The following is a 56,643-nucleotide window of genomic DNA, read 5'->3' on the forward strand; positions in this document are numbered from 1 at the left end:
ATGCCCGAGGCCTTGGCACGCGCCACGGCCTGCTGCACCAGCGCCAGCTGTGCCGGGTCCAGCTCGCCGCGCGCGCTGGGTTGCAGGCGTTCCCACAGGATGGGCAGGCGGATCGTATTCATGCCGACACCAGCGAAATACGTGTAATCGCTGGCAGCGGCGTACATATAGTCCTTGTTGAGCACGCCGGGTTTTTTCGATGATGCGAATTCGGCGCCGGACAGGTTGACGCCGGCATACGTGAGCACGCGCGTTTGCGCGTTGGCCAGCGGCAGAATGCACAGCATGGAGAACAACAGCGCGCCACGGATCAGATTGCGCAGCGCAAGAGGCACAGCAGACATGGAACAACTCCTTCGACGGCGGGGGCGATGCGTGCGACCCGCTGTGGACGATCTGCGCGAGGTGCGCCGCATCTGTCCCTTCCAATGCATCTGCTGTGCCCCAAATGCCTAGCTGAGTAAATGTGAATTAAATGTGAAGTAAATATGTGCACTGAGTCGCAGTCACAGATCTCCAATGGCCTGGGCGTGATAGCGCGCTGATACGTCTGCCGCCTTTGCAAGGCAGTCGAGCGCCCTCGCCGCTTTGGTGGCGGCGCGAATTGTCGAGATAACGTCGTATGGATGCGCTTGCTGCCGATCGCATGGCGCCGGAGCACTGGCGCCATGACGCTGCCATGCGGCTGGCGCACGGTGGAGGCGAGATGCTGCAGATCACGGCGGTACCTCGCACCTCTGCGTGGGACTAAGGGGTCTTGGTCACCCGCCTGGCATGCGGGCTCAGGATCGACATCTGTGGCTTGTCACGTCCCTGCGCTTCCGGGTGCACGTTGAAGGGGTATTTGCCGTTCCACCATTTGCCCGCAGCCCAGAAGGTCCAGCCGGTCCACACATCGTTGTTAGTTTCCATGTACTTCAACATGCCTTCCAGCGCGGCATTGCAGGTGACATTGTTGCCGGTGCCGAATTCGCCGAGAAAACCGCGTTTTTTGTTGATCCGCAGCCACTGGGTGAAACTTTCAAGGCGTTTGACGCCAATCTCCTTGCTGACGCATCCGCCAACGGTGCCGCTGGAGTCCGTATCCATGTACTGGTGCACTTCGATCGCATAGCGGTTGAGCGGGTCACGGAGAGTGGCGAGCGCCACCGCGTTGGATTGGCCGGCCACTGTGGAGTACCAGCTATGCGCGCCGGTCCATAGCGCGCCCGGCACCAGGATCAGGTTATTGGCGCCGGTCTTGCGGATGGTGTCGATGGATGCCTGCGCGGCGGCAGCCCAGGACTGCGGGTTGATGTCGTAGGGCTCGTTCATCAGCCCGAAGATCACCGCGTTGTCGCTTTTGAACGCAATGGCCAGGCGTCGCCACAGATCGGTCAGCGTGGCGATGGGCACCTTCTGCGTGCCGACCTTGTTGCCGTAGTACTTGGCGTAGTTATGCACATCCACGATCAGGTACATCTTCGCCGCCTTGGCGTTGGCGACGGCCTGCCGGAGCAACGCCAGCTGCGCCGGGTCCAGTTCGCCGCCGGCCTTGGGTTGCAGACGCTCCCACAGGATGGGCAGGCGAATGGTGTTCATCCCTTTGCCGGCGAAATAGCTGTAATCGCCGGCTGCCGGGTACAGGTAATCGACGTTGAGCACGCCGGGCTTTTGCGAGGACTTGATTTCCGCGCCGGAGAGATTGACGCCGGCATACTTCAGGCCGGTCGTGCCTTGTGCATGCGCAAACGGCATGGCAGCGAGCAATAGCATGGGTAGCACGCAGCGACGCAGCGCATGCGTGTGGGAAGTGAGGGACAGCATGGGGGAACTCCTGAGACCGACAGAGGGCGATGCGTCGCGCCGTTTTGGACGCGCGTGCGCGACGACGACGCATCCGTCACAACAGTAGGCGTATGCGCCTGCGCAAACTACGGATGCGAGGTATCAGGCTGCGAAGCTGTGCAGTCAATCGCAGTTACGCGGCTGTCGGCGCGTCGATCCGGTCGATGCATCGCACGGATTTGGATGTGCGCCTTGATCGCCGCACGGCGGCGCAATGCGGCGATCGATCCGGCGCCAGCGAGCGCTGTGGTGTTTGCGTGGTGGCGCGGGAAAAGTCACCTGCACTGGTCGAGGTGATCGGCGTGGCGCTGCCGCAGCCACGAACATCGCCATCGCGGCAAGGTCCTCGCAGTGCAACGTTTGCGCAAAAGAAATGGCCGCAGCTGCGCGCTGCGGCCACCATCCCGTGCAAGCGAGGCCGGTTACTTGCCGGCGCGGCGCGCGTACTTGCTCAGGATGCGCATCTGCGGCTTGTCGCTGCCGTCCTTGCCCGGCTGCACGGTGAACGGGTAATCCGGCTTCCACCACGCGCCGGCAGCCCACCAGGTCCAGCCCAGCCACACGTCGCTGTTCTGTTCCATATAGGTCAGCATGCCTTCCAGTGCCTTGTCGCAGACGGGGTTATTGGCCGTGCCGAATTCGCCCAGGAAACCTTTCTGCTTGTTCTCGCGCAGCCACGCGGTGAAGCCGCGCAGCTTTTCTTCGCCCACCGAGTCGCTGGTGCACACCGGCTTGGTGCCGCTGTAGTCCTTGTCCAGGTACTGATGCGCTTCGAAGGCCAGGTTGTTGCCGGGGTCCTTGAGGATTTCCAGCGCCTTGGCGTTGGAGACGCCGTAGCTGGTGCTGCGCCAGCTGTGCGCGCCGGTGTACGCGGTGCCCGGCACCAGGATCAGATTCTTGGCGCCGGTCTTGCGGATCGCGTTGATCGCGCCCTGCGCGGCGTTGGCCCAGTCCGGGGCTGAAATGCCGTTGGGCTCGTTCATCAGCCCGAAGATCACCGCCTTGTCGTCCTTGAACTCCAGCGCCAGCCGGCGCCACAGATCGGCCAGTGCGGCAGCGGGAACCTCGTTGGTGCCGATGCGCTGGCCGCCGTACTTGGCGTAGTTGTGCAGGTCCAGAATCAAGTACTGCTTGTTGGCCTTGGCGGCTTCGAGCGATTTTTTGATCAGTCCGAGCTGCGCCGCATCCAGGTTGCCGTTGAGCTCGGGCTGCAGGCGCTCCCACAAAAAGGGCAGGCGCATCGTATTCATGCCCTTGCCGGCGAAGTAGCTGAAGTCCGACGCGGACGGATAGGTGTAGTCCTTGAACAAGGTGCCGGGCTTCTTGCGCGAGTTGAACTCGGCACCGGACAGATTGACCCCGACATATTTCAGGCCGGTGGACTCTTTTCCGGGACGGCCAGGTTCCTTGGCCTGCGCCAGCGGCAGGGCCGCCAGCAAGGTCAGTGCAAGCGCGGCATTGCGCAAGGATGGGAGTAGCGGGGGAGCGCGGAACATGGAAGCCTCCTTCGGCATCGACGTGGGTGGCCGCGGGGGGAGGGCACGGCCAGCAGGAGATGGTGCAGGGCGATCGGCTGCCCGATGAGCCTAGAAGCTTGCACGTTAGCGTGCCATTCACGCGTGCTCCCTGGATTTGATCGCGCAAAAACCCGGCGCAGCGCATGATGCGCCTGCGGTAGCGTTCGCAAGAGGACACACAAGACGCACTGTCGCATGAGCGCGACGGGACGCTGTCTTAAGCTACCGCCACTGTTTTCCTGTCGCCCGCATCTGTTGTGGGTGACGCAACGTCCCGGAGTATTCCATGAGCCAAGCCCACGCCTTTGCCGCCCAAGCCGCCGACCAGCCGCTTGCCCCGTTCGTGTTCGAACGGCGCGCGCCCGGCCCGCATGATGTGCAGATCGACATTGCCTACTGCGGCGTCTGTCACTCGGACCTGCACACTGCACGCAATGAATGGCACAACACCCTGTACCCGTCCGTTCCCGGTCACGAGATCGTTGGCCGCGTGACTGCGGTGGGTAATGCCGTGACCGACTTCAAGGTTGGTGACCTGGCCGGCGTCGGCTGCATGGTCGACAGCTGCCGCAGCTGCGCCTCCTGCCAGGAGGGCGAAGAGCAATATTGCGAAGCCGGCTTTACCGGCACCTATAACGGCCCGATGTTCGGCGGCGGCGAGAACACCTACGGCGGTTACTCCGACCATATCGTGGTCGACCAGAAGTACGTGCTGCGCATCTCCCATTCGGACAACCTGGCTGCGGTGGCACCGCTGCTGTGCGCCGGCATCACCACCTATTCGCCGCTGGCGCACTGGAAGGTGGGCCCCGGGCAGAAGGTGGGCGTGGTCGGCCTGGGCGGCCTGGGCCACATGGCGGTGAAGATCGCCAAGGCGATGGGCGCCACCGTGGTGCTGTTCACCACTTCCGAGGGCAAGCGCGCCGACGCGCTGCGCCTGGGCGCCAGCGAGGTCGTGATCTCCAAGGACGAGGCGCAGATGGCCGCGCAGTACAACACCCTGGATTTCATCCTCAACACCGTGGCCGCGCCGCACAACCTGGACCCGTTCCTCAACGCGCTCAAGCGTGATGGCGCGATGGTGCTGGTGGGCGTGCCCGAGCAGTCGCATCCGTCACCGAGCGTGTTCAACCTGGTGATGAAGCGCCGCACCCTGGCCGGCTCGCTGATCGGCGGCATTCGCCAGACCCAGGAAATGCTGGATTTCTGCGCCAAGCACAACATCGTCTCGGACATCGAAACGATCCGCGCCGACGAAATCAACGAGGCCTACGAGCGCATGCTCAAGGGCGACGTGAAGTACCGCTTCGTGATCGACATGGCCTCGCTGGATAAGGCGGCCTGATTCGCGATTGCGGCAGGGGGTGATGCCACCATCTGCACTGCAATACAACGCAGATGGTGGCATTGCGCCAGTGGGGTAGCGCAGCCACGCAGCGCACTGCTCCGGCATCTCGAAGCCCCTGGATTTTCCATCTGCTACGACTGCATGGCCATGCGCAGACGGCATTCTTGCGGTGCCCTTGCACTGCCGCAGCGAACTCGATGCCAGTCTGTTCCCTCTGCAATGGAGAGGGGCACGCCATCAGTCGCAACTTGTTCGCTCCCGGACACGCTGAGGCCTGCGCAGAAGCCTCGGTGTCGACAGTCGAGATCAGCAGACAGGCTACGAGCAACTGAGAGCGGGCCCCGAATCTCAGGCCGCTGCCGGCTCCTTGACCTGCGCTTTCACTCCGAGCATCTGCACGATGCTTCCTGCCGCGTCGCGGCCTTCGGCCACGGCAGTGACCACCAGGTCGGCACCGCGCACGCAGTCGCCGCCGGCGAACAGGCGCGGGTTGCTGGTCTGGTAGGGCAGGCGGCCATGGCCATCGGATGGGGCGACGATGCGGCCGTTGCTGCCGGCCTCCACGCCTTGCGATGCCAGCCAGTCGGGCAGGGTGGGCGAGAAGCCGAAGGCGATGATCACTACGTCCGCTTCCAGCAGCGATTCGCTGCCTTCCACCGGTACCGCATTGCGGCGGCCGCTGGCGTCGGGTTCGCCCAGCTTGGTTTCCACCACAGTCACGCCGATGGCTTCGTCGTCGGCGCCGGATTCGATCGAGAGCGGCTGGCGGTTGAACAGGAAGCGCACGCCTTCTTCGCGCGCGTTGGCCACCTCGCGCGCCGAGCCCGGCATGCTGGCTTCGTCGCGGCGGTACGCGCAGGTGACCTTGGCCGCGCCCAGGCGAATGGCGCTGCGCACGCAGTCCATGCCGGTGTCGCCGCCGCCCAGCACCACCACGCGCTTGCCGTTGAGGTCGGGCAGGGCGAGCTGGTCTTCCCAACCGGCGATCGGCCTGCCATGCGGGTCGTTGCCGCTGACGATGCGGCTGTTCTGCACCAAAAACGGCAGCGCCGGCAGCACGTTCTTCAAGTCCTGCCCGGGCAGGCCGCCGTCTGTGTAGCGGTACGCACCGGTACCCAGGAATACCGCGTCGTATTCGCCCAGCAGCTGTTCGATGCTGACGTCCTTGCCGATCTCCACGCCCAGGCGGAACTGCACGCCCATGCCTTCCAGGATGTCGCGACGCTTGCCGATCACCGACTTGTCCAGCTTGAAGCTGGGGATGCCGAACTGCAGCAGGCCGCCGATCTGCTCATAGCGGTCGTAGACCACTGCCTCGATGCCGGCACGCACCAGCCGGTCGGCACACGCCAGCCCGGCCGGGCCGGCGCCGACCACCGCCACGCGGTGGCCGCTGGGCTGCACGTTGCCCAGGTCCGGGCGCCAGCCCATCTTGAAGGCGGTATCGACGATGTACTTTTCCACCGCGCCGATGGTGACCGCGCCGAATTCCTCCAGCGTGCAGCTGCCTTCGCACAGGCGGTCCTGCGGGCACACGCGTCCGCACACTTCCGGCAGCGGGTTGGTGGAATGGCATAGCGCGGCGGCTTCTTCGATGCGGTTTTCCTGCACCAGCTGCAGCCACTGCGGGATGGCGTTGTGCACCGGGCATTTCCAGCTGCAATACGGGTTGCCGCAGTCCAGGCAGCGGCCGGACTGGTACTGCGCGTCGGCCTTGTCGAACTTGCCGTACAACTCGCCCCAGTCGCCGGAGGTACGCAGCTCCACCGGGATGCGCGTAGGCATGGTCCGGGGCAGGTCGAGGAATTGGAAGGCTTGCTTGCGGCTCATAAGAAAATCCGTGGCTGATTCCCTTCTCCCGCGTGCGGGAGAAGGTGCCCCGAAGGGGCGGATGAGGGTTGGCGGGCACACGCCCTTACCCCCAACCCCTCTCCCGCCAGCGGGAGAGGGGAGCACTGCGACGACTCTGACGATGTGCTGCCAGCATTGCGACTGCGGTCCTTCTCCCGCCTGCGGGAGAAGGTGCCCCGAAGGGGCGGATGAGGGGTGGCGAGCCTGTGCCCTCACCCCCGACCCCTCTCCCGCAGGCGGGAGACGGGAGCACAACTCAGGCGGCGCGCCGCAGCGACTCAGTGAGCGACTCGATGCTGGCGGCCTTGGGTTTGACCAGCCAGAACTTGCCGATGTAGTCGCGGAACTCGTCCAAAATCTGTTGCGCCCAGATGCTGCCGGTGAGCTCGCGGTGGCGACTGATCAGGGTATGCAGGTGCTGGCGATGGTTCTCGAAGCCTTCGGCGGAGACGCGGTGGATGTCGATCAGCTCGTGGTTGTAGCGGTCCACGAAGTCGCGTTCGATATCCAGCACATAGGCCAGGCCGCCGGTGAAGCCGGCGCCGAAGTTCAGGCCCACCTTGCCCAGCACCAGCACCACGCCGTCGGTCATGTATTCGCAGCAGTGGTCGCCTGCTCCTTCCACCACCGCCAGTGCGCCGGAGTTGCGCACCGCAAAGCGCTCGCCCGCCCGCCCGGCTGCGAACAGCTCGCCGCCGGTGGCGCCGTACAGGCAGGTGTTGCCCACGATCGGCGTGCTGCGCGCCTCGAAGCGCGCCCCGCGCGGCGGGCGCACCACCAGCCGGCCGCCGGCCATGCCCTTGCCGACGTAGTCGTTGGCTTCGCCTTCCAGCTCCAGCTGCAGGCCACCGGCATTGAACGCGCCGAAGCTCTGCCCGGCAGTGCCGCGGAAGCGCAGGTTCAACGGCGCATCGCTCATGCCGTGGTTGCCGTGCACGCGCGCGATGGCGCCGGACAGGCGCGCGCCGATTGAACGGTCGGTGTTGTGGATCAGGAAGCGATGGTCGCCGCCGCTCTTGTTGGCGATCGCATCGGCCAGCAGGCCGTCCATCTGCGTGGCCAGGCTGTCCGGCGATTCGTACAGGCGCTGGGCGGCGCAGTGGCTGCCGTCGTAGCGCGCATGGGTGAGCAGGCGCGACAGATCGACCTTGACCCCGGCGCGTGGCGAGACCTCCAGCTGTTCGAGCAGGTCGGTGCGGCCGACGATGTCGTCCAGCGAACGCACGCCCAGGTACGACAGCCACTGCCGCACTTCTTCGGCCAGCAGGCGGAAGAAGTGCTCCACTCGCTCCGGCAGTCCGGTGAAGTAGCCGGCACGCAGGCGCTCGTCCTGGGTGGCCACGCCGGTGGCGCAGTTGTTGAGGTGGCAGATGCGCAGGTACTTGCAGCCCAGCACGATCATCGGCGCGGTGCCGAAGCCGAAGCTGTCGGCGCCCAGCAACGCGGCCTTGACCACGTCCAGGCCGGTCTTCAGGCCGCCGTCGGTCTGCAGGATGGTGCGCTCGCGCAGGTGGTTGGCCACCAGCGCCTGGTGTGACTCGGCCACGCCCAGTTCCCACGGCACGCCGGCATAGCGGATCGAGCTGACCGGGCTGGCACCGGTGCCGCCGTCATGGCCGGACACGGTGATCAGATCCGCGCCGGCCTTGACCACACCGGCGGCGATGGTGCCGACGCCGGCATGCGCCACCAGTTTCACCGACACCAGCGCGGTGGGGTTGACCTGCTTGAGGTCGTAGATCAGCTGGGCCAGATCTTCGATGGAATAGATATCGTGGTGCGGCGGCGGCGAGATCAGGCCGATGCCGGGCTTGGCATAGCGCAGCCGCGCGATCAGCTCGTTGACCTTGTGGCCGGGCAACTGGCCGCCTTCGCCGGGCTTGGCGCCCTGGGCGACCTTGATCTGCAGCACCTCGGCGTTGACCAGGTACTCCGGGGTCACGCCGAAGCGGCCGGAGGCCACTTGCTTGATCTTGGAGCGCTTCTCGGTGCCGTAGCGGGCCGGGTCTTCGCCACCTTCGCCGGAATTGCTGCGCCCGCCCAGCCGGTTCATCGCAATGGCCAGTGCTTCGTGCGCTTCGGGCGACAGCGCGCCCAGGCTGATCGCGGCGCTGTCGAAGCGGCGCAGCACATCGGCCGCGGGGGCGACCTCGTCCAGCGGGGTGGGGGTGTCGGCACGCTTGAGCTGGACCAGGTCACGCAGCGTCGAGGCCGGGCGCGCATGCACTGCGTCCACGTACTTTTGCCAGTCGCCGGCGTCGCCGGTACGCGTGGCGCGCTGCAGCGTCATGACCACGTCCGGGTTGTACATGTGGTACTCGCCGCCGTGCACGTACTTGAGCAGGCCGCCCACTTCCGGCTTGAGCTGGTCGTTCCAGGCGCGCGCAGTGAGCTCGCGCGCCTCGGTGTCCAGCCGCGGCAGGCCCACGCCGCCGATGCGGGCGGGGGTTTCGGCAAAGCACAGCTCCACCACGTCCGGGTCCAGCCCGACGATCTCGAACAACTGCGCGCCGCGATAACTGGCGATGGTGCAGATGCCCATCTTGGAGATGATCTTGGACAGGCCCTTGTAGATGCCCTTGCGGTAGCGGCGCCCGATCTGCGACTGCTCGCCGCCCTTGCTCAACTGCAGGATGCCGCGCCGGCCCAGGTCGAACAGGGTCTGGTAGGCCAGGTACGGGTACACCGCGGTGGCGCCGAAGCCGAGCAGGCAGGCCATGTGGTGCGCATCGCGTGCGGTGCCGGTTTCGATGATCAGGTTGACGTCGCAGCGCAGGCCCACCTTGCACAGGTGGTGATGCACCGCGCCGGTGGCCAGCAGCGCATGCGCCATCGGCCGGTCCGGGACCGGGTAACGGTCCGACAGCAGCAGCATCACCGCACCATCGCGCGCGGCCGCTTCCACTTCCTGGCAGATGCGCTCCAGGCCGGCGTTGAGGCCTTCTTCCACGCTGTAGGACAGGTCGATCAGGCGGTTGCGCTCGACGTACTGCTCCATCTTCAGCAGCTGGCGCAGCTTGCGCTGGCTGAGCACCGGCGAGTTGAGGATGACGTGGTTCACCGTCTCCGCACCGGCATGGAAGATGTTGGTCTCCTTGCCGAGCTGGGTGGTGAGCGACATGGCGATGCCTTCGCGCAGCGGGTCGATCGGCGGGTTGGTGACCTGCGCGAAGGCCTGGCGGAAGTAGTCGTACAACGGCCGGGTCTGGCGGCTGAGTACCGCCATCGGGGTGTCGTCGCCCATCGAGCCGGTGGCTTCCTGCTCGGTTTCGGCCAGCGGGCGCAGCACCTGTTCCACTTCCTCGGTGCTGAGCTGGAACAGCTTGTGGTAGCTGCGCAAGGTCTGCTCGCTGAAGGGTTCTTCCACCAGCGAGGGGTCGATCAATTCGGTCTGCAGGTAGGTCACGCCCTGCTGCAGCCATTGCTTGTACGGCGCGCGCGCGCGGTTGATGCGGTCGATGGCGTCCGAGTCGAGCAGGTCGCCGCGCTTGAGATCGATCGCCATCATCTCGCCCGGGCCCAGCTTGCCCTTGCGGGTGATGCGCTCGGCGGGCAGTTCCCACACGCCAGCTTCGGAGGCCACCAGGAAGTGGCGGTCGGAGGTCAGCATCCAGCGGGCAGGGCGCAGGCCGTTGCGGTCCAGCATGCAGGCCGCATAGCGGCTGTCGCAGGCCACGATGCCGGCCGGGCCGTCCCACGGCTCGGTATTGAGGCCATAGAACTCGTAGAACGCAGCCAGATCGGCGTCCTTGAACTCCAATGACTGGGTCGCCGGCGGCACCAGGATGCGCAGCGCCTGCAGCAGGTCCATGCCACCGGCGATCAGCAGCTCCAGCATGTTGTCCAGGCTCTGCGAATCGGAGCCGTGCATGGAGATCACCGGGTCGAATTCGGCGATATCGAAACGCGGGGTCTGCCACACCTTGCTGCGCGCCTGCGCCCAGCGCCGGTTGCCTTCGATGGTGTTGATTTCGCCGTTGTGCGCGAGCAGGCGGAATGGATGCGCCAGCGGCCAGCGCGGCAGCGTGTTGGTGGAAAAGCGTTGGTGAAACACAATCGCGCTGGAGGACAGGTCGCTGCGCTGCAGGTCCGGGTAGAACGTGCTCAGCTTGTCCGGCAGCACCATGCCCTTGTAGCTGATGCCATTGGGCGAGAGGGTGGTGACGTAGAAATTTTCGACCGCATGCAGCGCCTGCTCGGCGCGGCGGCGCGCCAGGAACAGCGCCAGGGTGAAGCCGTCTTCGGTCTGCTCGGCGCCGGCATCGACAAACACCTGTTCGATGCGCGGCAAGGTGTCGCGCGCTAGCTGGCCGCACACGCTGTCGTCGGTGGGCACCACGCGCCAGCCACGGAACTGCACGCCGGCGCTGTGCAACTGCGTTTCCAGTTCGGCGCGACAGCGTGCGGCCTCGGCCTCGTCCAGCGGCAGGAACACCACACCGGCCGCATAGCGCGTGCCCAGGGTGATGCCGGCATCGCGTGCCAGCCCGCGCAAGAACGCATCGGGTTTGCGGATCAGCAAGCCGCAGCCGTCCCCGGTGAGCCCGTCGGCCGCCACACCGCCGCGGTGCGTCATGCGCGAGAGCGCCGCAATCGCGGTGTCCACCAGCGAGCGGGAAGGTTGGTCGTCCAGCTGGGCGACCATGCCAAAACCACAGGCGTCGCGCTCATCGCGCACGCTGTTGTAGAGACCGTAGTCGTGGAGCCCTTGGCGAGTGCGGGGGGCCATGTGTGCCTCGTTGCGATCTAGGAGAGCGGCGACGACGTTGCAGCGCTCGATCCGTGGAGCGTTTCGAAGAGGTCACCGGATGATCGACTAGACCACAGTTGATGCGGTGCCGCAATACACCGTTACAGCTGCAACGAGGCCGGCTGAAAGCCCTTGTGCCAGCTGGCCTGGCGCCTGTCCGGCGACAGGCGCCAGGGCGTGCTCAGCCGCAGCGCACCGAAGCGATGGTGTTCTTGGCGTCCACTTCCAGATTGAGCCGCTCGCCGTTGAATTCCATGGTGGTCATCTGCCCGGGCTTGAGCACGCGCACCGACTTGGCGCCCGCATCGCTGCGTGCCTGTTCGCTCACCGCATCGGTCAATGCCTGGCCCACCAGCGATTGCACCTGGGTGGCATCGCAACTGCCGATCGGCGGGGCGTCCGGCGCGGCATCCGGCGCAGGCGCAGAGGCTTGTTCGGCCGCATGCTGGGCAGTGGCGGTGACCGCTTCCTGCTCATCGGGTTGCGGCTTGTTGCAGGCGGTCAATGCAGTCAGCACGACCAGGGTGCAGGCCAGGCGGGCAATAGGCAGGACAGCGCGCATCGATGACTCCAGCAAAGGGGGATGCCCCAAGCATAAGCACAAAGTCGCGCGACGGGCATCGCATGCCCACACGCCGTTGTCGTTGCGTTGACGCGGCCTAGTCCCGCCCGGCCCAACAATCGGCGCCAGTCCCTCGACGTGTGCGCAATGAAAGCCAAACGTGTTCTTCGCAATGCCGCCGCCACGGCCAGCACCGTCGGCAAGCTCGCCAGCGTCGCCACCGGTGCGGCGGTGGCCAGCGCTGCCGTCGCCACCGTGGCCGCCGTCGCGCAGGCCAAGGCCACCGCGCGCGCGGCCGGGCTGATCTATGTCAACGACCAGCAGCCCGGCATCACCCGGCGCAAGGCAGGCAAGAGTTTCAGCTACCGCAGCGCCGACGGCGATCGCATCGCCGATGCGGACACCTTGCAGCGCATCCGCTCGCTGGCCATCCCGCCGGCATACACCGAGGTGTGGATCTGCGCCAAGCCCAACGGGCACCTGCAGGCCACCGGCCGCGATGCGCGGCGGCGCAAGCAATACCGCTATCACGCCGATTGGGCGCAGGTGCGTGGCGAAGGCAAGTTCGAGCGCGTGATCGCTTTTGGCACTGCATTGCCCAAACTGCGGCGGCGCCTGCGACGCGATCTGGCGCTGCCGGGCTTCCCGCGAGAGAAGGTGCTGGCGATCGTGGTGGCCTTGCTGGCCGACACCCTGGTGCGCGTGGGCAATGCCGAATATGCGCGCAGCAACCGCTCCTACGGGCTCACCACGCTGCGCAACCGGCACATGGAGTTTCTCAAGGGCGGGCGTGCGCGGCTCAAGTTCCGCGGCAAGAGCGGGCAGGATCACGAGATCGAGGTGGACGACAAGCACCTGGTCAAATTGATCCGCGAGTGCCAGCAGCTGCCGGGGCAGTCGCTCTTCCAGTACCGCGACGACGATGGCCAGCTGCAGCCGGTGGACTCGGGCGAGGTCAACGACTACCTGCGCGAGGCGATGGGCGAGGACTTCACCGCCAAGGATTTCCGCACCTGGGGCGGCACGCTGGCGGCGCTGCAGCGCCTGGCGCGGCTGCCGTTGCCCGAGCGCAGCAGCGAGCGCGCGCTCAAGCAGGTGCAGAACGATGTCATCCGCGAGGTGGCCGACGCGCTGGGCAATACGCCGTCGGTGTGCCGCAAGGCCTACATCGACCCCTGCGTGTTCGAAGGCTGGCGCGCCGGCGAGCTGCAGGCCATGGCCAATGGCGTGCGTGGCGAGCGGCAATGGGAGGCGGCCACGCTGAAGTTCCTCACCGCCTCACGCGCCAAGCTTAAGACAGCGACAAAGGGCGCTTCCAAGCGCAAGTGAGCGGGAGCGGCCCGGGACCGAAAAGCGGCGATGCTTTTCGATTCCCGATTCCCGATTCCCGATTCCCGATTCCCGATTCCCGATTCCCGATTCCTCAGCCGCAATAGACCGCCGTGATGTTGTTGGTCGGGCCTGTTTCGATGCTCAGGTGATCACCGCCGCTTTCGCTGGCACCCTGCGCCGGGTCGGCCAGGCCGCTGGCGGTGGTGCCGCCGGTAGTGCGTTCGCCGCGGCGCACGCTCACCTGCAGGCTGTCGCTGTCCACGCGCGCGCGCTCGATGGTCTGCGCGGCTGCGGCCAGGCCCACGATGCCGCGAACCTTTTCTATATGGCATTGGCCGGAGATGACGCCATCGATGGGCTGCACCTGCGCGACCTGGTTGGAGGCACAGGCCGAGAGCAGCAGCACGGCGGCGAGCGGGGCGAGGGTGCGAATCATCGGGCGTCTCCAGCGGAAGAATGGCGCAAGCGTGAAGAACCCGTTGTTGGTGTGGCATGAAGATGCTGCGCCACCTTCCTTTCAGATAGGCTGCCCAGGCTCGCCAGCTGTCATCAGTGCATTGAGATAGGTGGGCCAATGATCGCCCACGGCGATTCGCTTGCGACGCTAGCGCTTCCGGTGTAGCGCGCCGCACCATGCTGCGACAGGCGCAGGCTGCGATGCGTCACCAAAGGGGATCGGTAGCATGACCATCAACGCGTTGCTGTGTGCACTGTGCCTGGCCTGCAGCGCGCTGGTGCCGACCGTTGCGCGCGCAGCGCCCTTGCCCCGCCAGACCACCATGACAGTTGCCGGTCTCGAACAGCCGGCGCAGATTCGCGTTGATCGTTGGGGCGTGGCGCATCTGTATGCGAAGACCGACAACGACGCGTTCTTCGTACAGGGCTTCAACGTGGCGCGCGACCGGCTGTTCCAGCTGGATCTGCTGCGTCGCAAGGGCCTGGGTCGGCTGTCCGATGCCTTCGGGCCGGCGTACGTCGAACAGGACCGCGCCGCGCGGCTGTTCCTCTACCGCGGCGACATGGCGCGCGAATGGGACAGCTACGGGCCCGACGCCCGGCGCGATGTCGGCCGCTTCGTGGCCGGCATCAACGCCTATATCGCGTGGCTGGACGGCCACCCGCAGGCGCTGCCCTACGAATTCGGCAAGCTGGGGTACCGCCCGCAACGCTGGGCGCCGGAGGATGTGCTGCGCATCCGCACCACCGGCCTGAGCCGCAACGTCAAGAGCGAAGTTGCGCGCGCCAATGTGGCCTGCAAGGCCTCACTGGCGGTCGATGCGGTGCGCCTGACATTGCAGCCGGCCTGGACCACCGCGTTGCCGGATGGCCTGCACCCCTGCCTGCCGAAAGACGTGCTGAAGGTCTACGAGCTCGCAACGCAAAGCCCGAAGCTGAGCGCCGACACGCCGCTTGCGGCAATTGCCGCAAGGCCTTCGACCATTGGTGAAGAAGCTTCCGCCGAAGGCAGCAACAACTGGGTCATCGCGCCGCAAAAATCCGCCACCGGCCATGCGGTGCTGGCGGACGACCCGCATCGGGCCTACAGCGTGCCCAGCCTGCGCTACTTCGTGCATCTCTCCAGCCCCGGCCTGGACATCATCGGTGCCGGCGAGCCCACCGCGCCCGGCATTGCGATCGGGCATAACCGCACCAGCGCGTTCGGCCTGACCATCTTCAATATCGACCAGGAAGATCTGTACGTCTATCGGTTGCGCCCCGACGACAACGCGGCGTACTGGTACCAGGGCCAGTGGGAGCCGCTGCGTACCGAGCACGAACGGATTGCCGTGCGTGGCGCAGCCCCGGTGACGGTGGCGCTGCAATTCACCCGGCATGGGCCGGTGATCTATACCGATGCCGAAAGACATCTGGCGTACGCGCTGCGGTCGGTATGGAGCCAGCCCGGCGCCGCGCCGTACCTGGGTTCGCTGCGTTATCTGCGCAGCGCCTCGTTTGCGCAATTCAAGGCCGCGCTCGCGCACTGGGGCGCGCCGTCGGTCAATCAGGTCTACGCAGATGTCGAAGGAAACATCGGTTGGGCCACTGCGGGCATGACGCCGCGCCGCGATCACGGCGATGGCTTGCTGCCGGTGCCCGGCGATGGGCGGTATGAGTGGAACGGTTTCTGGAACAACGACGCGCTGCCCTCGTCACAAAATCCCAAAACCGGCTTCATCACCACCTCCAACGAGATGAACCTGCCTAAGGACTACCCTGTTGCGCAGCGCAAACTCGGCTTCGAGTGGGCCAACGACGCACGTCATGCGCGCATCACCCAGGTGCTCTCGCAGCTGCCCAAGGTGACCTTGGAGGATTCGGAAAAATTGCAGAACGACCAGGTCTCGTTGCCGGCGCAGCGCCTGGTCGCGCTGCTGAAGCCGCTGCAGTCGCAGGACCCTGCAACAAGCGCCGCACTCGCGTTGCTGCATCCATGGAATGGCGAGGTCGGCGCAGCGTCTGCTGCCGCAGCGCTGGAAGAGGTCTGGTTCAGCCGCTACCTCGGCGATGCCTACAAGGCGCTGCGACTACGCCCGTCAGAGGCCGCCAGCTTCGGCGCGCCCGATGCCGCGGCCATGCTGGATGCGCTGGAGCATCCCGGCGCCGCGTTCGGTGCCACGCCTGCAGCGCGCCGCGACCAGCTGCTGCTGGAGTCGTTGCGCAGCGCGTACCAGGCATTGGTCGCACTGCAGGGCCCCGATCCCAGCCAATGGCAATGGGGAACATTGCACACCAACAAGGTTTCGCATGCGATGAGCGCGGTGGCCGGCGCCGACCGTACGCTGCTCGATGTCGGCCCGTTCGCCAAGGGCGGCAGCCCGTATACGCCCAATCAATCCAGCTACGACCCGGCCGATTTCCGCCAGACCATCGGCCCTTCTGCACGCCTGATCATCGACCTGGGCAACTGGGACAACTCAAGAGCCATGAACTACCCCGGCCAGTCCGGCGACCCGGCCAGCCCGCATTACCGCGACCTTGCACCGCTGTGGCTGCAGGGCCGCTACTTTCCGCTGCTGTACACGCGCGCTGCGGTGGATGCGGCAACCGAACAGGTCTTCGATCTGGTGCCGGCGCAGGCGCGTTGACGGTATCGATCGGCGGATGTTGCGCAACACGCGTGGTGGAAACCGGACTGCGCTGTGAAGCAACGCTGCCGCGCTGCAGTGTCATGGCATGCAGCGCGGCCTCTTGCGCACGGTGCACAGCAAGCGCGCAAGGTGCGCGCGTGCTGTGCATTTGCGATCACGCCCGCGCCGTCGCTTCGCGCACGAAGTCTGCATAGCTGCGCAGCGGGCGCCCCAACATGGCCTGCAATGTTTCAACCGTGCCCTCGGCCGCGTGCATGCCAAAGCGCTGGATGCCGGCCATCATCAGGCGCATGTCATAGGCCAGCCAGGACGGACCGTAGCTAGCCAATTGCGCTTCGAAGGCCGCTACGTCATCGCCGGCGTAGGCGATCTCACGGCCGAGCGCTGCGCTCCACACCCTGGCAGCATCCGCGCCGGTCAGCGCCTGCGGGCCAACCAGGTCGAGCGTCACACGCGGCAGCGGGCCGTCTGCGCGGTCGCGGCGCAGCAGTTCGATCACGGCGATCTCGGCAATGTCGCGTGCATCGATCATGGCGATGCCCTTCGCACCGATCGGCATCGGGTAAACGCCGTAGTCGGTGATCGTCTGCTGCACCATGCCTTCGTTTTGCATGAAGTACGCCGGACGCAGGATGGTTGCGGGGATGTCCAGACTTTCGATCATGCGTTCGACGCTGTGCTTGCCGGTGAAGTGCGGCACGTTGGTGTAGGTATCGGCATGGATCACTGACAGATAGACGATGCGTTCGATGCCGGCTTCCTTGGCCAGGTTCAAGGCGATCAGTGCCTGCGTCACTTCGTCGGGGGTGACCGCATTCAACAGGAACAGGGTGCGCGCCGATGCCAGTGCCGCGCGCATCGACGCGACGTCGGTGAGGTCTGCCACCACTTCGGTGACACCTGCCGGGAAGGGGCGCTTGCCCCGTTGGCGAACCAGCGCTGTGACCTGTGCGCCGGCATCGGCCAGGCCTTGGGTGACGAGGGAACCGACAGTGCCGGTGGCACCGGTGACGAGAATGCTCATGGTGAATCTCCTGGTGTGATGTGAGGAATGACGGGGTCAGCGCGACTGGCCGGCGGGAGGAGTGGTGCGCGTTGCGGTGTGGCCGGTGCGTCGCGGTAGGGAAACCATATGCCGTTGCACCGACAGTACGAAGACGCCAAGATGTAGACGGCCCGTCTCAAATGTGGAACACCATGGATCTCAATGCCCTGATCGATTTCGCGCTGGTCGCTGCCAACCAGGGCCTGGGCAAGGCCAGTCGCGCCAGTGGCCGCTCCAAGGCGACGTTGTCGCGACGCATCGCCGAGCTGGAAGAGCACCTGGGCGTGCGGCTGGTGGAGCGCAGCCCACGCGGCCTCAAGCTCACCGAAGCGGGGCAACTGCTGATGGACCGTACCGAAGTGCCGCTGAGCGAGGTGGCCGAGGCCATGGCCGCCGCGCGCGAGGGCCTTTCTGTGCCGCGCGGGCGTCTGCGCGTGGCAGCACCGGCGCTGTTCTCGCAGCTGGCGATGGGCCGTATCGGCGCAGAGTTCTGCGCGGCCTATCCGGAGATCGTGCTTGAGGTAGTGGCGGAAGATCGAACCGTCGATCTGGTGGAAGAACAGTACGATGTGGCCATCCGGATCAACCCAAGCCCGGACAGCAGCCTGGTTGGTCGCTGCTTTGCCAAGGATCGCCTGGTGGTCGTGGCCGCGCCCGGCATCGCCATGCCTACCAGCAGCACGATCACACCCGTTGCCGCTGTCGTGATGTCGAGCTTCCAGCCGACTACATGGGCCCTCGATGACGGGCGCCTGGTCCTGGAGCCCATTCCAAGGCTGCGGTTTTCCTCATTCCTGATGATCCGCGACGCGGCAATTGCAGCTGGTGGTGTGGCGTTGATTCCGCAGTCGATTGCATGGAACCAACTTGCGCGTGGCGAACTGGTGCAATGGGGCACGATCTCCGGCGTGGAACCGGCGCTGTGGGTGTTGCACACCTCCAGGCGTCTTGCTGCACCCAAGGTTCGCGCCTTCGTGGATTTCATGTGCGACAGATATCCAGACGTATCGCTTGTGTTGAAGGGGTAGCGATGGCGCCATCGCTCGCAGGAACGCGCACCTTTGCAGTGGCGGCGCTGGACGAAAATTGCTGAAGCATTGCCGCCACTGAACTTCAGACAGCGCCGCCGAAGCGCTCCATCAACAGATCGGTCAAGACACGGATCTTGCGCGCAGGGTGAGCGGCTGGCGCTCGAACGACATACAGGCCGGCCTCCGGAGGTGGATATCTGGTCATGACACGGACAAGTGCACCGGAGGCAAGGTGATCGGCGATGAGAAAGTCCGGCAGTGCCGCAATGCCGAGGCCGGCAAGCGCAGCGGAGGCAATCGCGGTGCCGTTGTCGGCCTTGAAGCGACCGCGCGGATGCAGCGTCACCATCTTGTCGCCGTCCATCAACCGCCAGCTTTCCGTACCCTGCAACAGTGCCTCATGCGTCAGCAGTGCCGCAGGTGTGTCGGGTTCCCCGTGTCTGCGCAGGTAGTCGGGTGTGGCCACCAGGCTGCCACGCATTGGCGCAACGCGACGTGCAACCAGGTTTGAATCGGCGAGATATCCGAGCCGGATTGCGCAGTCGAAGCCTTCGGCGACGATGTCGATAAAGCGATCGCTGTAGCAGGCATGCACCTGCAGCGCTGGATGCCGACTGGCCAGTTCGGCGAGCACGGGGGCCAAATGCGTGGGGCCGAACGTCAGCGGCGCCGCAATCCGCAGGCGGCCACGCAGATCGCCGGCAGGCAGGATGGTCTCGCGTGCGGCATCCATCTCGGCGCACATGCGCGCGGCGTGCTCCCGAAATGTCGCGCCTGCCTCGGTGACGGCAGCGCCGCGGGTGGTGCGTGCGAGCAGCTGTATCCCCAGTTCTCGCTCGAGCCGGATCAGACGACGGCTGACAATGGATTTGGCAAGGCCCAGGCGCCTGGCCGCTGGCGACACTCCGCCTGCGTCGGCTACCTCGACGAACGTTCGCAGGTCCTCGAATTCCATGTCGCGTCCCGGTTTATGCGACACGGCATGTCGTTGACGCGGCTAGCTTAGCGGCAATGGGGACGCCACAGTTTGCTCAGGGGCGAACGCACGGCCAGCGTTTCACCGAGCGGAACGCTCTGATCTCACTTCGTCCGGCACACGCCGGCCAATCACCAAGCGCAGCCCGTCTTTTCTGGAGCAACATCTCATGCCTACATCCTCCTTATCCAAGCAAGCCACATCCGGGCGTGTCATTCACGGTCTGTCCTGGACCTTGCGCCTCTTCGCCGCCGTGGCGTTCTTCGCTGCCGGTGCTGCCAAGCTGGCAGGTGTTCCGATGATGGTCGAAGTGTTCGACCACATCGGTCTGGGCCAGTGGTTTCGCATCGTCACCGGTGCGATCGAAATCATCGGCGCCATCGCGTTGCTGTTGCCGACGACATTCGCTTTCAGCGCTGTAGTGCTTGCGGCCATGATGTTCGTCGCGACCGGCGTGCACCTGTTCGTCATCGGCGGTAGCCCGGTGCCGGCCATCTTCCTGATGGTGGTGACCGCGACGATCGCCTGGTTGAATCGCGCACGCGTCACGGCCGCGCTGCGCACAGCGCGCTCGGCTTGATCAGGAGCGCGCCATGAAGACGCTTTCGCTGCCGATCTCTTCCCCGCTGGTTTCTCTTGCGTCGCCGCCGCTCCGTGCGATCACCCACCGGACGCGCGGCAATGGCGCCGGTGGGCCCATCACGCGACTCATGAGCCCCTCCGACCTTGGGCAAGCCCTGAAACCGTTCGTCTTCCTCGATATCTTCGATGCGCAAGGGCCCATCATCCATACGATGTCCGACATGCCGCTGCACCCGCATTCGGGGATCGCTACCGTCACGGTGTTTACCGAAGGCCGCATGCATTACCACGACCCCGCACGTGGTCGCGGCACCATCGGCTATGGCGGCGTGGAATGGATGCGCGCCGGCCGTGGCGTGTGGCATGGCAAAGAGATGGCCCTACCAGCCGATGCTTCCTGCATCCAGGGCTTCCAACTATGGCTAGCACTGCCGGCAGCATTGGAACTGGCGGAGCCGCAGAGCCACTACATCGAAGCGCAGCACATGGCCAAGGTTGGGCCAGCGCATGTGGTGATCGGTCACTACGAGGGCGCACAAAGTCCGGTCGATGCTCCCGACGGCATCAATTACTTATTGGTGACACTGAAGCCCGGCGAGCGCTGGACCTATAAACCGCCCGCCGGTCACCTGGTGGGGTGGTTGGCCGTTGCCAGCGGCACGCTCGATGCCGGCACACCGCTGCAGCGCGGCGACCTGGTGGTGTTTGCCGACGATGGCGCACCCATCGTGCTTGAAGCACGTGGCACGGCTAGTGCCGTCTTCGTGCTTGGCTCGGCGATTCCACATCCGCACGCCTTGCACCTTGGCTATTACTCGGTGCACACCAACGCACGGGCACTGGCCATCGGTGAAGAGCGCATCCGGACGCTCGGACAGAAAATGAAGGATGCAGGCGACAGAACCACGGCTTCCGGAACGATCCCGGTCTTCAAGTAAATGCGGGCATTTCCGCTCATCCGCTGCGAAGCGCCGGTATCTCTCGCCGGCGAGTCACACGGCCACATGGGCATGCACATCGATGCAGTTGACGAGCAACCGGTACCCGATGCTGTCGCCGAAGTTGGGCCAGGCGCTTTGCGTTGATGCTGGTACCACCGCTTGAGAGACGCGGTGGCCTGCTGTTCAACAACATGGCCGAGGCATTCTCCGCTCGGCCGTTGCGTTCGGCCTGATCCGGCAGCCGCAGCCGCACCTCCGGACCCTGCCATCCGACCTATTGACGACATCTGTAGTCATGGCTAAGGTAGCGACAACTGTAGTCAGGGAGAGCGGCATGCGCGGCAAGACCATCGGGGACCAGGAGCTGGCCCTGCTGCAACACATCGAAGAACAGCGGCATGCCAGCGTGGGCGAAGTGGCGGCCGCCTTCGGCGAGCCGCGCGGGCTTGCCCGCTCCACGGTGCTGACCATGATGGAGCGCCTGCGCACCAAGGGCTTTCTGCGCCGCAAGCAGGTAGACGGCATGTACCGCTACAGCGCCACCGCCGGCCAGGACGATGTGGTGCGCGGTGCGGTGGGTCAGTTTGTGGAAAAGACCCTGCAGGGCTCGGTGTCGCCGTTCGTGGCGTGGATGTCGCAGCGCGCCGACGTCAGCGACACCGAACTGGCCGAACTCGAAGCGTTGGTCGCCAAGCTGCAATCGCAGCGCAAGGAGGATTGAGTCATGTCGCCCCAGATCGAAGCGGTGTTATGGAAGCTTGGCGCCACCAGCGTGCAGACCGCGGTGCTGGTAGTGGTGGTGTGGGCATTGTGCCGCAGCCTGCGACGCCTGCCGGCTGCGACCCAGGCCTGGCTGTGGTGGCTGGTGGGCGTGCAGGCGGTGGTGGGCCTGGTGTGGAGCAGCCCGGTGCAGTTGCCGGTGCTGCCGGCGCACACCGTGGCCACTGCAGTGGGCACCGCCGAGGCGGTGGCGCCGGCGGCAACCGCCGCCGCTGCGGCATCGACGGCGGCCACCGCCAGTGCCACCGCGCAGGCCATGCACCTCAGCACCTGGTCGCCCTGGGCGGCAGGGGTGTTTGCGCTGTGGCTGGCCGGCGTGCTGGTGGTTTCGGCCGGCACGGTGCGCGCCTATCGGCGTAGCCGCGCATTGGTGCGTGCGGCAACGCCTTGCACCAATACCGCGCTGGTGCAGGCCTTGCACATGGCCGCCGAGGCGCATGGCTTGTCGCGCCCGCCCGCGTTGCGCTTGTCCTCGCAGATCGATTCGCCGCAGTTGATCGGCCCGTGGCAGCCGGTGTTGCTGCTTCCGGCCAAGCGCCTGGCGCAGATGCCCGACAACGACCTGGACATGGCGCTGACCCACGAGCTGATTCACCTGCGCCGCCGCGACCTGTGGTGGGGCTTGCTGCCGTCGCTGGCCCAGCACCTGTTCTTCTTCCATCCGCTGGTGCACCTGGCCGCGCGCGAGTACGCCATCGCCCGCGAAGCGGCCTGCGATGCCGCGGTGGTTGCCGGGCACCGGCATTGCCGCCATGACTACGGACGGTTGCTGCTGCAGTTTGGCGTGGCGCCGCGCCCGCTCGGTGGCGTGGCAAGTGCGTCGCCTTCGTTCCTGAGCTTGAAGCGCAGGCTGCTGCTGCTGCAGGACACCAGCGCCTTTCCGCGGCTGGCCGCCGCTACCATCCTGGCCACGGTGGCCGTCTGCGGGGTGATGCCGCTGCGTCTGGTCGCCATGCCGGTGCCGGCGCCGTCCCCCGGCATGCGGCCGGTTGTGGTGACGGCCCCGGCAGCACCACGCGCTGCACGCGCACAGGTCAGCAGCGCTGCAGGCACCGCGGATGCTGCAGCGCCGATGAGCGCGTTGCCTGCACCCGCGTTTCCGGCGGCGCCTGCGCACGCCGCCGCCCCTGCCGCGCACGGTGTCATCGCCGATGTGCTGGGCGCCGAGCCGCTCCACGACGAGGATGCAGATCCAACGCATGGCGACTGGAATCTGGACCTGGAGCGCATCCGCCGCGATGCCACGCGCGACGCGCAGGCCGCGCTGCAAGATGCACTCGCTGCCAATGACCACGACCAGGAACTGCAACAGGACCAGATACAGGCCGCGCAGGACGCATTACAGGACGCACGCGAACAATTGGCGGCGTTGGGCCCGGAACTGGCGCAGGCCAAACAGGACGCGCAACAGCAGGCGCGCGAAGCCGAGCAGCAGATCCGCGACATGGCCCAGCAGCATCGCCAGGCGCAATACGCGTACGCCGCCGCGGTGCGACAGGCGGCTGAGGTGTCCCGGCAGCAGGCCGAGATGGGCAAACAGGCCGCACGTCAGGCCCGCGCCGAGGCTGCGCGCGGGCAACGGGAAGCCGCGCAAGCGCAACGCGAGCTGGCGCAAGCGCAGGCAGACGCCGAGCAGGCGCAGGCAGAGGCAGAGCAGGCGCAGAACAACCAGGAGTCATGAACGAGACCACTGCGCTTACCGTCGGGTGGGCGCAGTCGGTACCCGGCGTCGGCAGGCGCCACGTACACGGTGCGGTGCTGGGCGTAGCCTGCGTTGTGCGCACCGTCGGCAGCCATTGACGGCCGCTCGCATCGCCGTGCCGGCCGCAACCACTGCAGCGGTTGCACCCGCGGCGCCCGCACGCCCGCGCGCAAGCGTGCAGAGATCCTGCGGCACCCCGTCCGCCAGCATCCCGGCCGAGGGCGACGCCTACGTGCTGGTGCACGGCGAGCGCCAGGTGATGCATGGAACACCTGGCGACTTGCAGGCGGCGCGTCGCTACGCAGGCAACGACGCGCGCGTGCTGTGGTTTCGTGCCGATGGGAAGCAATACCTGGTCCGCGATCCAACCCTGCTGCATCAGCTGGGCGTGGCGCATCTGCGCAGCCGGCAATTGGCCGACGCTCAAGCCAGAGTGGCCGCACGCCAGCAGGCCTTGAGCGAGCGGCAAGCCGCACTCGCCGCGCAGCTGTCTGCCAACGCGGAACCGCGCCTGCTGCAGGCTTCGGCGGGTACCGCATCGGCCGCCGCATCCACCTCGGCGCAGCAGCAGGTGGCAACGCCCGATGCACTGCAGGCGCTGGCGCAGCAGCACCATGCCCTGGCACAACAGCAGGCCGTGCTGGCGCGCCAGCAGGCCGGCGCATCCAGGCTGGCAACGCGGCAAGCCTTGAAGGTGTTGCGTGAGGCCTTGCGAAGCGGCCGCGCGACGCGCATTGCCGGTTAGCCGCACCGCACAGGGCGCGCGGCTGCGTGCGGATGTATCGCGCGCGCGGCGCTCGCCGATACTGTGCGCAGGCACAGGCGGCGAGCAGGCAATGACGTATCGGGTAGTGGTGCTGGGTGGGTTCGGGCACTTCGGTGCGCGCATCGTGCGCGCGCTGGCAGCCACGGCGCAGATTCACGTCATTGCAGCGGGCCGGCATCCGGGCGATGCGCATGCGACCTGGCCCGATGCTGCGCCCGGGCAGATTTCCGCCTGCAGGCTGGACACGCATGCACGTGGGTTCGCAACGCAACTGGCCGCCACCGGCGCCGATGCGGTGGTGCACACCGCCGGCCCGTTCCAGGGCCAGGACTACGCGGTGGCGCGCAGCTGCCTGCAGGCGGGCATGCATTACATCGATCTGGCCGACGGCCGTGCGTTCGTACGTGACTTCGCCGGCGCGATGGACGCCACTGCACGCCAGGCGCAGCGCGTGGCGATCAGCGGGGCCAGCACCTTGCCGGCACTGTCCAGCGCCGTGATCGACGCACTGCTGCCGCGCTTTTCGGCGCTGCAGGAGATCCGCATGGTCATCGCGCCCGCACAGGGCACGCCGCTGGGCCTGGCCACGGTGCGTGCGGTGCTGTCGTACTGCGGCACGCCTTTCCACTGGTGGCAGGCAGGCCGCTGGCAGCAGGTGGTGGGGTGGGCACGGCCCACGCGCGTGCGGTTCGCCCAGCTCGCCTCACGCCTGGCCTCGCCTTGCGACGTGCCCGATCACGAGCTGTTGCCGCAGCGCTATCCCGGCGTGCAGACTGTGCAATTCCGTGCGGCGCTGGAAGTGGCGTTCCTGCAGCGCTGCCTGGCTGTTGTCGCATGGTTACGCCGCTGCGGTCTGCCGTTGCCGATGCAGCGCCTGGCCGAGGTGTTCGCGCACGCCGCGCGCTGGTTCGACCGCCTCGGTACCGACCTGGGCGGCATGCGCGTGGAGCTGCGCGGTAGCGGGCATGCCACGGCCGCGCAGGGTGCTGCGCGTCCACTGCAGCTGCAATGGGACCTCACCGCGCCCATGCTGCATGGGCCGGAAATTCCGTGCTTCGCGGCGGTGTTGCTGGTTCGCAAACTCGCCGCTGGCCAGCCGCTGCCGATTGGCGCGCATGCCTGCATGGGGCTGCTGACGCTGGGCGACTTCGAGCAGGAGTTTGCTGCGTGGCAGATGACCACCGAGGTGTCGGAGGCGGGTGAGGGCATCTAGTGCAACGCCGTATGCGGTGTCTGCCAGCGTCGGCACGTGATCGATCACGTGCAACATCAACCTGCGCGCGCGCGTTGGAGTGCCTGTGCTGCCAGCGCGGAGTGGGGGCAGGGCGGGGAAGCACCGCAGCTCCCGCACTGCAAAAATCGACGGACGTGCTTGGATCGAGAATGTTGGCCTAACCAAGCGAGATTGCGCACCCTCACCCCAACCCCTCTCCCGGTGGGAGAGGGACTAAACGGCATCGCTGCATTCCGCGCATCAAACTTCCCGCACTGTCCGAAATGCATCCATGTCGCAAACGTACAAATGGAAATGCGGGACGGTGATCGGGCGCGCTGCCGCGAGTCGCTTGAGCCAGTCGCGCACTGCAGCACGGTAGTCCGCCTGCTCCGCGGCATCGAGTGTCTCGCACAGGTAGGCGAGTGAGATATGGAACTGGAAGTGGGTGTAGTCGGGCGCTGCAGCCGGGGCAGGGTCATCAACGCCTGACGTGCAGTCTCCAACCGTTGCGCGGTGCGCGCGTCCGCAGGGTGCAGCGGGATCAGCAGGTTATCGTTGGTGCCGATCAAGGCACGCAGGCAAAGCGGTGCCTCAGCGCGGTGTGGCATCGATGCCTACACCGCGTCCATCAACGGAATCACCTCGCGGTCCTGCGCCTCGACCGCCACCAGGCGTTGCATCAGCAGCGAGAGCGTCACCACGTCCTGGTGGTTGTGGTCGGCCACGCGGCGCAGGTTGCGCGCGCTGCCGCCGCGCAGGTAGCTCAACCAGGCGGCCGGGGCTTCGGAGCCGGGCAGGTCGTCCTCGCGCACCACGCGCAGCAGCTGCCGCTCGATGGTGGCCAGCTTGCAGTTCTCCCAGGTGCCGCGATAACGGCGGCGGGTGGGGAACAACAGGTCCACATGGTCCAACGCAGAAATCGGGTCGCCGCGCCGCGCCAGGCGGTAGCGTGTCTTCAGCAATGGTGCGTCATAGCAGCGGCCGTTGTAGCTGGACAGCACCGTGCGCGGTGTCAGCCAGGTACGGAACAGGTCGAGCATGGCGCTTTCGGCGGCCATGGTGGACATCATCAGCTGGCGCACGCGCAGGCCGCTGCCTTGCATGGCATCGGTGCACCACTGCGCCACGCCGATCATGAAGGCGCGCGTGCCGGTGCCGCCGGCCAGGCCGGTGGTTTCGGTGTCGAAGAACAGCAGGTCCAGCGGGTCGACCGCATCGTCGCGTTTGGCAAACGCCAGCGAGAGCGCCTCGCACGGAATGGCCTGCGGCAGAAACGCTTCGATCAGATGCAGGCCGGGGGCGATCTCGGTTCCCGGCAGGTGCCGGTCGTTCGATGGCGCGCGCACGGGTGTCTGCGCCGACACCGCACGCTCGCGCAGGCCGATCATCTTGCGCAGGCCGGCAATGTCGGCGCGTCGCTGCGGCGGTGGTGCCGGCGCCATGGGTGTTACCGACGGTGTCGTTGCGCTGCGCGCCATTGGCCAATGGCGTGCGACCTCCGTATCCACCGTGGTGATGGCATCTGTATCGGCAGCCGATGGCAACGCCGGCCTGTGGCGCACATCATGCTCCACCCACGCAAACACCGATGCGTCACGCGCAGGCGGTGCCGTAACCGGTGACTGCAAGGTGCGGCGCGTGAGTGCCGGTGCGGTGCGCGCTTCGTGCGGGCGAGCGGCCGCGGCGTCATGAGGTGGAGCGGCTGCATCGCGCGGCGGCAAGCGTGCAGCGGGTGACGCGGTGCCGGACACCGCTGCACGCTGCGCACGTGTCGGTATCACCGCATCGTCCTTGCGCGATGCAGGCGTCAGCCCGCCGACCTGACGGCGCAGCAGGCGCAGGCGTTCCGCGCTGACACCCGGAGCATCACCGGGCGCAGGCGGCATGCCTTGCGTGGCCGCGCCGGAAGCCGGCTGCGTGACCTCACCGACCCGTGCGGCCTCCACTTCCCTCGCATTTAATGCCACTGCAGCTTGCAGTGCATCGCCGTCGGCACCCGCCGCAGGCGCACGCACATCCGCATGCCCGGCCTGCCGGCGCAGCAAGCGCAGCCGGTCCGCACTCACACTCATGCAAGTACGTCCAGCGCCAGGTCGTCGTCCACCTGCGTGGCATGCCGCAGCGGTGCATCGGCATCGAACAACAACGCCAACACCGTGAGGGCCAGCGACTTCGGCGATTCCCCCTTGCCTTCCTCGTGCGCGGCCAGCACCGGGCCCACACACGCCGGACAACCGGCGCTGCAATCGCAGCGCCGCACCAACTCGTCCGCGCGCTGCAGCAGCTCGGCCTGGCGCAGCCATAGCGGCTCGCTCAGGCCCACGCCGCCGGGGAAGTTGTCGTACAGGTACACCGTGGGCACGAATGCCTGCTGCAATTCCACCGTGGCCGCGTCGCCTTCTTCCACGCCGCGCAGCTGCCCGCGCCCGGTCTGGTCGGCCACCGCAAACCACGCGCCGTCGCCGTTGCCCACGGCCTTTTGCAGGTCACGCGCATCGGCCATCACCGCCACCGTGGCCACCACGTGCAAGGCGTAGGCCGCGCCCAGGAATCCATCCAGTGCATCCTGCTTGGACGCAAACGCCTTGCCCAGGGTCGCCTGCGGCAACTGCCACCACACCGCCGTGGTGTGCAGTTCCTGGTCGGGCAGATTCACCGGCCCGTAGCCGATGTTTTCATGCGTGTAGTAGCGGATCTTCTTGTAGCCGGACACGCGCCGCACCACATGCACTTCGCCATGGTGCGAATCGCCGCGCCCGGCCACGCCACCGTCGAAGCGGTCCAGCACCTTGAGCTTGGTGTAGTCGATGCTGTCGGTGTAGTAGTCCACGTGCGTGCGCGTCACATACGCCTTGCGGCCTTCCCAATCCAGCCGCTCCACCTGGTACGGCGTGCTCTGCACCATGTGGATGGCGCCTTCGTACAAGGTGAGCGCGGCGGCCGAATAATCCACCTCGGCAATGATCTGCTGCTTGCCGTCGGTCTTGTCCACCACCACGAAGTTGCCGTCGGCCACCGAGCGCAGGCTCACCGCGTTGGCCGGGTAGCTGTCGGCGATCCATTCCCAGCGGTCGCCTTCCTGGTGGATCACCTCGCTTTCGGCCAGCGCTTCCAGAAACACCAGCGGGTCGATCGGCCCGAACGGCTCGTCTGCAATGAACGGCAATTCGAACGCCGCGCAGCGAATGTGGTCGAACAGGATCAGCGGCTGGTCCGGCGCGGTGCGCGCATGTTCGGGCGAGGCATCGGCAAAGAAATCCGGGTGCCGCACCACGTACTGGTCCAGCGGTTGCGAGCTGGCCACCAGCACGCCCAGCGCCGGTTGCTGGCGACGCCCGGCGCGGCCGAAGCGCTGCCAGGTCGCCGCCACGCTGCCGGGATAGCCGTTGAGGATTACCACGTCCAGTGCACCGATATCCACGCCCAGCTCAAGCGCAGAGGTGGAAATGATGCCGTCGATGGTGCCGGCGCGCATCGCACGCTCCACCTCGCGGCGTTCGGTGGGCAGGTAGCCACCGCGGTAGGCGCGGATGCGCGCCGGCTTGCGCGGGTCGTGGTCGAAGATGTCCTTCAGATACTTGGTCAGCACTTCCACCATCAGGCGCGTCTGTGCGAACACCAGCGTCTTCAGCCCGCTCTTGATGGCGATGCGCGCAATGCGGTTGCTCTGCGAGCGCGCCGAGGCACGCAGGCCCAGGTCCGCATTGACCACCGGCGGGTTCCACAGCAACACGTGCTTGTCGCCGGTGGGCGCGCCGGATTCGGTGATGGCATGCACCTGCTCTTCGATCAGGGCCTGCGCGTGCGCATGCGGGTTGCCGATGGTGGCCGAGCACAGGATGAACTGCGGGCTGGCGCCATAGAACGCGCAGATGCGCTTGAGCCGGCGCAGCACATTGGTGACATGGCTGCCGAACACGCCGCGGTAGGTGTGGATCTCGTCGATCACCACATAGCGCAGGTTTTCGAAGAACTGCGCCCACTTGGTGTGATGCGGCAGGATCGCCTGGTGCAGCATGTCCGGGTTGCTCACCACGATGTCGCCATGCAACCGGATCGCCTGCCGCGCATCGCCGGGCGTATCGCCGTCGAAGGTGAAGGCCTTCACCCCCAACTCGCCGGCGCGGTTCAACTCCAGCAGCTCGGCCACCTGGTCCTGCGCCAGCGCCTTGGTCGGGAACAGGTACAGCGCCTTGGCGCCGCTGGTCATCGCCGCGCTCACCACCGGCAGCGTGTAGCACAGCGACTTGCCCGAGGCGGTGGGCGTCACGATCGCCACATGCTCGCCGCGCTGGGTGGCCGCCCACGCATCGGCCTGGTGGCTGTAGAGCTGGCTGATGCCGCGCGCGTGCAGGGCATCGGCCAGCGCACTGGGCACATCGTCGGGAATCGGCGCGTAGCTTCCCTCGCGCCCGGGAAGGGTGAAGCTGCCGGTGATGCGGTCGTGGTAACGGCGCTCCAGGCGCTCGGTGAGCAGCGCGCCGTCGCGGCTGGGGCGGCCATCGGTGGTGGCCAGGGCGCGTTCGGCGGTTTCGGTGCGGGGAGCGAGGGCAAACGGAGGCATACGGCAAAGGCTCCCAAAGCGGGAGATCAAACAAAAAGGATGTCTCAGGGTATGAGACCGGCGCCCGCGCGCCCAGCCTGCCTCACTGAGCGGATTCAGCAAGCCGGGTATCCTGTTGCCCCCACTGCGCCATGGCCGCCTTGCATGTGAGTGGGCTCCCCCACCTCGAAGAACCGCCGTGCCCGTGTCTGCCAACGTCACAGCTCCGCACTACAAGACCCCCGCCGCCCGCCGTGCCGATGTGATCGTGCATGCGGCCGGCCTGTTCCTGGCCATTGTTGGCGGCACCTGGATGGTGTGGCGCGCGCACGCCAGCCAGACCATGGTGGTGGCCACCTGCGTGTATGCGCTGGGCCTGCTGGTGATGTTTGCCTGCTCGGCGGCCTACAACTTCGCCCCGCCGCAGCGCCAACCGATGCTGCGCAAGTTCGACCACGCCGGCATCTTCGTGATGATTGCCGGCTCGTACACGCCGTTCTTCCTGCTCGCGCTCGATGGCAGCTGGCGCTGGAGCATGATCCTGAGCGTCTGGTGCGTGGCCTTGTTCGGCGTGTTCGCCAAGTTGTGCCTGCCCGGCATCGCCAAGGGGTTCTGGGTGGCGATCTACCTGCTGCTGGGCTGGGCCGGCATCGTGGTGATCAACCAGATGATTGCCGGCCTGGACAGCGCCGTGCTCTGGCTCATCGTGGCTGGCGGCGCGTTCTACACCGTGGGCGTGGCGTTCTACGTGCGCAAGGCGATGGTCTACAACCGCGCCATCTGGCACGCCCACGTGCTGGGCGGTGCGCTGTCGCACTGGTATGCCATCTGGTTGTGCCTGCAGCCGCTGGGCGGGGTGTAGCGCGCTGTCGATGTCGTCGAGCAGTCGCGTATGCCCCTCGCTCGGTAGCATCGACACGTCATGGATCTATTGATCGCCTGACGACGTCGGCTTCCAATCAGAGCGCGCAGGTACAAGGGCAAGGATCAGCACATCGTCGCCGTCGCGTGTGTAGATCAAGAGATATCTGCCGTCCTGGCAGGTGTACAAACGCGTTCCCGGCAGTGGCCCAGAGTGATAGGTGGCGGCACCATCCAGCGCGTCGCCCTCGGTTTCGATCCGGTCGTCCTGTTCACATGCGGCGAAATAAATCTGCGGGTCGGAGATTTCGATCGCGCGCGCCAATGCTGAAGCGAGCAACGCGGTGCGCGCATCCAGCACGCTCTGCTTCCAGGCCACGCTCACGCACGCGTGCCCTTTGCAGCCAGGGCTGCCTCAAGCGCCGCACGGTGTTGCGTCTTGAGCGTCTCCATCTGCTGCTTCGCCTGCGCGCTGGAGAGTGCGGGGCGGGGGTCGGCCAGGGCATGCTCGGTCTGGGTGCGTAGCGACACCGCATAGCGTGCATCCAACTCCTTGACCTTCATCGCCTCGGAGCGGTCAGGCCGGCGCTTCGCATTGCCGCCCTCGGCGTCCCACTGCGCAGCGTCCACGTGAAGCACGTCCAATGGCATGCCCATCTCGCGCAAGACCTTTAACGCACTTTCGAAGCTGCCAAACCGGCGCGGCGCATTCGCCTTGGTGGCCAGCACACGGGTCTGGTCATGGGTCTGCAATTGCACGGTCCAGGCACCGGCTTCCCCGATGACCGACGCGTGCCTGACCGCACTGGCGTCGACAAGGGCACGTGCGGTCGCCAGCTTGACCAGATTCGTCATGGCGTTATCCAGTTAACGATTAGGTGGTAGCCACTTTATCATTGATCTGGCGCGCCAGCTAACGGTTGTCAGTCAGGCTCACACCCTCACAGCTTGGTCTTCATCACCGCCTCGAACGCCGCATCCGGCGTGATGCTGTCGGAGAGCACGACCACCGAATGCAACGTGCCCTTTGCCTGCACGTTGTATTCAAAGCCCACCGGCTTGCCGCCGCGGCTGAACACCTCGATCTCGCTGTACTCGCCGAGCCGGCCTTCATAACTCTCGCGCTCCAGCCCGTGCTCCTTGGCAAAGGTGCCGGCGGCGCTGCGTGCGCCCTCCCACACCGCGTCCTCGTAGCTCATCGGCTGCAGCAGGCTGATCATGTGGGTCGCGCAGGCGTTGGTGCTGGTCACGCCATAGCCATCGACCTCGCCCAGCAACGGGATCTTGCGGACGTCGCGTTTGGGCGTGGCGGTGACGGTGCAGCCAAGCTGCTGCAGCTCGGCAAGGGTGAAGTGCTCGGACTCCGGGCGCGGCGCGCTGGGGGTGCCGGCGCCGGTACAGGCGCACAACGCGCAGAGCAGGCCGAGTGGGAGGCAGCGGTGTAGGCGAAGGTTCGGCAAGGGGGGGCGTCCATGCAATGGGTGACGTGCGGCACCGCGGTGGGCGGTGCGCCGGATGCGGGCGCATCGGCGGCCGTGGAGTATCCGCCGCTGCCGGCTGGCGCGCCAGGCGCGGTGTGGCCGGTCGCCGTGCGGCGGTGTCCGGCTAAAAATGTTTCGTAGCCCGCAGCCGCGCGGCGTGCCGCGGCCGTACTCACCTCACCGCGTCGGCACCCGCATGCGGATGCCGTCCGTCGCAAAGGACGCCGCCACCGGTGCACGCCGCTGCACCCACATGTCGCCCATCATCCGGTCCAGCCCGCGGTCCAGGCCGGTGACCAACCCCGCACCCGGGGTAAAGGTCAGTTCGCCGAAATAGACCTGCCCGTGCTGGATGTACCAGTCCACCCGCACGTAATCGAAGTCGCTTGCCAGCAGCTTGCTCAGCTCCAGCGCCTGTTCCAGCAGCGCCGGCGCGCAGGGCGGTGCGCGCCCGTCGTCGCGGATGCGGTGGAAGGCCTCGTGCAGGTTGCCGACAAAGAAGGTCATGCCCAGCTTCGGCGTGTCGAAGCGCCCATAGATCACCTGCAGCACGTACTGAAAACTGCCGTCCGCCTGCCGGAACATGTGGAACTTGTAGTCCACCGGCACCTGCTGTGCATCGCCGATGTATTGCTCCACCAGGATGCGCGGCGGAATATCGCGGTAATGGATCTCGCGCACCTTGTCGGAGAAGTCGGTGCGCAGCCATTGGCCGCAGCGCTCGACAATGCGGCGCTTGTGCTGCGCATCCGGCTCGTCGCGCACCACCTCCACCATCGCCGCGCCATGGTTGGCCTTGATCACGGTCTGCCGCCACTGCGGCAGGCGCAGCAGCTCCTGCGGGTCGGTGGTGTCCAGCAGCAGCGGGATCAGGTGCGCCTCGCCGATCCTGGCCGCCACGTACGGGCGCACCGCAGACTTGTCTGCCAGCCGGCGGTACAGCGGGTAATCACCGTGCACGCACTTGCGGTAGAGCACCTTCTCGTTGAAGCAGGTGGGGTTGTACAGGTTGGGCAGCCGCCCGAAGGTATTCAGGAAATACAGCCGGTCCTGATGCCGCCACGGCAGTGTCCTGACCAGGCGGCGCGCGCCTTTGCGCAGCAGCCGTTTGAGGTTGGGGCTGTCTGGCTGCGGCACCGGTGCCGGCGACAAACGTACCGGCCGGCTGTCGGTAAACGGGGTTTCCAACGCAGGCAACAGCGTGGCCCAGCCCCGGCCGGCACTGCCTGGCGCGCCCAGCGGCTGCGCCTGCAGCCCCATTCTGTGATCGGTCATGACAGCTCCCTCTTCCGGTCGATAAATGCGGTGTGCGTCACATTAAAATGTGACGGAACGCACGGTATATCTAATGGGTGAGACGAGGGTGGCAAAACGTCCCAATCGGCCCGATTACGCAAAGAACCGGGCGCTTTACGCCTAATCGGGCCGGTTCGGGCCGGTCGTCGGCAGCAAGGGCGGCGCCGCGCAGCACCCGGCACGCAAGGCGCGCACCGCCCGGTGGCAGTGGAATGCAGGGGCCGTCCAGCAAGGCGGGCGCATCGGGCAGGGCCGCACGCGCAGGCAGCGCCCGCTTGCAGGCGCGCAGCAACAGGCGGGTCTTCCACGGGTAGCAGGCGGCTCCTACACGGCCGCGCATGGGCCAGGCACGGCCCGAGCAAGGCGGCCCGTTCGCCAGAGGGGCAGGCCGCGCCGCCCGGCAACGCAGGGGCCGGCCCGCCCATGGCGCCGGCCCATCGCAGGCGTACCCTACGGCCTCAGCCGCCGACCACAGGGAGCCTGCCCACCATGACGATCACCATCACCGCCTTCGAGCGCTCGCCCGATGGTGGCCAAGGCCTGGTGCGCGACACCCGCCTGCGCTGGGCGCTGGAAGAAGTGGGCCAACCGTACGAGGTGCGCCTGCTGCCGTTCCGCGCGCTCAAGCAACCGGCGCACCTGGCCATCCACCCGTTCGGCCAGATCCCCACCTTCGAGCACGGCGAGCTGGCGCTGTTCGAAACCGGCGCCATCGTGCTGCACATCGCCCAGCGCTACCCCGGCCTGCTGCCGCACGACGACAACGCCCGCGCCCGCGCCATCGCCTGGATGTTTGCCGCACTCAACACCGTCGAGCCGCCCATGCTGGAGCTGGGCAACGCCCTGCTGCTGGAAGCCGACAAACCCTGGATGGCAGAGCGCCTGCCGCTGTTGCACAAGCGCATCCAGCGCCGCCTGCAGCACCTGGGCGACTCCCTGGGCAGCAACGCATGGCTGGAAGGCGAGTTCAGTGCCGGCGACCTGCTCATGATCTCGGTGCTCATCCGCATCAAGCTCACCGGCCTGCTGGATGGATTTGCCAACCTGCAGGACTACGTCACCCGCGGCGAACAGCGCCCCGCCTATCAACGCGCATTTGCCGCGCAGTGGGCCATCAATGGCGATGGCACTGCGCCACCAGTGCGCCCAGACCGGCCTTGACCACGGCGCCACTGCGCGCCAAGGTGCGCCAGCCCCAGCAATGCATGACCAAACGCGGTGGCGCCGCGCCTTGCGCCACCGCACACACACGGAGAGTGAGATGACACCAACCCGCAGCATGCGCATGGCACTGTTTGCCGCCGTCCTGGCTGGCTGCACAGACGCGCAGCACCACGCCCAGGCCGATGCGGCGCCCACCACCCAACCGCCACGCAGCGATGCCTCCACGGCCGGTGGCACCGCTGCACCGGGCAGGGCAACGCCAGCAGCCGGCAACCGTGCAGCCAGCACCGCTGCCGGCACAACGCCCTACCTGTGCGAGCGCGGCGTCAACGCCTGCGCCAGCAGTGGGCCATTGGTGGCCAACACGCAGGCAGAAGCGCGCTGGCTGCTGGCCCACGGCTACCCCTCGCAGACCGAAGCTGCCCGCCTGGGCGGCATGGACCTGGCCCAGCTAAACGCCGAATCGCAGGCAGGCAACCAGGCGGCAACAGTGCGCTACGGCGTCAAGACAGCGCTGAGCGGCCACTTCGCCCAGGGCCTGGCCATCCTGAGCAACGCCGCAGCCAGCGGAAACCTCTACGCGTATTACGGCCTGTCCGAGGTCTACGCCGGCCATACCCCGCGCACCAATCGCGTGGATAGCGCGGCCTACCTGCGGCTGGCGTACCTGCTGGGCGACCGCAAGGCGTCCACTGCGCTTGCAGCACAGGGCTTGAGCGGCGTCGAACATATCGCCGTAGACGAGCGCGCCGCCTCGCTGTACCAGACCTACGCCAAGAACCGGCCACCGTCTCCACGGCCGTTTGAATAATCTAGTGCCTCGCCACGCACGTCCCGGATGTCGGCCGCCCGGCAAACCCACATCGCAGCGCGCCGATGCGCGGCCTTCAACGCATGCGCTCGCCAAACACCGGCCCGCCGAGTGCTTCACGGGCGCCGGCCCGGCTGCATTGATGCCTTGCCACCTGCCACACTCAACCTGGGGCACATGCCGTCAGCCGAGCATCATGCCGATGCCTCCGGCCGCCTGCGCCACAGTGGCATCAGCGCCAGCAGCCCAAGCAGCGGGCCGGGCAGCAGCACCCACGCAACGTGCAGCCCCAGCGTCTCCATCAGCCGTGTGGTCAGGCCGATCGCCACCACCGTGATCGCAAAGCCAATCGCGTTCTGTATCGACAGGGCACTGCCCACGATCGCAGGCGGGCAGGCGCGTGCGGCCAATGCCGAAAACTGCGGCGAGTCCGCCACCACGCTGGCGCCCCAGACCAGCATCAGCGCCAACCCCGCGCAAGCCGACAAGGCCCCCACCCACGGCAACGCCAGGCAACACAGTGCCGACACCAGCAACGCCAACGCCGCCACCCGCGCGCTGCCGATGCGTGCACTCAACTGCCCGCCCAGTACGCAGCCCACCGCTCCGGCGGCAATCACCGCAAACGCCAGTGCGGCCGTACTCACCCCAAGCGCCTGCGCCAACCCTGCGCGCGCGATCAGCAGCGGCGTCAGCGTCCACAGCGCATACAACTCCCACATATGGCCGAAGTAGCCAAAGGCGGCCGCACGGAAGTCCTTCAATGCAAACGCCTGCAACACCGCGCCGAATGCCAGCCTGCCGCCAGCACCTTGCGGCGCGGACGCGCCGTGCCCCAGGCGCAGGATCATCAACGCTGCAATCACCGCCAGTGCCGATGCCACCACCATCGGCGTCTGCCACGGCAGTGCGCCGCCCAGCGCCTTGATACCCTGCGGTAACGCCGTGCCCAGCGTCAGCATGCCCACCAGCCACGCCAGTGCCTTGCCCGCATGCTGCGGCGCCCACTGCACCACCAGCTTCATCCCGATCGGGTAGACGCCCGCCAGGCTCAGCCCCACCGCAAAGCGCCACACCATCCCAGTGGCCACATCGCTGGCAAACACCGCAAAGCCCAGGTTGCACGCCGCACCCGCAAATGCACAGCCGGCAAAGATGCGGCTGGCCGCAAACCGGTCTGCCAACCCGCTGAGCGCCAAGCCCAACGTGCCCAGGATAAAACCCACCTGCGTGGCCATGGTCAGCAAACCGATCGCCGATGTACCCACGCCCCACTGCCGCATCAAGTCGTCGGCCGCGCTATTGGCGGAAAACCACAACGAGGTACCCAGCAGCTGCGCCACGATGATCGCCACCAGTGCAGCGCGGGGTCGCATGGAGGCTGGCTCGGCAAGCGTCATGGCATACGCCTCGTGGCTGCAGGGCGCAGTCTCCACAGCGGATGCGGCGCCGAAGGTGGGCAACGTCCAGGGCCTGTAGAGCGGTGGCGTGGGATCTGCCGGCCGCGTCAGGCACCGGGGCGGCATCACCGTCATCAACCTTGGACTGTAGACCCCAATGCTACTCGAGGTGGGAGGCCCGCATGCCCAACACCCGCACCCTGATCAGCCACCCGCTGTGCCCGTTCGTGCCACGCGCCGCCATCGTGCTGCTGGAACACGCCGTCGCCTTCGAGCGCGTGGATATCGACCTGCACGCCAAGCCGGACTGGTTCCTGGCCCTGTCGCCCACCGGCAAGGTGCCGCTGCTGCGCATTGGCCAGCCGCACGGCAGCGTGGCCACCCTGTTCGAGAGCGTGGTGATCTGCGAATACCTCGGCGAGACCAGCGGCAGCACCAGCCTGTACCCGCGCGACCCGCTGCAACGTGCGCAGCAACGCGCCTGGATCGAGTTTGCCGCGCCCACGGTTGCCGACGCCTGGCAGTTCCTCAATGCCAGCGACCAGGCCAGCGCCGACACCGCCAGCGCCGCGTTCCGCAGCAAGCTGCAAACGCTCGAGCAGGCGCGGGGCCAGGGCCCGTATTTCGCCGGCCCCACGTTCGGCATGGTCGATGTGGTGTTCGGCCCGCTGCTGCGCTACTTCGGCCTGCTGCCCGCCGGTGTCTGTGCACCCATCTTTGAAGGGCTGCCGCGCATTGGCGCCTGGCGCGGCGCCCTGGCCGCCCGGCCCAGCGTCATCGGCGCGGCGGCGCAGGACTACGCCAGCCGCTTCCAGCAGCATCTGCACAGGCAGCGCGCCCTGCTGGCAGACGTGGTGCATGTGCCGGCGTGAGCAACCAACGCCAACGTGCAGGTCTGGCCGCATCGCATGCCTGCCCAACCAACTGACCCTCATTGCTACGGGCTTGCGCCGTAGCAGTCAGGGAGAAACAGCCGGCCTTGCGCCGGCTTTTTCATTTCAGCAAAGCGGAGATGGCAACGGCAAGGCCGCAGGTCCGGAGATTTCCGGCACCAAGCACACTTGGCGTAGCAATCTCTACGCCAAGAAGCGTAGAAACTCCTCAGATAGCGGTACCCACCTCCGAAAAACCGGTGAGTTTTTTGTACCTGTAGTTTCTTGCAGGCGCAACCGAAGCGATGACTTCGTCGGGAGAGCGGCTAATACAATACCCTTCGGGGAAATACGCCCGCCGTCTGTCTGCGGTTTCTAACCTCCCGACATCCCGACATCCCGTCGCCAGCCGGCGACGGGTCTTGTTCGTCAAGGAGGGCTCTGCCATCCGTCTATCCACGTCCCGTTCCACATCAGCACGCAAGCACGTCACGGAGCCGCCGCCCCGAGGACATAGAGGGACATAGGGGGTAGAGTCAATTTCGCGGAATGTGCTTGGCCCTCTTGATATGTTGTCATTTGAAGAGCAGGACTAGACTAAGTGATAAGTGGCGATGTGGCGGCAGGGGATCTTTCACAAATGCCCAAGTTTCAAGCATCACCGTGCCGCGATTCCTAAACAGCATCAGTTTAAATGGAGAATTCTTCTTGACGACTGATTGCCCCGACTGTGGTTGCCAGCCTGGCGAGCTCCATGAGCTCTTCTGCCTTAAGGAGCGATGTCCTTTCTGCGGAGCGCAACTTGCCGGCTGTGGCTGCATCAAGCGCGTGCTGCAATTGTCGGTGGACGAACAGGACCTCGTTGATACCTACGAGGATGACAGTCAGGAGCCCTTACGCGGCATCATCAGGAAATGGGAACGCACGCTGCAGCGAAAGGGACGAATTCCGTATCTACGATGATGCTAGTTCGGGCCAAGATCTCAAGCCAACAATGCGATGGATCAGCCTTAGCCAGCCACACGGGCGCTGATGCTACCCCTGCGTCGACTGACCAACAGATGCCAGAGTTACCATGAAACCTGAGGTCGATCCAAAAAAGACTGTTGTTATGTCTGGATCCGGCATGAGCGCGGAGAGCGGGTTACCCACTTTCAGGGATGCTAAGGGCCTATGGAACAACTATTCTTGGCAAGAGGTTGCCAGCCCTGAGGGATGGCAACTACGTCCAGAAGCTGTTCTAGCCTTTACAACGAGCGCCGGTTGAAAGCGTGGCATGCTGCGCCCAATGCAGCGCACCTCGCAATAGCGGAGCTGGAGCAAGCCTTTAAAGTGGTCGTTGTCACGCAAAATGTTGATGGAATCCATGAGCGTGCTGGCTCCAGCAAGGTGATTCATCTACATGGTGAACTCGCTTACGCGCGTGGGACCTCTGAGAACCCAAAGCGCTACCGCATCGACGACTCGGCGATTTCGCTACGGCAGTGCTGTGAAGATGGCACTCAACTCAGGCCGGACATCGTTTGGTTCGGCGAAAAAACACAATACATGGACGAGGCAAAGTGGCACATCTCTACTGCAGCCAAAGTGCTAGTCGTCGGCACATCGCTCACCGTTTACCCCGCGGCTGCACTACTAAGGGCTGCCCGTGGCCGCGCTGAAAAAGTGCTGGTGTCGCTAGAGATGGATAAAATTCCTTAAGGCTTTGCATACCTCCGTGGAGCGGCAGCGACTGTCGTTCCAGGCTTGAGTAAGAAATGGCTAGCTCGTGCGGGGGTGAGCCATGGCAGTCGTTGAAAAACGCGGCTGCAGCTTAGGGCAAGTAGAACAACAGGTTCGTCGTCAACTTAGCCAACGCTTGCGACGACATTGGTTACGACACGCTACTCAAATCCTCCAGCACATCGTCAACCTGCTCGGCGAGGTGCTGCAGGCAGTGCGCCCATTGCTGCAATGGAATGGCTGGCATGCCCATGGCGCCTTCGTCGCGGGTGCGCGGCGCAGCCAAGGTGGCCAGCAGGCGCAGTTGGTCGCGTACGCGCAGCAGGTGGTACTGCGTGCCTTCGGACATCCAGTAGCCGGGTTCGTTGTGCATGCCGCTCTCCTTGCCATGAGGCAGCTCCCGCTGCACAACGCAGCGGGATGCCGGGAGGCTAGAAACCGCACACAGCCGGCGGGCTTATTCCCCTTGCGGGTATTTTATTCGCCGCCCTCCCGGCGTAGGAACGCCGAGCAGTGCCAAGCCAAGTGGCCGAGCACAAAAAACCCACCAAAACTCGGAGGTGGGTACCGCTGTGTGGGGAGTTTCTAGGCTCCGGCTGGAAGTGTGCGGGTGGCGCGGGGCAGGGTCAAGCTGAGGTGCTTTCCCGATGCGGAGAAGCCGCCTACATAAGAGAATTTTCCGGCTAAGCGCAGCACTGTAATGAGTCGCTGCAACCAGTTGACACACCACTCAACGCGTAGCAATCTCGCTGCAAGGAGCCTAGAAACTCCTCACACAGCGGCACCCACCTCCGTCAGTCCGGTGGGTTTTTTGTGCCTGTAGTTTCTTGCAGGCGTAACCGGCGTGACACTTGCGTCGGAAAGGGGCGAATGCGCATCTCTTTGAGAATAACGCCTGCCGTCTGTGTGCGGTTTCTAGCCTCCCGACATCCCGTTGCGTCGTGCGACGGGGCCTGTTCGTCAAGGAGGGCTTTGCCATGCGTCGATCCACGTCCAGTCCCAAGCCATCGCGCAAGCGCGCCACGGTGCCGCCGCCTACCGAAGTTGTCTGGCGCTCGCTGGATCCTTCGATCCCGCCGCGGCGCTACCTCGAGCGCACGCCCATCCCCGAACCCCGTGCCGAACCCCGCATACCACGGCGGCCCGGTCGGCCGCGTGCGCCGCAGCAGTGTACCGTTGGCTATGGGTACTATCCCGACAGTCACCAGCGCATTCCCACCCTGCGCCTGCGCGGCCGCTGGCTGGAACAATTGGGCTTTGCCATCGGCAGCAAGCTGCACATCCGCCAGCGCGATGGCGAGCTGGTCATCAGCCTTGTAGACCCACATTGATCACGCCGCAGCGCATGCGCGCGCCGCATGCGCCCGGCCCGTTGCTGGAGACGTCGCATGATGAGTGAGGGCATGACCGGCGCGTTGCGTGCAGACCGCCACGCTGTCATCGGCCAGGCGGTCGCGGCGCGCACGCATGCCGCAAGCGCGGTGCCGGTTGAGCGCTACGGCAGCCGCCCGTGGCGCCACCGCAGCGCCTACGCCGTGGGCGAGCTGCCGGCCCGCGCGCCCGCGGCGGGTATCTACACGCTTGGCCGCGTCACCACACGCTGGCACGTGCGCGAGGAGCACGCGCCGCCCAGGGAACGCTTTGACCAGGCCGTGGTGCAGCTGCAGGCGGAGCTGCTCACCTACATGCGGCGGCGCCTGCGCGACCCGCACACCGCCGCCGACCTTGCCCAGGAAACGGTGCTGCGCCTGCTGGCCTACCGCAACACGCCAGACATCCACAGCTACAAGCTGCTGCTGTACCGCATCGCCCACAACGTGGTGCTGGAGCACTGGCGCACGCGCCACCGCAGGCACGCCGCCCGCCATGTGCCGCTGGAGGACAGCGAACCGCTCGCCGCCGCCGGCACGGCGGTGGACCAGCTGGTGGACGCCCGCCGCACCCTGCAGCACCTGCACACCCACACGCTGCCCGCGCTGCCGCCCAAATGCCGCCAGGCCTTCATGCTTAACCGCTTCGACGGCCTCAGCTACCCCGAGGTGGCGGCGGTGATGGGCATCTCGGTCAAGATGGTGGAAAAACACATCAGCCGTGCGCTGGCCGCCTGCCGCGCGGCGGTGGGCGAGTGATGCCAGGGCATTGCACTGCCCGGGTTGGCAATCACGACCAGTCTAGGCCGTTCACCACAAGGAGCTAGAATCTTTCCTCGTCCACTCAGGAATCCAACTCGCCGGACTTTATGGAAAATCTCTGCAAATCTCTTATTGCCGCTTTTGTCTTCCTGCAGTTTTCCGGCAATGACGTCATTGATCCGGACTCGGCGGTTGCAGCGATGGAGGCGATGACAGCAGAGCTGCAATCTTCATCGACAGAAGAAAAGGAGGCCCTCATTCGGACATGCGCGCAACAAGCAGCTGCGTTTCGCTCGGCCTCTCACGATGCGCGCATCGCACAGTTCATTGCAGACCTTCCGCAAGCCACAGGGTTGATCGAATACGATAGCTGACAGTTCGATTATTGAAGCTAATCCACGATCAGGCGAGGGTGGTGTGACGACGCATTTCGACCTTACACCAGTCGTCGAGCGCCGTGAGAGCTCTCTCACTCGCTTGCATCAGGCGTCAAAGCGCGTCGACGGAAGTGAGAAGATTGACGGTAGTCCATGACTCGGCAAGGATCCTTCCCGTATTTGGAATTTCTTTTCGTGGTCGCGTCATTTTATTCGTGCCGACGCCGCTTCGCTCCTCGTTAAAACGCTAGGTATCCCATGAAACAACGTGTGGTGTTTGTAGATGTTGATGACACATTGGTTCGCACCTTCGGCACCAAACGCATCCCTATGCCTCCTGTCATCGCCCGCGTGCGGGAGCTGCACCAGCAAGGAGTAGCGCTTTACCTCTGGAGTTCCGGGGGCGCAGAGTATGCCCGCGACTCGGCAGTGGAGCTGGGCATCGAAGAGTGCTTCGAAGGCTTCTTGCCCAAGCCAGATGTTTACCTGGACGACCAGCCCGTTCATGAGTGGCGCTATTGCCAGCACGTGCTCCCAAGCAATGCTAGCGACGCATAACGACGTATCAAACTACCTGCTCGAACAGGTGCTACAGGCACTGTGCCCACTGCTGCAGCGGAGCCGCAGGTGCATCCAGCGAGCTGGCATTTGGTGCGGTACAGCCGCCCAACCGGCAGTGACCAACCCTGTGTTGCATCACTGCAGCGTTGCGTGGATGGCCGCTGCAGTTGGTGCATAGGGCGAGGGCGGCTGGCGCGCGGCGTTTTGCGCACTGAACGAAGCGAGCAGGAAGAACAGCCCCAACACGGCCGGTACCGTGTCCTTGGGCTTGCGCACGCCCAGATGCGCCATGCCCGACAACAGCAGGTGGTAGAACATGCCGGCGTAGGCCAGATCGCTCAACGCGGTGTTGAAGCGCCACACAATCGCCACCGGGCCCAGGATCTTGATGGCGATCATCCAAGGCACCAGCAACGGTGCCGAATACCCCAGCTCGGCCTGCGCCTTGCGCACGAACTCGCCCTTGGCCAGATACATGCCGGCAGAAGCCAGGTACAACAGGCACAGCAGCGCGGTACTGATCCAGTAAATAGAAATGCTCATGGTGCTTGCCAGCCCCTATGTCAATGCAACCGGCCATCAGAATGTCGCCTAAGATACCTATTGAAAAGTAGGATGAATCACCGGGGCTTAGTATGAAAAAGCAGACCATTGAGGACGGCGAGCGCAACATGCACGAGCAAATGCGCCGTGCATTTGCGTTGCTGTCTGGCAAATGGAAACTGGAAATCATGTGGCTGCTCAATCAGCGGGTGTATCGTTTTGGCGAGTTACGCAAGGCGATTCCCACCATTACCCAGCACATGCTCACCGCGCAGTTGCGCGAGCTGGAAGCAGATGGCCTGGTCACGCGCACCGTGTTTGCGCAGGTGCCGCCGCGCGTGGAATACGCCATCACGCCAAAGGCGCGCGGACTGGGCCCGACGATGGAAGCGCTGACCGTGTGGTGGCAGCAACATGGCGACAGCGTTGCGAAGCGGCCTGCTGAACGCGGGCGCAAGGCCGGCGTTTAGGACGCAGCCCAGGGAGTGCGTTGTGCGCGTGCACGTGGCTTGATCACCGTTGCGGCTGCGTGCAAACAATCCTGGCCGTCAGCCCGGTAACTCAAAAACTATTTCCAAACCCCAAAACGCCAACGCCCCGATCATGTCGGGGCGTTGGTGCGATCTCTCGCCGAAGTGGAATCCACCGTCTACGTCGTCATGCGCGACGCCTGGAGGCCAATCCACTGCTTCAGCGCGGCGGGCGTAATGCCTGCCTATAGTGCTGACTTGCCGGCGTTACTTGGCGGCGTCGCGCACTTTGTCGGCGACCTGGCCAGCCTTGTTCTGCACTTTGCCGACATTCTTTTCGGTAGCGCCTTCCAGCTCGGTGCTCTTGTCGCCGGTGACATGGCCAACGGTTTCCTTGATGGAACCCTTGACCTGCTTGGCGGTACCTTCGATACGGTTCTTGTCCACGGGGTGCCTCATACGGTTGGGGATGTTGCGGCTCAGTCTGTACCCGCAGGACGTGAGTGCGACGTGGGCATGCCGTCATCCCCGCGTCAGCACGCCCAGCTGGCGCGCGCAGCGCCACCGCGGGGCACGCGCGCGTCTGCACGGCCTGCTGAGGTCGCTGCGTGCCACAATGCGCGCACTTTCCGCCAGGCAATGCCGTCACGTGAGCACACAGCGCCCCGTCACCGAGTCCGCCGGCCTGGAGTTTCTTGCGGGGGGCGGCGAGATGGGCGCGTTGATGCGCGCACACGACTGGGCCGCCACACCGCTGGGTGCGCCCGAGACCTGGCCGCAGTCGCTACGCTCGTCGCTGTCGGTGGTGCTCAACTCCACCCTGCTCGGTGCGGTGCTGTGGGGGCCGGAGCTGCGCCTGCTCTACAACGACGTGTACGTGCAATCGATGGGCGAGCGTCATCCGCAGGCGCTGGGCCAGCCGGTGACCGAGGTGTGGAAGGAAACCTACGCGCCCATCGCGCAGGACTTCGACCGGGTGATGCAAACCGGCGAGGGCTTCGGCCAGGGGGTCATCGCCTTGCCGATGCTGCGCAACGGCGTCAACGAGATGACCTACTGGAATGCCACCGCCTCGCCGATCCGCGGCGAAGACGGCAGCATCGTGGGGCTGATGAATATCGCCATCGAAACCACCGCGCAGGTGGCGGCCGACCGCAACCGCGACATCCAGCATGCGATGCTGAGCAACGAGAACACCCACCTGGTGCATGAGGTGGTGAACCGCACCAGCGAGCGCGATCGCGCGCTGGAGGCCGAAACCGTGGCGCGCCGCAATGCCGAGCGCGTGCAGCTGGCGTTGGCGGCCGGGGCGATCATCGGCACCTGGATCTGGGACCTGCCCACCGACGCGTTTTCGGTGGACGAGGCGTTTGCGCAGAACTTCGGCTTCGATCCGTCCAGCAGCCGCCACGGCCTGACGCTGGAACAGGTGATCCGGACGGTGCACCCGGACGACCGCGAGGGGCTGCGCGTGGCCATTGGCGAAGCCATCGCCCGCGGCGGTGCGTACGCGCACCAGTACCGGGTCAAACGGCGCGACGGAAAGTACTACTGGCTGGAGGCCAATGGCCGGGTCGAAAAGGGCGCCGACGGCACGCCGCTGCGCTTTCCCGGCGTGCTGCTGGACATCGAGGCGCGCCATGCGCTGTCGGAAGAGCGCGACCGCGCGCTGGCGGCCTTGCGCGAGTTGAGCGACACGCTGGAGCAGCAGGTCACCGAGCGCACGCGCGAGCTGATGACGGTGGAAGAGGCGCTGCGCCAATCGCAGAAGATGGAAGCGGTGGGGCAGCTCACCGGCGGGCTGGCGCACGACTTCAACAATCTATTGGCGGGCATTTCCGGCGCGCTGGAGCTGATGAGCCTGCGCATCGAACAAGGCCGCTTCCGCGACCTGGAGCGCTACGTGGCCACCGCGCAGGGCGCCACTACGCGCGCGGCTGCGCTGACCCACCGGCTGCTGGCATTTGCGCGGCGGCAGACCCTGTTGCCCAAGCCGACCAACGTCAACCGGCTGGTAGTGGACATGCTGGAGCTGATCCAGCGCACGGTGGGCCCGGGGATCTGCGTGGAAAACGTCGCCGCCGCCGAGCTGTGGTTGGCGCTGGTGGATGCGCCGCAACTGGAGAATGCGCTGCTCAACCTGTGCATCAACGCGCGCGATGCGATGCCCGACGGCGGGCGCCTGTGCGTGCAGACCAGCAACCGCTGGATCGGCCACGAGATGGGCCAGCAGCTGGGCATGCCGGAGGGCCACTACCTGTCGCTGTGCGTGAGCGATACCGGCACCGGCATGCCGCCGGACGTGGTGGCGCGCGCGTTCGATCCGTTCTTCACCACCAAGCCGATCGGCGAGGGCACCGGCCTGGGCCTGTCGATGATCTACGGGTTTGCCAAGCAATCCGGCGGGCAGGTGCGCATCCAGTCGGAAGTGGGCAACGGCTCGACGGTGTGCATCTACCTGCCGCGGCATGCCGGTGCCGACGACAGCAGCGACAGCGGCACCGCCACGCTGGAACTGGCACCCTCGCTGGCCGGCGAAACCGTGTTGATCGTCGACGACGAGCCGTCCATCCGCCTGCTGTTCACCGAGGTGCTGGAAGAGCTGGGCTACACCGTGCTGGAGGCCGGCGACAGCGCCGCGGGCCTGGGCATCCTGCAGTCGCCGGTGCGGATCGATCTGTTGATCAGCGACGTGGGCCTGCCCGGTGGCATGAACGGCCGGCAGATGGCCGATGCCGCGCGCGTGGGCCGGCCCAAACTCAAAGTGCTGTTCATCACCGGCTTTGCCGAACACGCGCAATTGAACGACCGCCACCTGGAAGCGGGCATGGCGGTGCTGGCCAAGCCCTTCAGCGTGAGCGTGCTTGCCGCGCGGGTGAAGGAGATGATCGCAAGCGAGGGTTGAGCGCTGCGGCGCCATGCAGGCGCTTGCCTGCCTGCGTGTGCCCGACCTGGCGCGAAGCGGCCGGCCTCACTCCACGCTGGAGGCCACCAGCCGTTGCCATAGCGCGGCATTGGCCGCCTGGTCCGGCTCCAGCGTGGACAGTACGCTGAGCGCGTGCTCCTCCTGCTCGGCGCCGTGACGGGCCAGCATGGCCAGCACGGCGGCCAGGCGGCCGTAGCGCAGGGCGCGGCCCAACGGGCTGGCGAGCAGGGTGGTGTCGTGCTCGGGGCGTTGTTCGTCCAGGGCGGTGCCCAGCGCTGCCGGCAGGTCCCAGGTGGTGGCGATGGTCTTGGCCACCGCCGCGGTGTGGCGTTCGACCAGGGCGGCGGCGATCTCCAGGCTGTAGGGCAGGCCCGGGCGCTCGGCGTAGGTATCGCGCAGCACCCGCAGGATCACCACCGCGCCCAGGCCCTGCAGCAGGCCGGCCAGCTGTGCCGACAAGGTGTCCCCGCCCCGTTCGCGCATGTAGGCGGCTGCGGCGGCGGCGGTGCGCAGGGCGTAGTCCCACACCGCTGCGGGCAGGCGCGCGTGGAGGCCACCGTCCAGGCTCAGCACCGGCTGCATGACCGCTGCGGCAACGATCTGGCGCACGCCTTCGGTGCCGATATGCACCACTGCGCGCTCCAGGCTTTCCAGCGGGCCGCCCTGCGGGCGATACAGCGCGCTGTTGGCGATGCGCAGCAGGTTGGCGGCCAATGCCGGGTCTTGCGCGATGATGGCGGCAATGCCGCGGCCGGATGCATCTGGGTCGTTGACCGCACGCATCAACTGCGGCAACAGGTGTGGGCGACGCGGCAACAGCTGCGGACGCAGATCGACATGCGCCAGTGCGTTGCCGACTGCCTCCAGCACCGCCAGCTGGGCGGGGTCGCCGGGCAGGCTGGCATCGGCCAGCGACGGGTTGGCCATCACCGCGGCATACATGCGCCGCAGCAGCGGCTGCATCGGTGGCGGGTCGGTTGGCGAGGGGGGCGCCACGCCGTGCGTTGGCTGCGACGCGGGGGCGGTGCGGCTGTGGGAGGGAGCCACGACGGGTGTGGCGGCCGCCGCTGCACGGGCCGGCCGCGTGGTGGGCACGTCCGAGGCACCCGGCGTGGGCGCGCGTTGGCGCATGTGCATCCACACCAGGGCACCGACGATCATCGCGACAGCGATCAGTCCGGCAGCAAGCAGCACCACAGTCACAAGCATCATAGGCAGTCGTCTGATCAGTGCTGCGACTATCGGCGATGGCGGGCATGGCGGCAATGCGCAGCGCAGCTACCGGGCACGCTGCGCCACGGCGAGCGCTTGCCGACGGCGCCGGCGACGCACGGCCTGCTGCGCGGCTGGCGTGCCGGTGCAGGCACGCGTTGCATTGCAGCGGGCATGGGGCATGCCGTTGCCGTGCGGCCCTGACTGGCGCGTGGTGCTGACGACTGGTCACCCGCACCCGCGGCGCGCGCGTTGTCTGGAGTGTCGGCATCGCCGCGCATTCCGCGCGTCGGAACAACTGGCCGTTGGCCGAGCGCCGCAGTGGTGGAGCGCGTGACCGGTCGGTCGGCGCGCTGGCGTTTAGCGTGCGTGCATGCAGTCACCGCTGCCTGCACTGCCGCCCGGCTGCCGCAATGGCGCGCCCGGGCAAGCGCTGCAAGGCGCGCGTGTCTTTGCCCGCAGTGCAGCAATGAGCGGGATGTCTTCAAGCTGACCGCAGCACTGCACGTGGTGCTAACGCACCGCCCCCCACCATGCGTCACCAGCTGTGCAGTTCTAGAGCATCTAGGCAGCTTAAAGGGTGCAGGCATCCGCAGTTGGACCACCTTCGACAGACACCGTGCAGCGCGCGGTGTCTGTTTTCATTTGTGCGGCCGTACATGACGCGGCAAGGCGCAGGAACCAATCAGCGCAGGCGCCGGTCCACGCCACCGTGGTGTGCGGTGGTGACAACAGGAGCCTCCCACCGGCGTACGACGCGCTATGCCCTGGGCCGAGCCGGTGTGTGGCCCCGGGGCACAGGGCCGGCGGAACGTCATCCCCCAGCACGGGTGGCAGACCTTCAATCAGCGCCAAACACCGTGCGCCTTGTTGCGATCGCCATGCCCGGCGTTCAGTCCAGCTGCGACAGCGCCTGCTGGATCGGGGTCTGCCCGTCGATGAACCCCACCGTCTTGCCGATGCTGGCCGGGGTGGCGAGTGCGGCGGCGATCACCTGGGCCACGTTGGCGCGCGACACACCGCCGTCGGCGTCGCTGCCCGGGTCGCGGGTGATGCGGCCGGAAGGCGGATCCTGGGTGAGCCGGCCGGGGCCCAGCACCGTCCAGTCCAATGCGGTGCTGCGCAGATGCGCGTCGGCCGCGGCCTTGGCCTGCGCATAGGCGAAGAACCCGTCGTCCGGGCCGATGCCGTGTTCCAGCCCGGCCCCCAGATACGACACCATCACGTAGCGCCGCACGCGTGCCTGCTCGGCCGCGTGCATCGAGCGGATCGCCGCATCGCGGTCCACGGCATAGGTGCGCGCTGCATCGCCGCCGCCGGCACCGGCCGACCACACCACCGCATCATGCCCGGCCAGCTGCGCGGCGATGGCCGCGGTGTCCGCATGTTCGATGTCGAACACCACCGGCGTGGCGCCATCGGCGATGACATCGCCTTCGTGCTCGGGATTGCGGAACACCGCAGTCACGTGATGCCCGCCACGCACCAGCAGCGGCGTGAGCAAACGCGCCACCTTGCCATGACCGCCGATCACCAGGATACGGGACATATCACCTCCAACAGTGCGCGCCGCACCGGCGCGGAAGGGCGTCATCCTCGCCAACGCGGCGCTAAGGCGGTGTCAGTACAGGCGAGGGCGGAGGCGAGCAATGCGCGCCAGCCAGCGGGTTTTTGCTGGGTCGAAGAACACGCTGGCCACGTCAAGCGCTCTATCACCGAGCGATTGCCGCAGCAGAATAAGGCCGTGCCAGGGGATTGCGATGCCAACGCATGAGATGCCATACGGCACACGATGCATGTGACTGATCGTGGTTGCGCAGGCGCAGTGACGGCCTGACGCGTGGCGACACACAGGCTGCGTCTCTTTGAACGGTCCAAACACCGGTGCGGTTCCACACAATGCGCGCGCGTGTTCGGCAATTCAGCGCGAAAGGTCTATCGATCCCGTGCACGGCCAGGCATTGCCTGGCTGGCCTGGTGGTGGTCCCACAGCTGCATGACCTGCGCAATCGCCGCCTCCATTGCCTTGAAGCGCATGCCGTCCCGGGCAAGCGTCGAAAGTCCAAGCAGGAAGCTGTCGAAAACGCAGCTCAAGGCAGCTGCATCGACGTGAGATGCCAGTTCTCCACTGGCAATTGCGCGGTCCACGCAGGCGCGGATGCCTGCGCGCGACCGTGCGCGCGATCGTGTCAGCGGGGCGCAGAGTGCTGCCAGCTCCGGTGATGGCGCGCTCATGACCCCCAACGCCACCATGCAGCCCTTCGGGTGCCCGCGCTCGCACTGCATCTTGGCCGAGCGCCGCAGGGCCAGCTCCAGTGCCTGCCTTGGCGCCAGCGCGTCATCCCACAGGCATTCGGTGACCTGCGCATAGGTCGCCAGATAGCGCTCCATGCATTCGGTGTAGAGCGCTTCCTTGGAGCCGAATGCCGCGTAGAAGCTGGGCGCGGTGATGCCGCCGCCGATGGCAGCCTTGAGCTGGCTCAACGACGTCGATTCGTAGCCCTGTTCCCAGAACAGCTGAAGTGCTTCGTCGACCGCGACATCGCGGTCGAAGGTCCGTGGTCTGCCCATCTGTGCCATAACACCCTCCGCTTGACATAAATACTATTTGATACATATGTCGTTGACAACAGGGTGCGCCCAGCCTAGATTTATATTGATCGGTACATATGTTGCGACCCGGTGCATTGAAGCGCTCACTGCCCGGGCGTTGCGGAGTTACCTGGATCAGTGGCTTACGACGAAGGACATCGTGTGAATTCTCAGAACTCCCCCGCGACCAGCGCGACAGCAGCTGCTCGCTTACCCATCGCCGCCCTGTTGGCATTGGCGATGACCGGCTTCATCTGCATCGTCACCGAGACATTGCCGGCGGGCCTGCTCCCGCAGATCTCCCAGGGCCTGGGCGTCACTCCCGCGCTGGCCGGGCAGACCGTGACCGCCTACGCCGTGGGCTCGCTGCTGGCGGCCATCCCGTTGACCATCGCCACCCAGCAGTGGCGACGGCGCAACGTGCTGCTGCTGACCATCGTCGGGTTTTTGCTGTTCAACTCGGTCACGGCGCTGTCGACCAATTACGCGCTGACCCTGGTGGCGCGGTTCTTCGCCGGTGCAGCGGCCGGTCTGGCGTGGAGCCTGCTTGCCGGGTATGCCCGGCGCATGGTGCAGCCGGAGCAGCAGGGCAAAGCGATGGCCATTGCGATGGTGGGTACGCCCATTGCGTTGTCGCTTGGCGTGCCGCTGGGGACCTGGATGGGCGGCGTGGTCGGCTGGCAGGCCGCGTTTGCCAGCATGTCGGCGCTGACCATCGCGCTGATCGTCTGGGTGCTGCTCAAGGTGCCCGACTACCCCGGGCAGGCGGCAACGCAGCGCGTGCCGTTACGCACCGTGCTTGTCACGCCGGGCGTCCGCCCCGTGCTTGCCACGGTGATGGCCTGGATGCTGGCGCACAACATCCTTTACACCTATGTCGCGCCATTCGCCGCACGGGCAGGCCTGGGCCATCGCGTCGACGCGTTGCTGCTGATCTTCGGCATCGCTGCGCTGGCGGGTATTGGCGTGGCCGGCAAGCTGGTGGAACGGCATCTGCGCAGCACCGTGCTGGCGTCGTTGGCGATGTTCTTTGCGGTCTCGGTGGTGCTGGCGCTGCTGCAGACAGTCCAACCGGTCGTGTATGTCTGTGTCGCGGTATGGGGCCTGACCTTCGGCGGTGCCGCGACCCTGCTGCAAACCGCACTTGCCGATAGCGCAGGCGATGGTGCCGATGTGGCGCTCTCGCTCAATGTGGTGGCCTGGAACAGCGTCATCGCCGCGGGTGGCGTGGTGGGCGGTGTGTTGCTGGGGCACTGGGGCGCACAGAGCTTTCCGGCCGCCATGGCGGTGGTGCTGGCAGGTGGCTTCTTGATCGCGTGGTCGGCCCGAACGCACGGGTTTGCCGCAGGCGTGCGCTCGCCGGTGCCGGGGCATTAGCTGCCAGGCCGCAGACATCACGCGTGTCTGTGCGCGTGGACACAGGCGGACGATCGATGGCGCGCAGCGCCGATGCAGTACAGATAAGAATCCATCGTCCTTGTCAGCCCTGCAGCCTGCCGTGCAACAGCGCCAGATGCCGCAGACGCGTGGCACCCGAAGGCCCACATCTGGGACACTCATGCGCCAGGGTCTGCGAGCGTTTGCGATGCCTACGTCCACCGAGTTACGTCCACGCGTTGGCTGTGGCGCCTTCATCCAGCGTGCCGATGGCCGCCTGCTGCTGGTGTTGCGCGGGCGCGCGCCGGAGCAGGGGCACTGGGGGCTGCCCGGCGGCAAGGTGGACTGGATGGAGACCGTGGAAGCCACAGTGGTGCGCGAGGTGCTGGAAGAAACCGGCCTGCAGGTGCACCCGCAGCGCGTGCTGTGCGTGGTCAGCCACTTCGAGCCGGACATGGACCCGCCGCAGCACTGGGTGGCGCCGGTGTATCTGGCCAGCATCGATGGCAGCGAACAGGCGCAGTTGCGCGAGCCGCAGGTGCTGCTGGACATCGGCTGGTTTGCGCTCGATGCGCTGCCCACGCCGCTGACCCGCTCGGCGGTGCAGGCGGTGCGGCAGGTGCGGGCCGAGCAGGCTAGGCCGGTCGACTGAGTAGCGTTGCCACAGCGGGACGGTCGCCAGGCTTGGCGCAAGGCTGGGGCAGAATCGGGAATCGGGAATCGGGAATCAAAGCGCGGCTTGCGACTGAGGCATTGCGATGCGTGCGCGGCTGGCGGGTGTTGGCATCACCCACGACGGGCACTGCCTGGCGCCAGCGTGCCGCACTGGCCCCTACGTGTCAGCCGCCCACAGCGCGCGGCATATCCACGCGGGCCGACGCTGTATGGCAGCCGGCGTGGTGCGTTCAAACAGCGCCGCTACTGGCGCGTGCGGCGCTGTTGCACGGTGTGGCGACATGCTCTTCTCGCTGTCTTCGCTAGGCTCCGGGCTCGTTTTTGCAGTGAGCCGCCCATGCCTTCTTCCGACCTTCGCGCCTTTGCCGTCCGTGTGATCATCGTGCTGTCCCTGGTGGCGTGCGCATGGATGCTGTGGACGTTGTCGGACCTGTTGCTGATGGTCTTCGGCGCGATCGTGGTGGCGGTGTTGCTGCGGGCGTTGGCAAGCTGGGTGACACGCCACACGCGCGTGTCGGACGGGTGGGCGCTGGCCCTGGTGGTGGTGGTGCTGACGCTGGGGTTTATCGCACTGCTGTGGCTGTTCGGCTCGCAGCTGGCCTCGGAAGTGGGGGCCCTGCAACGCACGCTGCCGCAGGCGTGGACGCGCTTCCACGATTGGGTGGCGGCCGGGCCCCTGGGGCCGACACTGGAAGAACTCACCCGCCAGGCGCCGGCACGTGTGTCCAACCTGGCCCCGCGCGCCGGTGCGTTTGCGCTCAGCATCACCGGCGGTGTGGCCAACCTGTTCCTGGTGCTGGCCGGTGCGGTGTATCTGGCCGCGCAGCCGCAGCTGTACCGGCGCGGGGTCTTGCTGCTGCTGCCGGCGCACGCGCGCGCCACCACCGACGAGGCACTGCAGGCCAGCGGCACCGCGCTGCGGCTGTGGTTGCGCGGCCAGCTGATGGCGATGGCGGTGGTGGGCGTGCTCACCGGGCTGGGGCTGTGGGCATTGGGCATCCCTGGTGCGTTGGCGCTGGGCATCGTTGCCGGCCTGCTGGATTTCGTGCCGATCGTCGGGCCGATCGTGGCGGCGATTCCGGCCATCCTGCTCGGGTTTACGGTGAGCCCGCAGATGGCGTTGGCCACTGCGGGCCTGTTCGTGGTGGTGCAGCAGATCGAAGGCAACCTGCTGCTGCCGCTGATCCAGCAACGCACGGTGGATCTGCCGCCGGTGCTGCTGCTGTTTTCGCTGTTCGGCATCGGCATCCTGCTGGGGCCGGCCGGCGTGTTGCTGGCCGCGCCGCTGACGGTGGTGGCATTTGTGCTGGTCAAGCGCCTGTATGTGCAGGAGGCGCTTGGCACGCCCACCTCCATTCCCGGGCAAACACCGCACTGAACGGCGCACGCCGGCCGCTGAGCGAGCGGCCTGACGGCATTGCTGGATACCGTGTGCGACTTGCCTGGCAAACGCGCTGCGAGGCCATCCCGTCTGCCGGGCGCGTATGGGCGTGCAGCCACCACCGCAGCGGGCGGCCATGGCCACGCCGACAGATCCGGCACAGTGCCGCCCGGTGCCGCACCGGTATGCTCGACGGCTGATCACGCCTGGGAGGGCATTGCATGACACGACCGTGCTGGATGACACGTGGGTTGATGGCGCTGATCGGCGCCGCCTGTGCACTGAGTGCCACCGCCGCAGAACGCGCGGCGACGCCGGCGGCCCCGGCGGCGGAGGGTACGCGCCAGGTGGCGCCCTTCGCCTTGCCGGTGTCCGAGTACCTCAGCCCGGCCGCGCGTGCGCATGTGCAGGCCGAGGTGGCGCGTGCAGACCCCCTGGCCAAGGCCGACAACGCCACCTTGCTGCAGCAGCTGCCGCGCATTCGCGCCGATACCGAGCGCTGGGCCGAAGGCGTGGTTGCGCAGCTGCGCACGCGCTATCCGGTGGAGGTGACGCGTGAGCGCTGGAACGAGGTGCCGGTGTTGCGGGTAGAGCCACGCACACGCACGCCCGAACAGGCCCGGCGCCTGCTGATCGAGCTGCATGGCGGCGGATTCATCATGGGCAGTGCGCAATCGTTCGGGTTGATGGAAGCCATCCCGGTGGCGGCGATGACCGGCATGACGGTCATCGCGGTGGATTACCGGATGGGCCCGGAGCACCGTTTCCCGGCGGCCAGCGAAGATGTGGCCGCGGTGTATCGCGCCGCGCTCCAGCGGTATGCGCCCGAGCGTATCGGCCTGTTCGGTTGCTCGGCCGGCGGTGTGCTCACCGGTGAGTCGCTGGCGTGGTTTGCCAAGGAGCGCCTGCCGATGCCGGCGGCAGCAGGCATGTTCTGCGCGGCCGGCGATGCGCGCTATCGGGGCGATTCGCGCTATGTGGCCGCCGCGGTCAACGATGCCTTGTTGCCCGACGCGGCGGGGCAATTGCCGATCATGGAAGACCTGTACTACGGCGAGGGCGTGGACTTCCACGAGCCGCTGGTGTCGCCGGTGTTCTCCGATGCAGTGTTGCGGCAGTTCCCGCCCACCTTGCTGATCACCGCCACGCGCGCGGCAGAGCTGAGCACGGCCGCGTACACGCACTCGCGCTTGATCGACCTGGGGCGCGAATCGGACCTGCATGTCTGGGACGGCCTGGGCCACGGGTTCCATTTCACCGAGACCTTGCCGGAAAGCCAGCAGGCCCTGCGCGTGATGGCGCGCTTTTTCAGCCGCCATCTGGGGCTGCCGCCGCCGCCATTGGCAGCGCCACTAACGCCGCGCTGACGCCGGCTAGGCACCTTGCTTACATCTGCTGACCTAGCTTGAGGCCGACTGGGTGCGGCACACGCTGCACCGATCATCGAAACAGGAGAAATCGGATGAGTCTGCAAATTCCTCAGGGTGCCTTAGTCGTGGTGGCCGACGGCGGCGAAGCGCGTTGGTTCACCAATACCGGCAACGAGGCCAAGGTCGTGCTGCGCCAGCACGCGCGCACCGACGTGCAGAACGTCGACGACGATGGCCCCGCCGGCAAGGCACCGCAGGATCTCACCGAGGCAGACCTGGACGAGATGACGTTCGCCAAGCAGCTGTCCAAGGCCTTGAACGATGGGGCATTGAAGCAGGAGTACACGCACCTGGTGCTGGTGGCCGACCCGACCACGCTGGGCCGCGTGCGCCCTCTATTGCATAAGGAAACCCAGCAGCGGCTGGTTGGCGACCTGGCCAAGGACCTGACCAACCTGCCGCTGGAAGACATCCAGCGCGCGCTGTCGTAAGCGTCAGGCGCAGCGCCTGCAGCGCATACGCACGCCGCCGGCGCCCGGCATCCGAGGTACGCCGCGTACACTCCGGTACCCGGGCGCCGGTACGTTACAGGTGCGCCTCCGCGCAATGATGTGTTCTCACTCAGCGTAACGGAGACAGTGCAGATGGGGTTTGTTCGCGACTATGCCACGCAGGCACCGGAGCGCAGCGACATCGATGCGCATCGCGGTGTGCAGGTGCTGGAATTCGGTACCGATTGGTGCGGGCATTGCATTGCCGCACAACCGCTGCTGCAGAAACTGCTGGGTGGCTTTGATGCAATCGAGTACCGCAAGGTCGAAGATGGAAAAGGGCGCCCGCTGGGCCGCTCGTTCCGCGTCAAGCTCTGGCCCACCGTAATCCTGTTGCGCGATGGCGAAGAAGTCGCCCGCGCGGTCCGCCCGCAAACGCGCGAGGACCTGCAGCCGCTATTGTCGGCACTCGACATCGGCTAATTGCCGTAGGAGCGCACCTGGGCGCGAAGGGCATTATCGATACCGCCGTTGCGCCCTGGTGCGCTCCTACAGGCCGCGCGCGCAGTGGTGTGCGTGTGAATCGTCTGCAAAACTCCGCAAAAAAGACCCCAAATCCAGCGCCATATGCAGTCGCGTCTGCAGCGATCTGCACGCTGGTGTAACATGGCGCACTGATCAAGCCCTTGGGCATACGCCCATCTCGTTGGTCATCTGTCCCGCAGCGCCGCTGAGTTGACGCGGCCGTCCGGGAATGCCTCCGGCCACTCCAGTGCATGTGCCTGTGCCGTGTATGCGTGATGTGCCGTGTCCTGTGCAGCTGCCGGGACGTGCGGGTAGCGGTGGCCGCAAGCCAGTCTGGAGACCAAGCTCATGCACGACACACGCGCGATCCGTTCGCATTTCGGTTGGTTCAAACGCCGCCGCCAGCTGCACCTCGACGAGGTCACCGTGGTGGACCGCAGCATGCTGCGCAGGGCGGTCGGCGCCGCTGCGCTGGGCAATGCGATGGAGTGGTTCGACTTCGGCGTGTACGGCTACCTGGCGGTGACGCTGGGCCAGGTGTTCTTT

General features: G+C 66.3%; 51 protein-coding genes and 1 pseudogene (2 of these 52 cut by a window edge). 29 read left to right on the forward strand and 23 right to left on the reverse strand.

The window, feature by feature from the left end; genetic code table 11:
* The 3 genes from ABQZ09_RS15055 to ABQZ09_RS15065 all read right to left on the reverse strand — a co-directional run.
* On the reverse strand, positions 1-344 hold the 5' end (the start) of the coding sequence (locus tag ABQZ09_RS15055; RefSeq protein WP_349777272.1) for a glycoside hydrolase family 5 protein. The gene continues 754 nt to the left of window position 1, outside the view; the window shows 344 of its 1,098 coding nt (coding positions 1-344); the start codon lies at positions 342-344; its stop codon lies off the left edge, out of view.
* 403 nt (positions 345-747) lie between these two features.
* A complete protein-coding gene (locus tag ABQZ09_RS15060) occupies positions 748-1,806 on the reverse strand; it encodes a glycoside hydrolase family 5 protein (RefSeq protein ID WP_349777273.1) in 1,059 nt (352 codons plus the stop codon).
* A 443-nt stretch (positions 1,807-2,249) separates the two neighbouring features.
* Positions 2,250-3,323: a glycoside hydrolase family 5 protein gene (locus ABQZ09_RS15065; protein WP_047697039.1), complete on the reverse strand. Its 1,074-nt coding sequence runs from the start codon at positions 3,321-3,323 to the stop codon at positions 2,250-2,252.
* Between the two features lie 307 nt (positions 3,324-3,630).
* Between ABQZ09_RS15065 and ABQZ09_RS15070 the strand changes: the two genes are divergently transcribed.
* The gene (locus tag ABQZ09_RS15070; protein ID WP_349777274.1) at positions 3,631-4,689 is read left to right on the forward strand and encodes an NAD(P)-dependent alcohol dehydrogenase; all 1,059 of its coding nucleotides are present in this window, start codon (positions 3,631-3,633) and stop codon (positions 4,687-4,689) included.
* A gap of 351 nt (positions 4,690-5,040) precedes the next feature.
* Here the strand turns inward: ABQZ09_RS15070 and ABQZ09_RS15075 are convergent, their stop codons facing one another.
* The 3 genes from ABQZ09_RS15075 to ABQZ09_RS15085 form a co-directional block, all read right to left on the reverse strand.
* Entirely contained in the window at positions 5,041-6,522 is a 1,482-nt protein-coding gene (locus ABQZ09_RS15075; protein ID WP_349777275.1) for a glutamate synthase small subunit GltD family protein, read from the reverse strand.
* A gap of 277 nt (positions 6,523-6,799) precedes the next feature.
* A complete protein-coding gene (gltB, locus tag ABQZ09_RS15080) occupies positions 6,800-11,272 on the reverse strand; it encodes a glutamate synthase large subunit (protein ID WP_349777276.1) in 4,473 nt (1,490 codons plus the stop codon).
* A gap of 202 nt (positions 11,273-11,474) precedes the next feature.
* Complete coding sequence (locus ABQZ09_RS15085; protein ID WP_039414956.1) at positions 11,475-11,855, reverse strand: I78 family peptidase inhibitor; 381 nt, start codon at positions 11,853-11,855, stop codon at positions 11,475-11,477.
* 57 nt (positions 11,856-11,912) lie between these two features.
* Between ABQZ09_RS15085 and ABQZ09_RS15090 the strand changes: the two genes are divergently transcribed.
* Complete coding sequence (locus tag ABQZ09_RS15090; protein WP_349777314.1) at positions 11,913-13,184, forward strand: DNA topoisomerase IB; 1,272 nt, start codon at positions 11,913-11,915, stop codon at positions 13,182-13,184.
* Positions 13,185-13,278: 94 nt separating this feature from the next.
* On the opposite strand, the gene ABQZ09_RS15095 is transcribed toward ABQZ09_RS15090, so the two are convergent.
* Positions 13,279-13,623: a hypothetical protein gene (locus ABQZ09_RS15095; protein WP_047697028.1), complete on the reverse strand. Its 345-nt coding sequence runs from the start codon at positions 13,621-13,623 to the stop codon at positions 13,279-13,281.
* A 247-nt stretch (positions 13,624-13,870) separates the two neighbouring features.
* On the opposite strand from ABQZ09_RS15095, the gene ABQZ09_RS15100 reads away from it, so the two are divergent.
* A complete protein-coding gene (locus ABQZ09_RS15100; RefSeq protein WP_349777277.1) occupies positions 13,871-16,273 on the forward strand; it encodes a penicillin acylase family protein in 2,403 nt (800 codons plus the stop codon).
* A 157-nt stretch (positions 16,274-16,430) separates the two neighbouring features.
* On the opposite strand, the gene ABQZ09_RS15105 is transcribed toward ABQZ09_RS15100, so the two are convergent.
* Entirely contained in the window at positions 16,431-17,300 is an 870-nt protein-coding gene (locus ABQZ09_RS15105) for an NmrA/HSCARG family protein (RefSeq protein WP_349777278.1), read from the reverse strand.
* Positions 17,301-17,473: 173 nt separating this feature from the next.
* Between ABQZ09_RS15105 and ABQZ09_RS15110 the strand changes: the two genes are divergently transcribed.
* The gene (locus ABQZ09_RS15110) at positions 17,474-18,349 is read left to right on the forward strand and encodes a LysR family transcriptional regulator (protein ID WP_039564152.1); all 876 of its coding nucleotides are present in this window, start codon (positions 17,474-17,476) and stop codon (positions 18,347-18,349) included.
* Between the two features lie 85 nt (positions 18,350-18,434).
* On the opposite strand, the gene ABQZ09_RS15115 is transcribed toward ABQZ09_RS15110, so the two are convergent.
* Positions 18,435-19,331, reverse strand: a complete 897-nt coding sequence (locus tag ABQZ09_RS15115; protein WP_349777279.1) for a LysR family transcriptional regulator — start codon at positions 19,329-19,331, stop codon at positions 18,435-18,437.
* 166 nt (positions 19,332-19,497) lie between these two features.
* Here ABQZ09_RS15115 and ABQZ09_RS15120 point away from each other — a divergent pair, with 166 nt between their 5' ends.
* The 6 genes from ABQZ09_RS15120 to ABQZ09_RS15145 all read left to right on the forward strand — a co-directional run bounded on the left by ABQZ09_RS15120 (position 19,498) and on the right by ABQZ09_RS15145 (position 25,312).
* Complete coding sequence (locus ABQZ09_RS15120) at positions 19,498-19,908, forward strand: DoxX family protein (RefSeq protein ID WP_349777280.1); 411 nt, start codon at positions 19,498-19,500, stop codon at positions 19,906-19,908.
* 13 nt (positions 19,909-19,921) lie between these two features.
* Positions 19,922-20,848, forward strand: coding sequence for a pirin family protein (locus ABQZ09_RS15125; protein ID WP_349777281.1), 927 nt, complete (start codon positions 19,922-19,924; stop codon positions 20,846-20,848).
* Between the two features lie 337 nt (positions 20,849-21,185).
* The gene (locus tag ABQZ09_RS15130; RefSeq protein ID WP_184553800.1) at positions 21,186-21,572 is read left to right on the forward strand and encodes a BlaI/MecI/CopY family transcriptional regulator; all 387 of its coding nucleotides are present in this window, start codon (positions 21,186-21,188) and stop codon (positions 21,570-21,572) included.
* Positions 21,573-21,575: 3 nt separating this feature from the next.
* Positions 21,576-23,312, forward strand: coding sequence for a M56 family metallopeptidase (locus tag ABQZ09_RS15135; protein ID WP_349777282.1), 1,737 nt, complete (start codon positions 21,576-21,578; stop codon positions 23,310-23,312).
* A gap of 196 nt (positions 23,313-23,508) precedes the next feature.
* On the forward strand, positions 23,509-24,078 hold the full coding sequence (locus ABQZ09_RS15140) for a hypothetical protein (protein WP_349777283.1): 570 nt from the start codon (positions 23,509-23,511) through the stop codon (positions 24,076-24,078).
* Positions 24,079-24,169: 91 nt separating this feature from the next.
* Entirely contained in the window at positions 24,170-25,312 is a 1,143-nt protein-coding gene (locus ABQZ09_RS15145; protein ID WP_349777284.1) for a saccharopine dehydrogenase family protein, read from the forward strand.
* Positions 25,313-25,573: 261 nt separating this feature from the next.
* Here ABQZ09_RS15145 and ABQZ09_RS15150 read toward each other — a convergent pair.
* The 3 genes and pseudogenes from ABQZ09_RS15150 to ABQZ09_RS15160 all read right to left on the reverse strand — a co-directional run.
* Positions 25,574-25,887 (reverse strand): annotated as a pseudogene (locus tag ABQZ09_RS15150) (DUF1868 domain-containing protein); the annotation flags it as partial.
* A 42-nt stretch (positions 25,888-25,929) separates the two neighbouring features.
* Entirely contained in the window at positions 25,930-27,387 is a 1,458-nt protein-coding gene (locus ABQZ09_RS15155; RefSeq protein WP_349777285.1) for a ribonuclease H-like domain-containing protein, read from the reverse strand.
* Positions 27,384-29,879 carry a DEAD/DEAH box helicase gene (locus ABQZ09_RS15160; protein ID WP_166744726.1) on the reverse strand — a complete coding sequence of 832 codons (2,496 nt, stop codon included), beginning with the start codon at positions 29,877-29,879 and terminating at the stop codon, positions 27,384-27,386. The genes ABQZ09_RS15155 and ABQZ09_RS15160 overlap by 4 nt, the downstream gene beginning before the upstream one ends.
* A gap of 178 nt (positions 29,880-30,057) precedes the next feature.
* Here ABQZ09_RS15160 and trhA point away from each other — a divergent pair, with 178 nt between their 5' ends.
* Entirely contained in the window at positions 30,058-30,720 is a 663-nt protein-coding gene (trhA, locus tag ABQZ09_RS15165) for a PAQR family membrane homeostasis protein TrhA (RefSeq protein ID WP_166744727.1), read from the forward strand.
* 66 nt (positions 30,721-30,786) lie between these two features.
* On the opposite strand, the gene ABQZ09_RS15170 is transcribed toward trhA, so the two are convergent.
* The 4 genes from ABQZ09_RS15170 to ABQZ09_RS15185 form a co-directional block, all read right to left on the reverse strand.
* Positions 30,787-31,098 (reverse strand): plasmid stabilization protein, encoded by a 312-nt coding sequence (locus ABQZ09_RS15170; RefSeq protein ID WP_349777286.1) that lies wholly within the window; start codon positions 31,096-31,098, stop codon positions 30,787-30,789.
* Between the two features lie 2 nt (positions 31,099-31,100).
* On the reverse strand, positions 31,101-31,574 hold the full coding sequence (locus ABQZ09_RS15175) for a hypothetical protein (protein WP_228315113.1): 474 nt from the start codon (positions 31,572-31,574) through the stop codon (positions 31,101-31,103).
* A gap of 86 nt (positions 31,575-31,660) precedes the next feature.
* A complete protein-coding gene (locus ABQZ09_RS15180; protein WP_349777287.1) occupies positions 31,661-32,128 on the reverse strand; it encodes a hypothetical protein in 468 nt (155 codons plus the stop codon).
* Between the two features lie 249 nt (positions 32,129-32,377).
* Positions 32,378-33,460, reverse strand: a complete 1,083-nt coding sequence (locus tag ABQZ09_RS15185) for an ATP-grasp fold amidoligase family protein (RefSeq protein WP_349777315.1) — start codon at positions 33,458-33,460, stop codon at positions 32,378-32,380.
* A 525-nt stretch (positions 33,461-33,985) separates the two neighbouring features.
* Between ABQZ09_RS15185 and ABQZ09_RS15190 the strand changes: the two genes are divergently transcribed.
* Positions 33,986-34,657 carry a glutathione S-transferase family protein gene (locus ABQZ09_RS15190; protein WP_349777288.1) on the forward strand — a complete coding sequence of 224 codons (672 nt, stop codon included), beginning with the start codon at positions 33,986-33,988 and terminating at the stop codon, positions 34,655-34,657.
* A gap of 100 nt (positions 34,658-34,757) precedes the next feature.
* On the forward strand, positions 34,758-35,471 hold the full coding sequence (locus tag ABQZ09_RS15195; protein ID WP_349777289.1) for a hypothetical protein: 714 nt from the start codon (positions 34,758-34,760) through the stop codon (positions 35,469-35,471).
* 194 nt (positions 35,472-35,665) lie between these two features.
* On the opposite strand, the gene ABQZ09_RS15200 is transcribed toward ABQZ09_RS15195, so the two are convergent.
* Positions 35,666-36,847 carry an MFS transporter gene (locus tag ABQZ09_RS15200; protein ID WP_349777290.1) on the reverse strand — a complete coding sequence of 394 codons (1,182 nt, stop codon included), beginning with the start codon at positions 36,845-36,847 and terminating at the stop codon, positions 35,666-35,668.
* Between the two features lie 206 nt (positions 36,848-37,053).
* Here ABQZ09_RS15200 and ABQZ09_RS15205 point away from each other — a divergent pair, with 206 nt between their 5' ends.
* The 3 genes from ABQZ09_RS15205 (at position 37,054) to ABQZ09_RS15210 (ending at position 39,444) form a co-directional block, all read left to right on the forward strand.
* Positions 37,054-37,743, forward strand: a complete 690-nt coding sequence (locus ABQZ09_RS15205) for a glutathione S-transferase family protein (RefSeq protein ID WP_349777291.1) — start codon at positions 37,054-37,056, stop codon at positions 37,741-37,743.
* Positions 37,744-38,869: 1,126 nt separating this feature from the next.
* Positions 38,870-39,010 (forward strand): Sir2 family NAD-dependent protein deacetylase, encoded by a 141-nt coding sequence (locus ABQZ09_RS19925; RefSeq protein WP_503019205.1) that lies wholly within the window; start codon positions 38,870-38,872, stop codon positions 39,008-39,010.
* Positions 39,007-39,444: an SIR2 family NAD-dependent protein deacylase gene (locus ABQZ09_RS15210; protein WP_349777292.1), complete on the forward strand. Its 438-nt coding sequence runs from the start codon at positions 39,007-39,009 to the stop codon at positions 39,442-39,444. The genes ABQZ09_RS19925 and ABQZ09_RS15210 overlap by 4 nt, the downstream gene beginning before the upstream one ends.
* A 172-nt stretch (positions 39,445-39,616) precedes the next feature.
* On the opposite strand, the gene ABQZ09_RS15215 is transcribed toward ABQZ09_RS15210, so the two are convergent.
* Positions 39,617-39,838, reverse strand: coding sequence for an XAC0095 family protein (locus ABQZ09_RS15215; RefSeq protein ID WP_349777293.1), 222 nt, complete (start codon positions 39,836-39,838; stop codon positions 39,617-39,619).
* 604 nt (positions 39,839-40,442) lie between these two features.
* Between ABQZ09_RS15215 and ABQZ09_RS15220 the strand changes: the two genes are divergently transcribed.
* The 4 genes from ABQZ09_RS15220 (at position 40,443) to ABQZ09_RS15235 (ending at position 42,532) form a co-directional block, all read left to right on the forward strand.
* Positions 40,443-40,796 (forward strand): SymE family type I addiction module toxin, encoded by a 354-nt coding sequence (locus ABQZ09_RS15220; RefSeq protein WP_349777294.1) that lies wholly within the window; start codon positions 40,443-40,445, stop codon positions 40,794-40,796.
* A 60-nt stretch (positions 40,797-40,856) separates the two neighbouring features.
* Positions 40,857-41,594, forward strand: coding sequence for an RNA polymerase sigma factor (locus ABQZ09_RS15225; protein ID WP_349777295.1), 738 nt, complete (start codon positions 40,857-40,859; stop codon positions 41,592-41,594).
* A 110-nt stretch (positions 41,595-41,704) separates the two neighbouring features.
* Positions 41,705-41,971, forward strand: a complete 267-nt coding sequence (locus ABQZ09_RS15230; protein WP_228315101.1) for a hypothetical protein — start codon at positions 41,705-41,707, stop codon at positions 41,969-41,971.
* A gap of 261 nt (positions 41,972-42,232) precedes the next feature.
* A complete protein-coding gene (locus tag ABQZ09_RS15235; protein WP_228315100.1) occupies positions 42,233-42,532 on the forward strand; it encodes a DUF705 domain-containing protein in 300 nt (99 codons plus the stop codon).
* Between the two features lie 138 nt (positions 42,533-42,670).
* Here the strand turns inward: ABQZ09_RS15235 and ABQZ09_RS15240 are convergent, their stop codons facing one another.
* Complete coding sequence (locus tag ABQZ09_RS15240) at positions 42,671-43,078, reverse strand: DoxX family protein (RefSeq protein ID WP_228315099.1); 408 nt, start codon at positions 43,076-43,078, stop codon at positions 42,671-42,673.
* A 92-nt stretch (positions 43,079-43,170) separates the two neighbouring features.
* Here ABQZ09_RS15240 and ABQZ09_RS15245 point away from each other — a divergent pair, with 92 nt between their 5' ends.
* Positions 43,171-43,548: a winged helix-turn-helix transcriptional regulator gene (locus ABQZ09_RS15245; protein WP_228315098.1), complete on the forward strand. Its 378-nt coding sequence runs from the start codon at positions 43,171-43,173 to the stop codon at positions 43,546-43,548.
* A gap of 267 nt (positions 43,549-43,815) precedes the next feature.
* Here ABQZ09_RS15245 and ABQZ09_RS15250 read toward each other — a convergent pair whose 3' ends face one another.
* Positions 43,816-43,995 (reverse strand): CsbD family protein, encoded by a 180-nt coding sequence (locus ABQZ09_RS15250; protein ID WP_228315097.1) that lies wholly within the window; start codon positions 43,993-43,995, stop codon positions 43,816-43,818.
* Positions 43,996-44,164: 169 nt separating this feature from the next.
* On the opposite strand from ABQZ09_RS15250, the gene ABQZ09_RS15255 reads away from it, so the two are divergent.
* Positions 44,165-46,453 (forward strand): ATP-binding protein, encoded by a 2,289-nt coding sequence (locus ABQZ09_RS15255; RefSeq protein ID WP_349777296.1) that lies wholly within the window; start codon positions 44,165-44,167, stop codon positions 46,451-46,453.
* A 66-nt stretch (positions 46,454-46,519) separates the two neighbouring features.
* Here ABQZ09_RS15255 and ABQZ09_RS15260 read toward each other — a convergent pair whose 3' ends face one another.
* From ABQZ09_RS15260 to ABQZ09_RS15270, 3 genes are all read right to left on the reverse strand, one after another.
* Complete coding sequence (locus ABQZ09_RS15260; protein WP_349777297.1) at positions 46,520-47,686, reverse strand: HDOD domain-containing protein; 1,167 nt, start codon at positions 47,684-47,686, stop codon at positions 46,520-46,522.
* 892 nt (positions 47,687-48,578) lie between these two features.
* Entirely contained in the window at positions 48,579-49,235 is a 657-nt protein-coding gene (locus tag ABQZ09_RS15265; RefSeq protein WP_228315091.1) for an SDR family oxidoreductase, read from the reverse strand.
* Between the two features lie 386 nt (positions 49,236-49,621).
* On the reverse strand, positions 49,622-50,257 hold the full coding sequence (locus ABQZ09_RS15270; protein ID WP_349777298.1) for a TetR/AcrR family transcriptional regulator: 636 nt from the start codon (positions 50,255-50,257) through the stop codon (positions 49,622-49,624).
* Between the two features lie 261 nt (positions 50,258-50,518).
* Between ABQZ09_RS15270 and ABQZ09_RS15275 the strand changes: the two genes are divergently transcribed.
* The 7 genes from ABQZ09_RS15275 to proP all read left to right on the forward strand — a co-directional run.
* Entirely contained in the window at positions 50,519-51,655 is a 1,137-nt protein-coding gene (locus tag ABQZ09_RS15275; RefSeq protein ID WP_228315089.1) for an MFS transporter, read from the forward strand.
* 181 nt (positions 51,656-51,836) lie between these two features.
* Complete coding sequence (locus tag ABQZ09_RS15280) at positions 51,837-52,307, forward strand: NUDIX hydrolase (protein ID WP_349777299.1); 471 nt, start codon at positions 51,837-51,839, stop codon at positions 52,305-52,307.
* A 360-nt stretch (positions 52,308-52,667) separates the two neighbouring features.
* Positions 52,668-53,708, forward strand: coding sequence for an AI-2E family transporter (locus ABQZ09_RS15285; RefSeq protein WP_349777300.1), 1,041 nt, complete (start codon positions 52,668-52,670; stop codon positions 53,706-53,708).
* 242 nt (positions 53,709-53,950) lie between these two features.
* The gene (locus ABQZ09_RS15290; protein WP_349777316.1) at positions 53,951-55,078 is read left to right on the forward strand and encodes an alpha/beta hydrolase; all 1,128 of its coding nucleotides are present in this window, start codon (positions 53,951-53,953) and stop codon (positions 55,076-55,078) included.
* Between the two features lie 95 nt (positions 55,079-55,173).
* Entirely contained in the window at positions 55,174-55,572 is a 399-nt protein-coding gene (locus ABQZ09_RS15295; RefSeq protein ID WP_039406470.1) for a host attachment family protein, read from the forward strand.
* Between the two features lie 153 nt (positions 55,573-55,725).
* Positions 55,726-56,055 (forward strand): thioredoxin family protein, encoded by a 330-nt coding sequence (locus ABQZ09_RS15300; protein ID WP_349777301.1) that lies wholly within the window; start codon positions 55,726-55,728, stop codon positions 56,053-56,055.
* 390 nt (positions 56,056-56,445) lie between these two features.
* Positions 56,446-56,643 carry the 5' portion of a glycine betaine/L-proline transporter ProP gene (proP, locus tag ABQZ09_RS15305; RefSeq protein ID WP_228315086.1) on the forward strand. It continues 1,293 nt past the right edge of the window, so 198 of the gene's 1,491 nt are visible here — the first part of the coding sequence; it begins with the start codon at positions 56,446-56,448; its stop codon lies beyond the right edge, outside the window.

The sequence above is a fragment of the Xanthomonas sp. WHRI 6106 genome, assembly GCF_040202405.1.
Classification (GTDB): Bacteria; Pseudomonadota; Gammaproteobacteria; order Xanthomonadales; family Xanthomonadaceae; genus Xanthomonas; species Xanthomonas cannabis.

Coding starts and splice junctions, on each gene's coding strand:
- ABQZ09_RS15060 (WP_349777273.1), bottom strand. CDS start 1,806: ATGCTGTCCCTCACTTCCCACACGCATGCGCTGCGTCGCTGCGTGCTA.
- ABQZ09_RS15065 (WP_047697039.1), bottom strand. CDS start 3,323: ATGTTCCGCGCTCCCCCGCTACTCCCATCCTTGCGCAATGCCGCGCTT.
- ABQZ09_RS15070 (WP_349777274.1), top strand. CDS start 3,631: ATGAGCCAAGCCCACGCCTTTGCCGCCCAAGCCGCCGACCAGCCGCTT.
- ABQZ09_RS15075 (WP_349777275.1), bottom strand. CDS start 6,522: ATGAGCCGCAAGCAAGCCTTCCAATTCCTCGACCTGCCCCGGACCATG.
- gltB (WP_349777276.1), bottom strand. CDS start 11,272: ATGGCCCCCCGCACTCGCCAAGGGCTCCACGACTACGGTCTCTACAAC.
- ABQZ09_RS15085 (WP_039414956.1), bottom strand. CDS start 11,855: ATGCGCGCTGTCCTGCCTATTGCCCGCCTGGCCTGCACCCTGGTCGTG.
- ABQZ09_RS15095 (WP_047697028.1), bottom strand. CDS start 13,623: ATGATTCGCACCCTCGCCCCGCTCGCCGCCGTGCTGCTGCTCTCGGCC.
- ABQZ09_RS15100 (WP_349777277.1), top strand. CDS start 13,871: ATGACCATCAACGCGTTGCTGTGTGCACTGTGCCTGGCCTGCAGCGCG.
- ABQZ09_RS15105 (WP_349777278.1), bottom strand. CDS start 17,300: ATGAGCATTCTCGTCACCGGTGCCACCGGCACTGTCGGTTCCCTCGTC.
- ABQZ09_RS15110 (WP_039564152.1), top strand. CDS start 17,474: ATGGATCTCAATGCCCTGATCGATTTCGCGCTGGTCGCTGCCAACCAG.
- ABQZ09_RS15120 (WP_349777280.1), top strand. CDS start 19,498: ATGCCTACATCCTCCTTATCCAAGCAAGCCACATCCGGGCGTGTCATT.
- ABQZ09_RS15125 (WP_349777281.1), top strand. CDS start 19,922: ATGAAGACGCTTTCGCTGCCGATCTCTTCCCCGCTGGTTTCTCTTGCG.
- ABQZ09_RS15130 (WP_184553800.1), top strand. CDS start 21,186: ATGCGCGGCAAGACCATCGGGGACCAGGAGCTGGCCCTGCTGCAACAC.
- ABQZ09_RS15135 (WP_349777282.1), top strand. CDS start 21,576: ATGTCGCCCCAGATCGAAGCGGTGTTATGGAAGCTTGGCGCCACCAGC.
- ABQZ09_RS15145 (WP_349777284.1), top strand. CDS start 24,170: ATGACGTATCGGGTAGTGGTGCTGGGTGGGTTCGGGCACTTCGGTGCG.
- ABQZ09_RS15155 (WP_349777285.1), bottom strand. CDS start 27,387: ATGAGTGTGAGTGCGGACCGGCTGCGCTTGCTGCGCCGGCAGGCCGGG.
- ABQZ09_RS15160 (WP_166744726.1), bottom strand. CDS start 29,879: ATGCCTCCGTTTGCCCTCGCTCCCCGCACCGAAACCGCCGAACGCGCC.
- ABQZ09_RS15175 (WP_228315113.1), bottom strand. CDS start 31,574: ATGACGAATCTGGTCAAGCTGGCGACCGCACGTGCCCTTGTCGACGCC.
- ABQZ09_RS15185 (WP_349777315.1), bottom strand. CDS start 33,460: ATGGGGCTGCAGGCGCAGCCGCTGGGCGCGCCAGGCAGTGCCGGCCGG.
- ABQZ09_RS15190 (WP_349777288.1), top strand. CDS start 33,986: ATGACGATCACCATCACCGCCTTCGAGCGCTCGCCCGATGGTGGCCAA.
- ABQZ09_RS15195 (WP_349777289.1), top strand. CDS start 34,758: ATGACACCAACCCGCAGCATGCGCATGGCACTGTTTGCCGCCGTCCTG.
- ABQZ09_RS15200 (WP_349777290.1), bottom strand. CDS start 36,847: ATGCGACCCCGCGCTGCACTGGTGGCGATCATCGTGGCGCAGCTGCTG.
- ABQZ09_RS15205 (WP_349777291.1), top strand. CDS start 37,054: ATGCCCAACACCCGCACCCTGATCAGCCACCCGCTGTGCCCGTTCGTG.
- ABQZ09_RS19925 (WP_503019205.1), top strand. CDS start 38,870: ATGAGCGCGGAGAGCGGGTTACCCACTTTCAGGGATGCTAAGGGCCTA.
- ABQZ09_RS15215 (WP_349777293.1), bottom strand. CDS start 39,838: ATGCACAACGAACCCGGCTACTGGATGTCCGAAGGCACGCAGTACCAC.
- ABQZ09_RS15220 (WP_349777294.1), top strand. CDS start 40,443: ATGCGTCGATCCACGTCCAGTCCCAAGCCATCGCGCAAGCGCGCCACG.
- ABQZ09_RS15225 (WP_349777295.1), top strand. CDS start 40,857: ATGAGTGAGGGCATGACCGGCGCGTTGCGTGCAGACCGCCACGCTGTC.
- ABQZ09_RS15230 (WP_228315101.1), top strand. CDS start 41,705: ATGGAAAATCTCTGCAAATCTCTTATTGCCGCTTTTGTCTTCCTGCAG.
- ABQZ09_RS15235 (WP_228315100.1), top strand. CDS start 42,233: ATGAAACAACGTGTGGTGTTTGTAGATGTTGATGACACATTGGTTCGC.
- ABQZ09_RS15240 (WP_228315099.1), bottom strand. CDS start 43,078: ATGAGCATTTCTATTTACTGGATCAGTACCGCGCTGCTGTGCCTGTTG.
- ABQZ09_RS15245 (WP_228315098.1), top strand. CDS start 43,171: ATGAAAAAGCAGACCATTGAGGACGGCGAGCGCAACATGCACGAGCAA.
- ABQZ09_RS15255 (WP_349777296.1), top strand. CDS start 44,165: ATGCGCGCACTTTCCGCCAGGCAATGCCGTCACGTGAGCACACAGCGC.
- ABQZ09_RS15260 (WP_349777297.1), bottom strand. CDS start 47,686: ATGATGCTTGTGACTGTGGTGCTGCTTGCTGCCGGACTGATCGCTGTC.
- ABQZ09_RS15265 (WP_228315091.1), bottom strand. CDS start 49,235: ATGTCCCGTATCCTGGTGATCGGCGGTCATGGCAAGGTGGCGCGTTTG.
- ABQZ09_RS15270 (WP_349777298.1), bottom strand. CDS start 50,257: ATGGGCAGACCACGGACCTTCGACCGCGATGTCGCGGTCGACGAAGCA.
- ABQZ09_RS15275 (WP_228315089.1), top strand. CDS start 50,519: ATGACCGGCTTCATCTGCATCGTCACCGAGACATTGCCGGCGGGCCTG.
- ABQZ09_RS15280 (WP_349777299.1), top strand. CDS start 51,837: ATGCGCCAGGGTCTGCGAGCGTTTGCGATGCCTACGTCCACCGAGTTA.
- ABQZ09_RS15285 (WP_349777300.1), top strand. CDS start 52,668: ATGCCTTCTTCCGACCTTCGCGCCTTTGCCGTCCGTGTGATCATCGTG.
- ABQZ09_RS15290 (WP_349777316.1), top strand. CDS start 53,951: ATGACACGTGGGTTGATGGCGCTGATCGGCGCCGCCTGTGCACTGAGT.
- ABQZ09_RS15295 (WP_039406470.1), top strand. CDS start 55,174: ATGAGTCTGCAAATTCCTCAGGGTGCCTTAGTCGTGGTGGCCGACGGC.
- ABQZ09_RS15300 (WP_349777301.1), top strand. CDS start 55,726: ATGGGGTTTGTTCGCGACTATGCCACGCAGGCACCGGAGCGCAGCGAC.